Here is a 57,671-nt window from a genome sequence, read left to right on the forward strand (position 1 = left end):
CGCATTGACGGCCGAGCGGTTCGTCGCCGACCCGTTCACGCCGGGCGCCCGGTTGTATCGCTCCGGCGACCTCGCCCGCCGCAACGCCGACGGGGACATCGAATTCGTCGGGCGCGCCGACGAACAGGTCAAGATCCGCGGCTTCCGCATCGAGCTGGGCGAGGTCGCCGCCGCCATCTCGGTCGACCCGAGCGTCGGACAAGCCGTCGTGCTGGCCATGGACCTACCCCGGCTGGGCAAGAGCCTGGTCGGATACGTGACGCCCGCCCCGGGCGGCGGCCCGGAAACCGTTGACGTGGAACGCATTCGCGCGCGGGTGGCGGCCGCGCTGCCGGACTACATGACGCCGGCGGCTTACGTGCCGCTCGAGGAGATCCCGATCACGGCGCACGGCAAGATCGACCGCGCCGCACTGCCCCAACCGCAGATCGCGGCCGTCACCGAATACCGCGACCCCACCACCGTCACCGAACGCCGCATCGCCGCAATGTTTTCCACGCTCCTCGGTCACGACCGGGTGGGCGTCGACGACTCGTTCTTCGACCTGGGCGGTCACTCGCTGGTGGCCACCAAACTCGTGACCGCGATCCGCTCGGAGTGCGGCGTGGAGTTGGGCATCCGGGACGTCTTCGAGCTCGCCACGGTGGGCCTGTTGGCGGAGCGGGTCGATCGGCTGAGCTCCGGGGAGCCCAGGCAGGCGCGGCCCAAGCTGATCGCGACCGCGCACGACCAGCCGATGCCCCTGTCGGCGTCGCAGCTGCGCAGCTGGTTCGCCTATCGCATCGACGGCCCCAGCTGGGTCAACAACATTCCCTTCGCCGCGAAGCTGAGCGGGCCGTGGGACATCGACGCGCTGATCGCCGCCGTCGGCGACGTCGTCGCCCGCCACGAGATCCTGCGCACCTCCTACGTGGAGCTGGACGGCGTGCCCTACCAGGTGGTCGGCCCCGCCGACGAGGTTCCGGTGCGCCGGGCGACCGGGCCCGACGACGCCTGGCTGCGGGAGCAGCTGGACGTCGAGCGCCGGCACTGCTTCGAGCTGGACCGTGAGCTGCCGGTGCGGATCGCGTTGTTGCGCACCGACGCTGACGCCGCGGACCACGTGCTGTCGCTCGTGATCCATCACATCGCCTCCGACCACTGGTCGGCGGGGGTGCTGTTCGCCGACGTGATGACCGCGTACCGGGCTCGCCGGGCGGGGGAGGCCCCGGCGTGGGCGCCGCTTCGGGTGCAGTACGCCGATTACGCGGCCTGGCAGGGCGCGTTCCTGGGCGACGCGGCCGGTCAGGAGTCCTGCGTCGCCGCGGAGCAGCGGGAGTATTGGAATCGGCAGCTGGCCGGTCTGCCGGAGGACACCGGGCTGCGGCCGGACTTCCCGCGCCAGCCCGTCCCCACCGGGGAGGGCGAATCGGTCGACTTCCGCATCGACGCGGCCACCCGCGCCAAGCTCGCCGAGTTGTGCCGCGAGTTGGGCATCACCGAATTCATGCTGCTGCAAACCGCGGTCGCCGTGGTGCTGCACAAGGCGGGCGGCGGCCTCGACATCCCGCTGGGCACACCGGTCGCCGGACGCTCCGAGTCCGAATTGGACCAACTGATCGGGTTTTTCGTCAACATCCTGGTGTTGCGCAACGACCTGACCGGTAACCCGACCCTGCGTGAACTGCTGACCCGCGCCCGCGAGACGGCGCTGGCCGCCTACGCGCATCAGGATCTGCCCTTCGACCGGGTGGTCGACAGCGTCAGCCCGGTGCGCTCGCTGTCGCGCAATCCGCTGTTCCAGGTCGTGGTGCACGTCCGCGACCACCTGCCCGCCACGCGAGTGATCGAGCAGGCCCCCGACGGCGGGCAGGACACCGTGTGCACCTCGCTGGACCCCGTGTTCGACATGGCGCACGCGGATCTCAGCGTCAACTTCTTCGGCACCGACGGCACCGGCACCTCGGCGGGCATCGGCTACAACGGCAACCTGATCTTCCGCACCGAGCTCTACAGCAGGACCACCATCGAGCGCCTGGCCGGCTGGTTGACCCGGGTGGTCACCGAGTTTGCCACCGACGTGGATCAGACGTTGCGGGACGTGCAGCTGATCGGCGCCGAAGACCGGCGGCGCATGCTGCAGGACTGGAGCCGGGGCGAGCTGCCGCCGCACGACCGGCCGCGCACCATCGGAGAATTGCTGCGGCCCAGCCGAAGCCTGGGGCCCGACCGGATCGCGGTCCGATGCGGCGGCGAGCGCATCGATTACCCTGCCCTGCACCGCCGTTCGGACAACCTGGCGGCCCTGCTCGCAGGCCACGGCGTGGGGCCGGGGACGCTGGTCGGGCTCTCGACCCGGCGGAGCATCGACCTCGTGGTGGCGCTGGTCGCCATCATGAAGGCCGGCGCCGGTTACTTCCCCATCGACCCCGGCTACCCGCCGGCGCGCAAGCAGTTCATGCTCGACGACGTCGCGCCGCCGGTGGTGCTGGCCACGGCTGAAGCGCTCGACGGCATGCCCGACGTCGCCGGCGTCGCCGTCATCTCACTGGACGACCCGCGGCTGCGGGCCGCGATCGAGAACGGGGAGGTCGATCCCCGGGCGGCCGGGCTGCCGCTGCCGCACCCGGACGACCCGATGTACCTGGTCTTCACGTCGGGCTCCACCGGCAAGCCGAAGGGGGCGGTCGGCACCCATCGGTCGATGGCCGCCCGGCTGGACTGGCAGCTGCGGCACTACCCGCCGCGGACCGACGACGTCCGATTGGCCCAGGCCTCGATCACGTTCCTCGAGGGCGGGATGGAGATGCTGGCCGGATTGGCGGCCGGCGCCACCATGATCCTCGCCGACGACGCCGAACACCGTGACCCGGAAGCCCTCGGGGACTTGATGATCCGGCATTCGGTCGCCCAGGTGACCGCCGTGCCGAGCCTGGTCTCGGCGCTGGTCGACAGCCGGCCCGAGGCGCTGCGAGCGCTGTCCCGGCTGGTGTGCGGCGGGGAGCCGGTGAGCGACTCGCTGCTGCGGCGCCTGGTGTCGGCGTGCGCCGGCGCCGACGTCGAGCTGTTGAACAACATCGGTTCGACCGAAACCTCCGGTGCGGTGTCCCGCGGGCGCCTCGCGCCGCCGAATCCGCTTGTCGGCAGGCCCGTTCCGGGTGCGGACGCCTACCTGCTCGACGACGGCTTGCGGCCGGTTCCCGTCGGAGTGGTGGGCGAGCTGTATTACGCGGGCGACCAGCTCGCCCGGGGGTACTGGCGGCGGCCGGCGCTGACCGCATCCCGGTTCGTGGCCAATCCGTATGCCCGCCGGCCCGGTTCGCGCCTGTATCGCAGCGGCGACCTGGCCCGGTGGACCGAGGATGGCCTGCTCGAGTTCGCCGGGCGCTCCGACCACCAGGTGCAGGTGCGCGGTTTCCGCGTCGAGCTGGCCGAGGTGGAGGCCGCGCTGGCGGGGGCTGACGGCGTCGCCGCCGCGGCGGCGCGCACCTGGGAAGTGCACGGCGGCACCTCCCTGGCGGGATACGTTGTGCCCCAACGTCCCGTCGTCGACGACGGTGATAAGGCGGCGTTCGCGGCCGAGGTGCGCGCCGCGATCGCCACCATGCTGCCCGGCTACATGATGCCCTCGTCGCTGACCGTGCTCGACGCGTTGCCCAAGACGGAGTCCGGCAAGCTGAACCGGCCCGGGCTGCCACGGCCGGCGGTCAGCACCGGTGGGCAGGCCGAACCGTCGCGCACCGACACCGAACGGGCGCTGGCCAAGGTGTTCGCCGAGTTGCTCTCGACTCCCGAGGTGGGGCGGTCCGACGACTTCTTCGCCCTCGGCGGCGACAGCATCCTGTCGGTTCAGCTGGCCGCGCGGGCGCGGGCCGCCGGACTGGCGATCAGCCCCCGGATGATCTTCGAGAACCCGACCGTGCGGCAGCTGGCCGCGGCCGTCGACGCCCTAGGCGACAAGGACATTGACGCGGGTTCGTTCGACGAGCCGGCCGACACCCGCTTCGCGCCGATGACCGCGTCCGGGCTGTCGGCCGACGATTTGGCGGCCGTGACGCAGCTGTGGTCGTCGTCGCGGGACGGGACGCCATGACGACGACCGAAGATGTCGCGCCCGACATCGAGGACGTGATGGCGCTGAGCCCGCTGCAAGAGGGCTTGTACTCGCTGACCACGCTCGCCGAATTCCGCGACGGGGAGGCCGATGACCCGTACGTGATCGGCATGGCCGCCGACGTTTCCGGCGCGCTCGACGTCGCGCTGTTACGGGATTGCGCGGCAAAGATGTTGGCGCGCCACCCCAACCTGCGGGCCAGCTTCTTCAGCCGGGGCATCGCACGCCCCGTGCAGATCGTGCCGTCGAGGGTCGACCTGCCCTGGCGCACGGTCGCCGCCGCGCCCGAGGATGTGCGGGCACTCGAGGCCGGCGAACGCCGACGGCCGTTCGACCTGGAACGCGGGCCGGCCATCCGCTTCCTGCTCATCGAATTGCCCAATGCGCGATGGCGATTGGTGCTCACCGCCCATCACATCGTGATCGACGGCTGGTCGTTGCCGGTGTTCGTGAACGAGATGATGACGTTGTATCAGGCGGGCGGCGACGTGGCGGCGCTGCGGGCCGCCCCGCGGCCGTACCGCGACTACATCGGCTGGCTGTCGAGCCGGGATCCGCAGGCCAGTCAACAGATCTGGTGTCAGCACCTGGCGGGCCTGCCCGGCCCCACCCTGTTGTCCGCCGCGCTCGGCTCCAGCGAGGGCGGGCGGTCCGGGCTGCCCCGGACCACCGAACTGCGGATGCCCGCCGAGGACACCGCGCGGTTGGTCGAGGAGAGCAGGTCTCGCGGCATCACCGTCAACACCCTGATGCAGATGGCGTGGGCGGTGGTGTTGTCCCGGCTGACCGACACCGACGACGTAGTTTTCGGGGTCACGGTATCCGGCAGGCCGCCCGAACTGTCCGGCGTGGAGACAATGATCGGCCTCTTCATCAACACCGTCCCCTTGCGGGTGCGGCTCGACCCCGCGGCGAAGGTCGGTGAACAATGCCGGGCGGTGCAGCGCAGGCCCGCGCTGCTGCGCGAACACGGTTACCTCGGGCATGCGCAGCTGCGGGCGCTGGGCGGGGTCGGCGAGATGTTCGACACCCTGCTGGTTTACGAGAACTTCCCGCTGGACGGGCTGGCGGCCGGAACCGAATTGACCGCCGCCGGTGCGACTTTCCGGCCCTCCGCGCTGCAAACGTTGTCGCACTTCCCGATCACCATCGCCGCCCACATGGAAGCCGGCGAACTGGTGGTGCTCATCGAGGTCATCGAGGGTGCGCTGGGCGCCACCCCCGCGGCCGCCTTCGGGCGGCGGGTCCTGACCACGGCCGAGCGCCTGCTGCGCGAATGGGAGCGCCCGCTGCGCGACGTCAGCGTCCTCTTCCAGGACGAGGTCGTCCCGCCGCGCGCGGCCGGAGCGCCCCCGGCGCCGCCCGTCGGGATCCACGCCCGATTCGCCGAAGTCGCCCGCAGGACCCCGGACCGCCCGGCGGTCAACTGGGCCGGTGGCACGCTGACCTACCGCGAGCTGGATGCCCGCACCGACGGGCTGGCCGCCCGGCTCGCCCGACACGGCGTGCGGCCCGAAACCCCGGTCGGTATTCGGCTTTCCCGCGGCCCGCAGTACGTTGCCGCGATGCTCGCCGTGCTCAAAGCCGGCGGTGCGTGCGTCCCGATGGAACCCGCGACGCCCCCGCAACGGGTGGACTCCATCCTGCGGCAGACCGGCGCGTCGATCGTGATCGACGACGACTGGCTGGCGACCGGCGAACCCGCCGACGGCGACTTTCGCCCGGCCGGCGTGGCACCCGGGCAGGCGGCGTATGTCGTCTTCACGTCGGGGACGACGGGAGAACCCAAGGGCGTCATCGGAACTCACGCGGCGGTGGGCGCCTACGCCGACGACCACCTGGCCGCCGTGCTGCGACCGGCGGCCGCCCGACTGGGCCGACCACTGCGTGTCGCGCACGCATGGTCGTTCGCGTTCGACGCCGCCTGGCAGCCGCTGGTCGCGCTGCTCGACGGCCACGCGGTGCACATCGTGGACGAACACACCCAGACCGACGCCGAGGCGCTGGTCGCGACGGTCGCCGAGCACGGCATCGACATGATCGACACCACCCCGTCGATGTTTGCCCAACTCGCCGCGTGCGGTTTGCTCACCACCGTCCCGCTCGCCGTGCTGGCGCTGGGTGGGGAACCGCTCGGCAAACCGGCGTGGGAGCTGATCCGCGCCGAGTGCGCACGCGCGGGGATGACGGCCTACAACTGCTACGGGCCCACCGAAACCACCGTTGAGGCCATCGTCGCCGCGATCCCGGAGCACGACGAGCCGTCGATCGGGCGGCCGACCCAGCACACCCGCGGTTACGTGCTGGACTCCGCGCTGCGTCCCGTGCCGTTCGGCGCCACCGGCGAGCTGTATCTGGCCGGCGCCCAGCTGGCCCGCGGGTATGTCGGCCGTCCCGCGGAGACCGGCCACCGCTTCACCGCCGACCCCTTCGCGCCCGGTGAACGGATGTACCGCACAGGCGATTTGGTACGTCGCGGCCCGGACGGTTCGCTGCAGTACGTGGGCCGCGCGGACGCCCAGGTGAAGATCCGCGGTTACCGCGTCGAACCGGGTGAGATCGCGGCCGCGCTCGAATCACACCCCGGCGTGCGGCGCGCGGGCGTGCTGGTCCGCCGCGGGCCCTCGGGCGCGCGGCTGACCGCCTACGTGGTCGCGTCCGACGCCGCGCCGCACCCGCCGTCGGCGGCGCAACTGCGCGGCATGCTGGCATCGCGGTTGCCGCGCTACATGATCCCGCAGCGCATCGTCGCGGTCGACGAAATCCCGCTGACCGTCAACGGCAAGCTGGACGAGGCCGCGCTGAGCGCGTTCGACGTCGCCGAGGCGGATACCGGCGGCGCCGAACCCGAGACTCCCACCGAAGCCGCGCTGGCCGAACTGCTGTCGGAGCTGCTGGCTCAGCCGCGAGTCGACGTGGCCGCCGATTTCCTGCAGCTGGGCCTGGACAGCATCGTGGCGCTGTCGGTGGTGCAGGCGGCCCGGGCGCGGGGGATCGCCCTGCGCGCCCGGCTCATCCTCGAGTGTGCCAACGTCCGGGAGCTGGCGGGGGCCATCGATGCCGAAACCCTCATCGCCACAAGCGATGTCGAGCGCAGCGCCGAGCCCATGCCGGTGCTGCCCAACGGCCGTTGGCTTTACGAACACGGCGAGCCGCGGCGGCTGGCGCAGACCGAAGCCATCCGACTGCCCGCCGACGTCAGCCGCGAGCAACTCGACACCGCGCTCGCCAGCATCGTGGACGGTCACGAGGTGCTGCGCACGCGACTGGACCGCGCCGCGATGACCCTGGTTCTGGCGCAACCCGCCGAGATCCTCACCGAGGTGGCCGTGACGGACGACCTGCACGCGACGGTGCCCGAACACGTCGCGCGGGCCGTGGACCGCCTCGATCCGCAGCGCGGAGCGCTGCTTGCCGCGACGTGGCTCCGCCCGCCGACCGGGCGAAGCGTCCTGTTGCTGACCGCCCACGTGCTCGCGATGGATCCGGCGTCGTGGCGGGTGGTCCTCGGCGAATTAGACGCCGCCCTAACGGCTTTGGCCGCCGGCCGCTCGCCGGCACCGATCCGCGAGCACACCAGCTACCGGCGCTGGGCCGGTGCGCTCGTCGAGCGCGCCCGCGGGCTGGACACGGTGCAATTCTGGGCCGCCCAGTCCGACGGCGACGACCCGGACCTCGGCGCGCGACGGGTCGATCCGGCCCGTGACCGCGCCCGCGATCTGAACGTCCGGATGATCGCCACCGATGCCGACATCACCCGCCGGCTGCTGGACTCCGGGCTGCCGTTGCCGCACCTGCTGATCGCCGCCACCGCGGCGACGGTGACGCGGTGGCGGCGCTCCCGCAACCAGGCCACGCCGCCGCCCCTGCTGGCGCTCGAAACACACGGGCGCGCAGACGCTCTGGTCGACGGGTCGGGCGCGCACGGCATCGACACCGGTGACACCGTCGGGCTGCTGAGTTCCATCTACCCGATGCGGGTGCGCTCGGCCGACCCGCGAGCCGTGGGCGAGCAGCTGGCGGCCATCCCGGGTGACGGGCTGGACTACGGGTTGCTGCGCTACCTGCGCACCGACACCGCCGAACGCCTCGCCCCGTTGCCGGCGCCGCAACTTTTGCTGAACTACCTCGGCGCCGCCCACGCCGGCGGCGGCGCCGCGCTGACGCTGGAACGTGAACTGCTCGCCGGGGTGTCGCCGCAACCGGAGCCGGAGCTGGCGGTGCGCCACGAGCTCACCATCGTGGCCGCCCTGCTGACGTTCGACGGCCAGCGGGTGCTGGCCGCGCAGTGGCGCGCGCTGCCCGACATCCTCGGCGAGGCCGATCTGGCCGAACTGCAACACCTTTGGATCGAATCGCTGCGGGAGATGGTGACATGAGCACACTTGCGATCCTGGGCGCGGGCGCCAAGGCGGTGGCCGTCGCCGCCAAGGCGTCCGTGCTGCGCGACATGGGCGTCGATGCCCCCGAGGTGATCGCGGTCGAACGCATCGGCGTGGCGGCCAACTGGCAGGCCAGCGGCGGTTGGACCGACGGGGCGCACCGGCTGGGCACCAGCCCGGAGAAGGACGTGGGATTTCCCTACCGCTCGGCGCTGGTCCCGCGCCGCAACGCCGAACTCGACGAACGGATGACCCGCTACAGCTGGCAGTCCTACCTGATCGCCACGGCGTCGTTCGCCGAATGGATCGACCGCGGCCGGCCGGCGCCCACCCATCGCAAATGGAGCCAGTACCTGGGTTGGGTGGCCGACCAGGTGGGCCTCGACGTGGTGCGCGGCGAGGTGGAGCGGCTGGCCGTCAACGGCGAGAAGTGGGCGCTGCACACCCACGAGACCACCGTGGCGGCCGACGCCCTGATGATCACCGGGCCCGGCCAGGCCGAGAAGTCGCTGCTGCCCGGCAATCCGCGCATGCTGTCGATCGCCCAGTTCTGGGACCGCGCCGCGGGCCACGACCGGATCACCGCCGAACGGGTGGCCGTCATCGGCGGCGGTGAGACGGCGGCGTCGATGCTCAATGAGCTGTTCCGGCACCGGGTTTCGACCATCACCGTCATTTCGCCGCAGGTGACGCTGTTCACCCGGGGGGAGAGCTTCTTCGAGAACTCGCTGTTCTCCGACCCCACCGACTGGACCGCCCTGACGCTGGCCGAACGCCGCGACGCGCTCGCCCGCACCGACCGCGGCGTGTTCTCGGCCAACGTGCAGGAAGCCCTGCTGGCCGACGACCGCATCCGGCACCTGCGGGGCCGGGTGGCCCACGCCGTGGGCCGCGACGGGCAGATCCGGCTCACCCTGTCCACCAACCGCGGCAGCGAGAACCTCGAGACGGTGCACGGTTTCGATCTGGTCATCGACGGATCGGGGGCCGATGCGCTGTGGTTCATGTCCTTGTTCGGCCAGGACGTGCTCGACCTGCTGGAGCTCGGCCTGGGCGGCCCGCTGACGGCCGATAGCCTGCAGGAAGCGATCGGCTATGACCTGGCGGTCAGCGACGTCACGCCCAAGCTGTTCCTGCCCAACCTGTCCGGGCTGACGCAGGGGCCGGGGTTTCCGAACCTCAGCTGCTTGGGATTGCTGTCCGACCGGGTACTAGGAACCACTGGGGGCTTAATGGGGGCGCCCAAGCACACGACAAGGAGACGCGATGAGCATCAACCCCTTCGATGACGAGAACGGCACCTTCTTCGTCCTCGTCAACGACGAGGACCAGCACAGCCTGTGGCCGAGCTTCGCCGACAAGCCGGCGGGGTGGCGGGTGGTGCACGGCGAGGCCAGCCGCGAGGAGTGCCTGGAGTACATCGAGAAGAACTGGACCGACATCCGGCCCAAGAGCCTCCAGGAATCGATCAAGCGCCGCTGACGCGGCGTAGCCGTAGCGCCGCCGTAACGTGACCGGCCCGAGACGCAATCGCCGGCGACACCGTGCACACTTACACCAACTACACCGTGGTCACGCGGAACCGTGTGGGGGACAAGATCACTGACTTCCCGACATGGTGCGCGCGTATCGAAGGGGGAACCGTGAGGACCGTTAAAACTCTTGCCACCGGCGTGGCGGCGTTCGCCGTCGTAGGGGGAGCCGCCGGTGGCGCTTTCGTCGCCGCACCGATGGACCAGGTGCAACTGGCCGCGTTCGGCGCGCCGTTGCCGCAGGACCCGCCACCGCCGCCCCCGGCGCCCGGCGCCCTGCCGACGCCGGAGCAGCTGTCGACCCTGTGCAACCAGGCCACCGACCCGGGCGTCTCGTATACGACCAAGAACAACCTGGTGGAAAACGGCATCAGCCCCGACGAGGGCCACGTGGCCGACCACGATCTGCGAAAGGCGTACCGCAACGGGAACTTCCCGGAGACGTTCGCCGTGACGAACATCGCGCCGGCCGGCCCGAACCTGGCCCAGGCCGACGTCGCCATCTCGGGACCGAAGTTCGCCGGCCCGGTGCAAAAGCACCTGGTGTTCGTCAACCAGGGCGGCAACTGGATCCTGCAGCACGACGCCGCGATCGCCCTGATCCAGGCGGCGACTGCCACCAACTAGGTGGCCGGTATTCTGGGCGGCCACACAGCCGGCGCACAGGTTGTGCATGTTGTCTTCCTAAGGCGCGGTCGTAACGTGGCCGTGCCGAGACGCGAAACAACAGGAGTAGCAGGCGCGCTGACACCGCACCAAATGTGTGGATCCGGTTCAGGCTCGCGCCCGTCGAAGGGGGAACCATGAAGACCGTCAAGTTGCTCGCCACCAGCGTGGCAGCGTTCGCCGTCATCGGGGGTGCGGCCGCGGGGCTGGCTTCCGTCGCGACGCCGATGGACCAAGTGCGGTTGAGCGCGGTCGGCGCGCCGTTGCCGCAGGACCCGGCCCCGGCCGCCGACGTTCCGACGGCCGACCAGCTGACCGGCGTGCTGAACAGCCTGGCCGACCCGAGCGTCTCGTTCGCCAGCAAGAGCAACCTGGTTCAGGGTGGCATCAGCGGCATCGAGGCGCACGTGGCCGACAAGAAGCTGCAGAAGGCGGCCAAGAACGGCGACCTGCCGTTGTCGTTCGACGTCACGAACATCCAGCCGGCCGCGGCCGGCTCGGCCACCGCCGACGTCGCGGTCTCCGGTCCGAAGCTGACGTCGCCGGTCACGCAGAACGTCACGTTCGTCAACCAGGGCGGCTGGGTGCTGTCCCGGGCGTCGGCGATGGAGCTGCTGCAGGCCGCCGGTCAGTGATCGGCGCGCAGCGCGCGCAGGTCTGATCGGGCGACGCGGACGAGGTCGGCCAGCACGTCGATCGAGGCGACCAGGCCGTCGCGCACCACGAAGCCCATGATCGCCGTCGCCCGCCCGTCGACGAAGATGACCGCGCCGGCCGCCCCGTTGACCGTCGCGGCGCGCACCTCGCGATCGGGACCCGCGTAGGCGCGGGCCAGCCGCGCCACCGCGGACGCGCCCTGGGTGCGGAAACCGGCGGTGCCGCGGCCGAAGTCGCCGCGCAGCACCACGTCGGGATGCAGCACCGCCACCAGGCGGTCGAAGTCGCCGCTGCGGCCCGCCGCGAAGAACGCGTCGACGGCCTCCCGCTGGGCGGCCACGTCGCCGTCGGGGGCCGGATCGGCCTCCTCGATGCGCCGGCGGGCCCGGCTGGCCAGCTTGCGGGTGGCCTCCGGCGTCCGGCCGACGATCGGGGCGATCTGGTCGAACGGCACCGCGAAGACGTCGTGCAGCACGAACGCCAGCCGCTGCTCGGGCGGCAGGGTGTCCAGCACGACGAACAACGCCAGCCCGACCGCGTCGGCCAGCATCGCGCGGTGCTCGGGGTCGAATTCGCCCTCGGCGTCCACGATCGGGTCCGGCAGCGCGACGCCCAGCCCCTCGCCCGCGTGGGCCCGGCGGTCGCGCAACATGTTCAGGCAGATGCGGGCCACCACGGTCGTCAGCCACGCGTCCAGGTTGGCGATGCCGTCGGCGCCGCCGCCGCTGAGCCGCAGCCACGCTTCCTGCACGGCGTCCTGGGCGTCGTCGATCGAACCCAGCATGCGGTAGGCGATCGCGCCCAGCTGCGGCCGCGCCGCCTCGAACCGCGCGGTGATCGACGCGTCCAAGCTCATGTGGCGCCCGCGTCGGGCAGGGCGCAGACCTGGTTGCCGGAGAAGCCGGACGAACCGATGCCGAGCGCGAGATTGAAGCGGGCGCGCAGGTTGCCCAGCGTGATGACGTGGGTGAGCCCGACGAGTTGGGCGGTGTCGAAATGCGCACGCAGCGCGTCGAATAGCTCGTCGCTGACCTCGACGGGGGTGCGGCTGACCGCGGTGGCGTATTCGAGGATCAGCTTGTCGAGCTCGGAAAAGCATGCGGCGCTTCGATAGTCGGCCAGTGCGAGCAGTTCCTCGTCGGTCATGCCCCACTGGCGGGCGATCTGCGAACCGAGGTCGATGCAGTACTCGCAGCGCACCGTCGTCGCCGCCTTGAGCTCCGCGAGCGCGCGGTGGCGCGGGCTGAGCACGTCCAGCTTGGACTCGGCCTGTTCGAGCTTGCCGTAGGCGTTGAGCAGCCGGGGGATGTGCGCGTACATGCGCAGCGGTTCCAGCATCCCGGCCGTTTCGAGGCCGGTCATCTGGGCCAGCTTGCGCTTGGTGAAGAAGAAGGCGATCTTGGCGCCCAGACCGGCGTCGCGGTCGGAGACCCCTTGCAACCGGGACATGGCGACCTCCTAGCAAGTTGCGGTGTGAACCAACGTCCTCACTGAGTCGACACCCCGCGCCCGGCAAACGTGACCGGCTACCGCGGCGGCCCGGGCGCCATGTCCATGTCGAACACCCGGGCGTGCAGCACGGTGCGGTTTCGCAGCGCCGCCCGGACCGCCCGGTGCAGCCCGTCCTCGAGGTAGGTGACGCCCTTCCACCGCACCGCGTGCGGGAAGAGGTCGCCGTAGAAGGTGGAGTCCTCCGACAGCAGACGATCGAGCGCGAGCACCGTCGTCGTGGTGACCAGTTCGTCGAGCCGGATCTGCTGCGGCGGAATCTGGGACCAGTCCCGGTAGGACAGCCCGTGCTCGGGATACGGCTTGCCGTCGCGCACGCCCTTGAAAATCATTGCGCGATCTTCCCCGACGCGTTGCTATGACCCGACCGGTTCATGCTGGACAGGCTAGCCGCAAGAAGCGCCGCCGGCGTCCAAGCCGCCGGTAATGCCGACGGCGGCCGCGACCGCCCGCCACGGCAAGCGGCCGCTGGTCACGGTCAGCACGGTTTGCGACCCGTAAAATGAACCCGGTCAGGGCGCTGCAGGGAGGTGACCACGAGTGGGAAGTGCCGACGAACGTCGCTTCGAGGTGCTGCGTGCCATCGTCGCCGATTTCGTTGCCACGAAGGAACCCATCGGTTCCAAGACGCTGGTGGAGCGTCATAACTTGGGCGTCTCGTCGGCGACCGTCCGCAACGACATGGCGGTGCTGGAGGCCGAGGGCTACATCACCCAGCCGCACACCAGCTCCGGGCGCGTGCCCACCGAGAAGGGTTACCGCGAGTTCGTGGACCGCCTGCACGACGTCAAGCCGCTGTCCGCGGCCGAGCGCAGCGCGATCCTGAGCTTCCTGGAATCCGGCGTCGACCTGGACGACGTGCTGCGCCGGGCGGTCCGCCTACTGGCCCAGCTGACCCGGCAGGTGGCCGTGGTGCAGTACCCGACGCTGACCTCGTCTACCGTGCGCCATCTGGAAGTGATCGCGCTGACCCCGGCCCGGCTGCTGATGGTGGTCATCACCGACACCGGTCGGGTGGACCAGCGCATCGTCGAACTCGGCGACGTCATCGACGACCACCAGCTGGCCCAGCTCCGCGAGATGCTGGGCCAGGCGCTGGTGGGCAAGAAGCTGTCGGCGGCCTCGATCGCGGTGGCCGACCTGGCCGGGAACCTGCGCGCCCCCGACGGCCTGGGCGACGCCGTCGGCCGCTCGGCGACGGTCTTGCTGGAGCAGCTGGTGGAACACACCGAAGAACGCTTGCTGATGGGCGGGACCGCCAACCTGACCCGCAACGCCGCCGATTTCGGCGGCTCGTTGCGCTCGATCCTGGAAGCGCTCGAGGAGCAGGTGGTGGTGCTGCGGTTGCTGGCGGCCCAGCAGGAAGCCGGTAAGGTGACGGTGCGCATCGGCCATGAGACGGCCGCCGAGCAAATGGCCGGCACCTCGATGGTGACCACCGCCTACGGCACCTCCGACACCGTGTTCGGCGGAATGGGTGTGCTGGGGCCCACCCGGATGGACTATCCGGGAACTATCGCCAGCGTCGCCGCGGTTGCCCTATATATCGGCGAAGTCCTGGGTGCTCGATGAACGCGCACCCGCAGTATGCGCAGGCGCGGGATAAGGACCAGGTTTAGGAGAGTCAGGCGTGGCACGCGACTATTACGGGCTGCTCGGCGTGAGCAGAAACGCCAGCGATGCGGACATCAAGCGCGCGTACCGCAAGCTGGCGCGCGAGCTGCATCCCGACGTCAACCCCGATGAGGGCGCGCAGGCGAAGTTCAAGGAGATCAGCGTCGCCTACGAGGTGCTGAGCGACCCCGAGAAGCGGCGCATCGTCGACCTGGGCGGCGATCCGATGGAAAGCGCCGCCGCGGCGGGCGGCGGCTTCGGGGGCGGCTTCGGCGGGTTGGGCGACGTGTTCGAGGCCTTCTTCGGTGGCGGCTTCAGCGGCGGGGCGACCTCGCGCGGCCCGATCGGCCGGGTCCGGCCGGGCTCGGACTCGCTGCTGCGGATGCGGCTCGACCTCGAAGAGTGCGCGACCGGGGTCACCAAGCAGGTCACCGTCGACACGGCGGTGCTGTGCGACCGCTGCCAGGGCAAGGGCACCAACGGCGACTCCGTGCCGGTCCCGTGCGACACGTGCGGCGGGCGCGGCGAGGTGCAGACGGTGCAGCGGTCCCTGCTGGGCCAGGTGATGACCTCGCGGCCCTGCCCCACCTGCCGCGGCGTCGGAACGGTCATCCCCGACCCGTGCCACCAGTGCATGGGCGACGGCCGGGTCCGCGCCCGCCGCGAGATGAGCGTCAAGATCCCCGCCGGTGTCGGCGACGGCATGCGGGTGCGGCTCGCCGCCCAGGGCGAGGTCGGGCCCGGGGGAGGGCCGGCCGGCGACCTGTACGTCGAGGTGCACGAGCAGGCCCACGACGTCTTCGTCCGCGAAGGCGACGACCTGCACTGCACGGTGTCGGTCCCCATGGTCGACGCGGCGCTGGGCGCCACCGTGACCATCGACGCCATCCTGGACGGCATCAGCGAGATCACTATTCCGCCTGGCACGCAACCGAATTCGGTCATCACGTTGCGCGGCCACGGGATGCCCCACCTGCGGTCGGGCACCCGGGGCGATCTGCACGTCCACGTCGAGGTGTTGGTGCCCACCCGGCTGGATCACCACGACACCGAACTGCTGCGTGAGCTGAAGAACCGGCGCAGCCGCGACGTTCCCGAGGTGCGCTCGACCCATGCCGGCGGGGGCCTGTTCAGCCGGCTGCGCGAAACCTTCACCGGGCGCTAGCCTTCTCGGTTCGCCGAGCCACCCCGATGGTCGCCACCCTCTTCTACGTCGACGCGCTGCCCGATGTCGGCGAGTTGGCCGTCGTCGACGGCGACGAGGGGTTTCACGCGGCGACCGTGCGGCGGATCCGGCCCGGTGAGCAGCTGGTCCTCGGCGACGGCGCCGGGGGCCTGGCGCATTGCGACGTCGAGCACGCCGGCCGCGACGGCCTGCGCGCCCGGGTTCTTCAGCGGTGGAGCGTCGCGTCCAGTCGCCCGGCGGTGACGGTGGTGCAGGCGCTGCCCAAATCGGATCGCTCGGAGCTGGCCATCGAATTGGCCACCGAGGCGGGCGCCGACGCGTTCGTCGCCTGGCAGGCGGCCCGGTGTGTGGCGAATTGGCAGGGCGGTCGCGTGGACAAGGGCCTGCGCCGGTGGCGCGCCGTCGCCCGGTCGGCGGCCCGGCAGTCGCGCCGGGCGCACATCCCGGCGGTCGACGGCGTGCTGTCCACCGCCGAGCTGACGCGGCGGGTCCGCGAGGCTGTGGCCGGCGGATCGGTGGTGCTGGCCCTGCACGAATCGGCCCCCGGTCGGCTCGCGGATTCCCATGTCGCGCAAGCCGATTCGATGTGGCTGGTGGTCGGCCCGGAGGGCGGCGTGGCGCCGGAGGAGGTCGCCGCGTTGACCGACGCCGGCGCGGTCCCCGTGCGCCTCGGCCCCCAGGTGTTGCGGACGTCGACCGCGGCCGCGGTGGCGTTGGGCGCGATCGGCGTGCTCACGCCCCGATGGGACGCTGCCGGCTTGGACGGCGGTGTCGGCGACGCCGCCTCAGAAAACGCTTAGCTGGCGCGCGATCTCGAGGTTTGCCCGGTCTCCGTGCGCTTGCACCCCGAGGGCTTCCCACGTTCCGCGCTGGGTGACCCATCGCACGAATGCGTCCGCGGCCGAGGCGATTTGGGCTGTCGCGTCGCCGGTGCCGATGGACAGCGTCCGATCGCAACCGTCGGTGAGGCGGATCTCCACCGCGCCGCCTAAGCGCCCCAGGAGGCCGGCGTTCTGTTGGGGCAACGCCGCCTCGATCCAGTCCACCGTCGGTTCCAGCCGCAACGCATCCGAAGCGGGGGGTTCCACCCGCAGCGGGCCGTCCGGCTGCAGCAGGTCGTATCTGATGTGGACGTAGTGCTCGAAGGCGAACGCCGCCGGGATCTCCGATGCCGGATACGTCCCGACATCGCCGAGTGGCACCTCGAAGTCCTGATCCGCCGCGGCCGCGAGGACCTCGAGGCCCTTCGAGCTGACGGATTCGTAGTCGTCCACAATCTCCCGCGACGTCATGCCGCGACGCGATTCGACGTACAGGTCCGCCGCGCGCTCCGCCGGCAGGCCCTTCGGATCGGGCAGGTGCGACGGGTCGACCGCCAGCCAGAAACTGCATGCCATGTGGGACACGACGTCGCGCACCGACCACCCGGGGCAGCCACTGGCCTGCGCCCAGTCGGAGTCGTCCAACGAACGAAGGATCGCCAGCAGCGCCTCGCGGTCCGCCTCGACGGCCTGTATCGCAGAGTTCATCGTCAACCGTGTCCCTTCCTTGGATTCGGCCGTCTCGCTGCTATCTTCAGAGCGAGATTCATACGGTATGTATGAACCTACATACAGTATGTATGAAAGGCAATGGCTTGACCGACGAACGGCGGACCCAGGCGGAGCGCTCCGCGGAAACGCGGGAGGCGCTGGTCTCGGCGGCGCGGCGGTTGTTCGCTGCCCAGGGTTTCTCGGAGGTGGCGCTCGAGGCGATCGTGCGCGCGGCGGGCGTGACCCGCGGCGCGCTCTATCACCACTTCGCCGACAAGACCGAGCTGTTCGCGACCGTGTTCGAGCAGGTCGAGGCGGAGGTTGCCACCCGCATGGGCGAGGCGATCGCGGCGTCCGGCGAAACCGACCCCACCGAGGTGATGCGGTTGGGCGCCGCCTACTGGCTGGACGCCTGTTCCGATCCCGAAATCCAGCGCATCGCGCTGGTGGACGCCCCTGCGGTGCTCGGTTGGACGCGGTGGACCGAGATCGGCAATCGCTACAACCTCGGGTTGGTGCGGGCGCTGCTTTCCGGCGCGATCGAGACCGGCCGCATCCCGCCGCAGCCGATCGAGGCGACCGCGCTGACCATGCTCGGCGCGATGCGCGAGGCCACCCTCTACGTGGCGAGGGCCGAAGATCACGCAACGGCACGCCGGGAAGCCGGCGCCGTCATCGACCGGTTGATCCGGGCGCTCGGCGCAAGCGACGGCGGTGAGGAAGCTGACCAACCGAGGACCCCGGCGTAGACTTAGGCAGCCGAGCAAACCACCGACAAGCCGAGAAAGCAGGCATCGAGAGCCACGTGACGCCCCGCGAGACCAGCGCTGTTGACGCAGCCGGAGGCCTCCAGGCCAACGCCCAAGTACGCAGCAGCATCGATGTTCCGCCCGATGTCGTCGTCGGCTTGTTGGGCTCGGCAGACGAAAACCTTCGCGCCCTGGAACGCAGCCTGAACGCCGACCTGCACGTGCGTGGCAACGCCGTGACCGTCTCGGGCGAACCGGCCGACGTCGCGCTCGCCGAGCGGGCGATCTCCGAGCTGGTCGCGATCGTCGCCAACGGTCAGCCGCTGACGCCCGAGGTGGTGCGCCACAGCGTCGCGATGCTGACCGGCACCGACAACGAGTCGCCGGCCGAGGTGCTCACCCTCGACATCCTCTCGCGGCGGGGAAAGACGATCCGGCCCAAGACGCTCAACCAGAAGCGTTACGTCGACGCGATCGACGCCAACACCATCGTCTTCGGGGTGGGCCCGGCCGGCACCGGCAAGACGTACCTGGCGATGGCCAAGGCGGTCAGCGCGCTGCAGACCAAACAGGTGAACCGCATCATCCTGACCCGGCCGGCGGTGGAAGCCGGTGAGCGGCTTGGCTTTCTGCCGGGCACGCTGAGCGAGAAGATCGACCCGTATCTGCGGCCGCTCTATGACGCGCTCTACGACATGATGGATCCCGAGCTGATCCCGAAGCTGATGTCCGCCGGGGTCATCGAGGTGGCGCCGCTGGCCTATATGCGCGGCCGCACCCTCAATTCGGCCTTCATCGTGCTCGACGAGGCGCAGAACACCACCGCCGAGCAGATGAAGATGTTCCTCACCCGGCTCGGCTTCGGGTCGAAAATGGTCATCACCGGCGACATCACGCAGGTGGACCTTCCGGGCGGCGCCAGGTCGGGCCTGCGGTCGGCGATCGAGATCCTCGACAGCGTCGAGGACATCCACATCGCGGAGCTGACGAGCGTGGACGTGGTGCGCCACCGGCTGGTGTCCGAAATCGTGGACGCCTACGCGAAATTCGAGGAGCCCGGCCTGATGAACCGGGCGGCCCGTCGGGCCTCGGGCTCCCGCGGGCGCCGGTGACCGTTTCGTGAGCGTCTCATGAGCATCGAGGTATCCAACGAGTCGGGCATCGACGTGTCCGAAACCGAATTGATCAGCGTCGCAAGGTTTGTCATCGCCAAGATGGACGTGAACCCGGCCGCCGAACTGTCGATGGTGCTGCTGGACACCGCCGCGATGGCCGACCTGCACATGCGCTGGATGGACCTGCCCGGCCCGACGGACGTGATGAGCTTCCCGATGGACGAGCTCGAGCCGGGGGGCCGGCCCGACGCCCCGGAGCCGGGCCCGTCGATGCTGGGCGACATCGTGCTGTGCCCGGAATTCGCCGCCGGCCAGGCCGACGCGGCGGGCCACAGCCTGGGCCACGAGTTGGCGCTGTTGACCATCCACGGCGTGCTGCACCTGCTGGGCTACGACCACGGCGAGCCGGACGAGGAAAAGGAGATGTTCGCGCTCCAGGGCCGATTGCTCGAGGAATGGGTCGCCGAGCAGGTCGAGGCCTACCACCAGGACCGCCAGCAGGAACGGGATCGCCGACTGCTGGACAAGTCGAGGTATTTCGACAATTGAAGCCACGCAACGCGTTAGGGATCGCGGCCGCGGCCGCCATTGCCCTCGCCCCTATTTCGGCGGTGGCCACCACGATCGGGGTGGCGCAGGCGGCCCCGTGCGCCGGCCCGGGGTCGAACCCCACCAGTTGCCAGTGGTGCCAGTATCTGGTGGCGCAGTATCACACCTCCAACGTGTGCTCCCAGGCCGCGCCGCCCCGCCGCGCTGAACCCAGCCCGAGCGAGGTGCCGGTGCAGATTCCGGCGATTCCGTCGTACGAACCGCCGAACCCGGTTCCCGTGCCGGCCCGGCCGCTCGTTCCGCCAAACCTGCCGCCCGGCAACGCCGTTCCGACGATCAGCCCGGCGGGTCCCGACGCGCCGCGCAACGTCGCGGTGGTGGCGCCGCCGCGGGGTCTCGACGTGCCGCCGCAGGCGGTCGCCGCGGCCAAGGCCGCCCCGCCGACGCGGGTCAATCCCGCCGACCCCCCGAAGCCGCCGAAGCAGGTCGACTTCAACGAGCGGGTGCAGAACGTCGTCAGCGTCCACCGGGAGAACGTCGACGTCCTCAAGGTCGACAACCAGCGGCTGGTCCGGCCGCGGCACTGGGACTACGTCGACTACGACGACGCCTATCGCCGTCCGGCCATCTTCAACCCGCTGAACCAGGGGATGACGTTCCGCTACTCCTACAACGGCGCCGACCGGGAGGCCTACGTGCCGGCCGGCGGCCGGATCGTGCTCGATGCGGCCACCGTCGGGGTCGTCCCCTTCACCGCGGTCGGCGACAGCTGGGTGGCCGCGGGCAGCTTCTACGGCGGGGGTTCGGTGCCGCCGGAGGGCTTCAACGGGCCCCCGCCGCCGGACTACAAGCCGCCGGAGCCCCCGAAGGTGTACCCGAACGTCTTGGTCGGCATCCCCGCCGTCAACCAGACGTTGGAGGTCGGCCACGTTGCTGTGGTGGGCCGCGACGAAAGCCAGCCCGGCGGCGGCCAGGACGTCTTCCTGCTCGACGACACCACGATGGCCTGGGGCCAGGTCAACGACTCGGCGAGCGGCAACGCCCAGATCCGGGTGACCATGACCCAGTCGCTGCCCCACGCCGGTCCGACCGACGACGGCAGCTTCCTGGTGGTGCTGGCCGTCCGCCCGCACGAGGAACCCACCCAGCCGGCCCCGAGCTGGTGGCCCTCGGCGTTGGGCTTCGGGGCTCTCGGGGTCGTGGTGGGCCTCGGCGCCTGGGCGCTCAACCGGAAACGGAGCGACGACGATGCTGAGGAGCCCGTCGTCACGTCAAGGTCTTCCGGCAATTGACCGGCCTCTCGTGGCTGCTCGGCGCGATGGCGCTGATCGCCCTCGGCGGGCTGTTCGCGGCGATCGACGCCGCAATCAGCACGGTGTCGCTGGCCCGGGTCCAGGAGCTGGTGCGCGAGGATCGGCCCGGCGCCGTCTCCCTCTCCGAGGTGATGGCCGAGCGGCCGCGCTACATCAACCTCGTTGTGCTGCTGCGGATCACCTGCGAAATCACCGCGACCGTGCTGCTGGTGCTCTTCCTGTACGACAACTTCGGCCTGACCTGGGGGCTGTTCGGCGCCGCGGCGATCATGGTGGTCGTCAGCTTCGTCGTCATCGGGGTCGGCCCGCGCACCCTCGGCCGTCAGCACGCCTACTCCATCTCGTTGACGACGGCCCTTCCGCTGCGGCTCATCTCGTGGTTGTTGATGCCGCTCAGCCGGTTGCTGGTGGTCCTGGGTAATGCGCTGACGCCCGGCCGCGGTTTGCGCAACGGGCCGTTCGCGTCCGAGATCGAGCTGCGCGAGGTGGTCGACCTGGCGCAGCAGCGCGGCGTGGTCGCCGCCGATGAACGCCGGATGATCGAGTCCGTTTTCGAGCTCGGCGACACCCCGGCCCGCGAGGTGATGGTGCCGCGCACCGAGATGATCTGGATCGAGAGCGACAAGCTCGCCAGCCAGGCGTTGAACCTCGCGGTGCGCAGCGGGCACTCCCGCATCCCGGTGATCGGGGAGAACGTCGACGACATCGTCGGGGTGGTGTACCTGAAAGACCTTGTCCAGCAGAGCTTCCTGTCGGGCGACCGGGGGCGGGGCATCACCGTGGCGCAGGTGATGCGCCCGGCGGTGTTCGTGCCGGACTCCAAGCCGCTGGACACGCTGCTGCGCGAAATGCAGCGCGACCGCAACCACATGGCCCTCCTCGTCGACGAGTACGGGGCGATCGCCGGATTGGTCAGCATCGAAGACGTGCTCGAGGAGATCGTCGGCGAGATCGCCGACGAGTACGACGAGGCGGAGACCGCGCCGGTAGAAGACCTGGGCGACAAGCGCTTCCGCGTGTCGGCGCGGTTGCCCATCGAAGACCTCGGCGAGCTGTACGACGTGGAATTCGACGACGACCTCGACGTCGATACCGTCGGTGGGCTGCTCGCGCTGGAACTCGGCCGGGTCCCGCTGCCCGGGGCGGAGGTGGTCTCGCACGGGCTGCGGCTGCAGGCCGAAGGCGGGGCCGACCATCGGGGCCGGGTACGGATCGGCACCGTCCTGTTGAGTCCGGCCGAGCCCGAGTCCAACGGTTCCGACGGCAAGGCGCAATGACGCAGGAAAGCGAATTCCGTTCCGGCTTCGTGTGTTTGGTGGGCCGGCCGAACACCGGCAAGTCGACGCTGACCAACGCGCTCGTCGGCACCAAGGTGGCGATCACCTCGACGCGCCCGCAGACCACCCGTCACACCATTCGCGGCATCGTGCACCGGGAGGACTTTCAGATCATCCTGGTCGACACCCCTGGCCTGCACCGGCCGCGCACCCTGTTGGGCAAGCGACTCAACGACTTGGTGCGCGACACCTACACCGAGGTCGACGTCATCGGGTTGTGCATTCCGGCCGACGAGGCGATCGGCCCCGGCGACCGGTGGATCGTCGACCAAATCCGTTCGACCGCACCGAAAACGACGGTCGTGGGTATCGTCACCAAGATCGACAAGGTGCCAAGGGACCGGGTGGCCGCGCAACTGGTTGCGGTCAGCGAACTGCTCGGCGGCGACGCCGAGATCGTCCCGGTGTCCGCGGCCACCGGGGCGCAGGTGGATGTGCTGGTCGACGTCCTCGCCGCGGCGCTGCCCCCCGGCCCGGCGTACTACCCCGACGGCGAGTTGACCGACGAACCCGAGGAAGTGCTGATGGCGGAGCTCATCCGCGAGGCCGCCCTGGAGGGTGTTCGCGACGAATTGCCCCATTCGTTGGCGGTGGTGATCGATGAGGTCAACCCGCGCGAGGACCGCGACGACCTGATCGACGTGCACGCACTGCTTTACGTCGAGCGCGACAGCCAGAAGGGCATCGTGATCGGCAAGGGCGGCGCGCGGCTGCGGCAGGTGGGCACCGCGGCGCGCGGCCAGATCGAGAAACTGCTCGGCACCAAGGTGTACCTCGACCTGCGCGTCAAGGTCGCCAAGAACTGGCAGAGCGACCCCAAACAGCTTGGTCGGCTTGGCTTCTGAATTGTGCGTGGCCGGCCGCCGCTAGGCCACCACGCGGATTGTCCCCAGTGACGGATCCGCCGCATCGGGGACGTTCATGCCCGCACGCACACCGCTGCAAAGGTAGTCCAGCACCGCGTCGTTCAGCCGCTCACCGGGCACGACGGCCGGAATGCCCGGCGGATACGGCGTGCATTGCTCGGCGGCGACGCGGCCCGCCGCCTGGTCGGTGGGCACCGCCTCGACACGGCCGAAGAACGCGTCGCGCGGCAGGCAAACCGTCTCGAGCTGAAGCTCTTCGGGGGAGGGCAGGTCGATGGGCGGCGGAGGGTCGAAGTTGTCGGCGGCCTTGCGCCAGGCCGCCAGTGCCTCGGTGAGCCGGCCGGCGCTGTCCGCATTGTCGGCCATGGACAGGGTCGCCAGGATCCGGCGATGGTCGCTCATCCCGGTGTCGATGTGCGCGTGCTCGCGCAGCCAGTCGTGGGCCTGGTAACCGGAGGTGCCCGTCGCGGAGACGTCCATCAACACTTGCAGTCGGTCCAAGTCGTGCGAGGCCTGCACGCCGAGCAATTCGTCGTCGAGCACCTGCACGTCCGGAATGCCTTCGATGTCCGCGCGCAGCCGGCGCGCGAGATCCAGTGCATCGCCCAGCAATTGGTGCCCGTGCTGCACCATTTGCCGCCGCCACCCGTCCATGGCGGCATACACCAGGACGCTGGGGCTGGTGGTCATCAGCAGGTCGGCGCACGCCGAGAGGCGGTCCTGGTCGATCCGGTCGCCCTGCACGTGAAACACGGAGCCTTGCTCGAAACCGGCCCCCATCTTGTGGACGCTGACTACGCAGACGTCCGCATCGGCGTCCATCGCCCAGGTCGGCAGGTCCTGGTGAAACGGCAGGTGCGCCCCCCACGCCTCGTCGATGATCAACGGCTTGCCGCGCGCATGGCAGACCTCCGCGATCCCGGCGATGTCGGCGCACGTGCCGTACGGGCTGGGGCTGACGATGAGCGCACCGGCGGCGTCCGGGTGCTTTGCCCAGGCCTCTTCCACCTGCTCCGGCGACGGCGGGTGCGAGAAATGATGCTCGGCGTCCCAGCGGGGGGTGATCCAACGGGGTTGCACGCCCGAGAAAATGAGCCCCGCCACGATCGACTTGTGGCTGTCCCGGCCGACCAGCAGGCTGCCGTCGCCGCCGGCCACCGCCATCATCGCCGCCTTCACCGACAGCGAGCTGCCGCAGGTGGAGAACCAGGCGATGTCGGCGCCCACGGCCTCGGCCATCAGATCCTCGGCGTGCTTGAGGTATTCGTGGCTGGTTTTGCGGTCATCCAGCCCGCCGCTGGCCAGCACGTCGTCCAGAAACGGTTCGCGGCCCAAAACGGCCAGGACCCGGTCGTCGGCGCCGCGGCCCTGGCGGTGACCCGGTGGGGTGAACCCGTAGCGGCGCTTGTCGCGGTAGTCGACCAGCGCATCCAACAGTGGAGCATCAGATTGGTCCATGACGAAGGGGTACCCGCGTTGCCACCGGCTATGCGACGGCCTCGCTGACCTCGAGCAACCCGTGGGCGTGCACCGCCCGCATCGACAAACGTCAAGTCGCGCAACCGAAGTCAACCGAGCGGTGATTTCACCGCCGCGACGGCGGTGTGCCGGCCACCGGCGGCGCCCCCGTTTCGGTGTTCCACCACATCGTCGGCTGCTTGGTCGACCACCCGCACACCGCCTCCAGTTCGGCCGCGAGCGAGATCAGCATGCCCTCGCTGTTGGCCGGACCCATCAACTGCACGCCGATCGGCAATCCCTCGGAAGTGAAGCCGGCCGGCACGTTGATCGACGGCCAGCCGAGCACGTTCCACGGGAACGTCAGGGGGCACGCGGCGATCATCGCCCGATCGGTGCCAAAGCTGCTCAACCGGTCGAACGCGCGCGCCGGCGGCGGCGGCTGCGCGGTGGTCGGGGCGAGGACGACGTCGACGATGTCGAAGATGGAACCCACGCGGCGCTGGACGGCGGCCTCGTGCCGGCGCGCGGTGCGCAGGATCGCCTGACCCAGCACGTGGCCGGTGCGCAGGTTGGCCAGCGTGCGAGGGTCCCAGATCACCCCGTCGCCCAGCCGTTCCTCCCAATCCCGCAGGCCGGCGGTGGACCGGGCCAGGAAGTCCCACGACAGCCGCAGGCCGTAGTCGGGATTGCCCGGCACCACGGTGTGGCCCAGCAACTCGAGCTGCTTGGCCACCGCCCGGGTGGCGGCCAGGATCTCGGGATGCAGCTTGGGACGGAAGCCGGTGTAGGGGAACCGGGTGGACAGGGCGATGTTCAACGGGCCGGGGGCGATGCCGACGTAGTCGGACGCGGTGATCGGGGGCGGTTTGTGCCGGTCGCCCTCGACGTTGCCGGACGCCGCGTCGAGCACCAACGCCGCGTCGGCGACCGTGCGGGCCAGCACGCCGTTGACCGTGATGCCGTTGAACGCCTCGGGCAGGGGCCAGGTCGAGATGCGGCCGCGCTGTGGCTTGATGCCCACCAGGTGCGTCCACGCGGCGGGGATGCGGACGCTGCCGGCGCCGTCGGATCCGATCGCCGCGGTGACCAGCCCCGCGGCGACCGCCGCCGCGCTGCCCCCCGACGAACCGCCCGGGGTATGCCGGCGCGACCAGGGATTGCGGGTATGCCCGAAGCCGGGTCCGCTGGTGAACGGCCACTGACCCAGTTCGCAGGTGTTGGTCTTGCCGACGATCACCGCGCCCGCGGCCTTCAGGCGGCGAACCACCTCGGCGTCGTGGGCAGCGGGCGCGACATATCCCTCGGTGCCGAACGCGGTCGGCACGCCAGCAACGTCGACGTCGTCCTTGACCGCGATCGGGATGCCGAGCAGCGGCGCGGTGTCGCCGGCCGCCCGCCGCCGGTCGGCCGCCGCCGCGTCGGCCAGCGCCGACTCGGTGAGCACCACGCGGAAGGCGTTCAACGCCGGCTGGCTCGCGTGGATGGCGTGCAGGGACCGGCGCACCAGTGTGACGGAAGTCACGGACCGGTTGGCCAGCTGATAAAGCAGGTCAGTCAGTGTGGGCAGGCGCTGGCCACCGGGCCCGAAAACGGACCCAGGACCTGACTCGGGAGCGCCAATCACGGGGTACGAGACTAATCGGCGCGGATACCAGCATTGTCGCGGTGGGGTGCAAAACTATGGTGATGCGGCTGTATCGAGACCGGGCTGTGGTGTTGCGCCAGCACAAGCTCGGCGAGGCCGACCGGATCGTCACCCTGTTGACCCGCGATCACGGGCTGGTTCGGGCGGTGGCCAAGGGCGTGCGTCGCACCCGCAGCAAATTCGGCGCGCGGCTGGAGCCGTTCGCGCACATCGACGCGCAACTGCATCCCGGCCGCAATCTCGACATCGTCACCCAGGTGGTCTCGATCGACGCGTTCGCCACCGACATCGTCCGCGACTACGGCCGCTACACCTGTGGGTGCGCGATGCTGGAAACCGCCGAACGCCTCGCGGGGGAGGAACGGGCCCCCGCCCCGGCCCTGCACCGGCTCACGGTGAGCGCGTTACGGGCGGTGGCCGACGGCCGGCGGTCCCGGGACCTGCTGCTGGACGCCTATCTGCTGCGCGCCATGGGCATCGCCGGCTGGGCTCCGGCGCTGACCGAGTGCGCCCGGTGCGCCACCCCGGGGCCGCATCGGGCGTTTCATGTCGGCGCCGGGGGCAGCGTCTGCGCCCACTGCCGCCCGGCCGGTTCGACGACGCCGCCGCCGGGCGTGCTGGATCTGATGTCCGCGTTGCACGACGGCGATTGGGACTTCGCCGAGCAGACCCCGCAATCGCACCGCAGCTACGTCAGCGGCCTGGTCGCCGCGCACCTGCAATGGCATCTGGAGCGGCAGCTCAAAACGCTGCCACTGGTGGAACGGACCTATCACGTCGACCGCGCCGTCGCCGAACGGCGCGCTGCGGTGATGGAGCAGTTGGACTGTGGCTAAAGCTGAGCGCAAGCTCAAGTCGACCGACTTCCCGCAACTGCCCCCGGCGCCCGACGATTACCCGGTCTTCCCCGAAAAGTCGACTTGGCCGGTGGTGTTCCCCGAGTTGCCGCCGTCTGAAGGCGGCGGCCCGAGCCGGCCACCACAGCACACCTCGAAGGCGGCCGCACCCCGGATCCCGGCGGATCGATTGCCCAATCATGTGGCGATCGTGATGGACGGCAACGGCCGCTGGGCTACCCAACGTGGATTGACCCGTACCGACGGCCATAAGGCGGGCGAAGCGGTCGTCATTGACATCGTTTGTGGTGCAATAGAAATCGGGATCAAGTGGCTCAGCCTCTACGCCTTCTCGACCGAAAACTGGAAGCGTTCCCCCGAGGAAGTGCGCTTCCTCATGGGCTTCAACCGTGACGTGGTGCGCATGCGCCGGGTGAATCTCAAGACCATCGGGGTGAAGATCCGCTGGGTGGGCTCGCGTCCACGGCTGTGGCGCAGCGTGATCAACGAGTTGGCGATCGCGGAAGAGATGACGAAGGACAACGACGTCATCACCGTCAACTATTGCGTCAACTACGGGGGTCGCGCCGAAATCGCTGAAGCCGCAAAAGAAATCGCACGCTTGGCCGCCGCCGGCCGGCTGAATCCGGAGCGCATCACCGAGGCGACGGTGGCAGCGCACCTGCAGCGGCCCGACATCCCGGACGTGGACCTCTTCCTGCGAAGCTCGGGGGAGCAGCGGTCCAGCAACTTCATGCTGTGGCAGGCCGCGTACGCCGAATTCATCTTCCAGGACAAGCTGTGGCCGGACTACGACCGCCGCGACTTGTGGGCCGCCTGCGAGGAATACGCCTCGCGCAACAGGAGATTCGGGAGCGCTTAGTGGGGACCGGAAGCGCGGCGGAGCCGGGCGCAACGGGTCCTCACGGGGAGGATGCTATGCCGTCACTGCAGGAGAGGCTGGCTTCGGCGCTCGCCGGGGTGCTACCGGTCGACGAGGAAGCCGACGGGGCGCTGACGGTGCGCCATGCCGGGACCATCGCGTCGCTGCGGGTGGTGAACATCGCCGAAGACCTTGACCTGGTGTCGCTCACCCAGGTCTTGGCGTGGGATCTGCCGCTGACCAAGAAGATCAGCGACCAGGTCGTCAAGCAGGCCCGCGACAGCAACTTCGGCAGCGTCACGCTCGTCGAGAAAGTCAATGACAAGGCCGTGCAACGCAATTCGGGCAAGAGCGCGGCCAAAAGCGCGGACGTGATACTGCGCTACAACTTCCCCGGCGCCGGCCTGACCGACGACGCCCTGCGCACCCTGATCCTGTTGGTGCTGGATTCCGGCGCCGGTGTCCGCAGCGCGCTGACGGGTTAGGGCTCTAGGACACCGCAGATTCGATCGCGCCGACGACTTCCGTACGGGGGACAACGTCGTCGCGACCGCCGGTGCGCAGCAGCGACTGCATCAGGTCCAGGTTGTAGTCGGCCGGTCGGGTCGAGTCGACGAATCGTTCGACGACCTCGACGAAGCGATCCGGATGGTCGTGGAACGGCATGTGCCCGGAGTCCTCGAAGATTTCCATCCGCGAACCGGCGATCGCCGCGTGGGCCGTCCGGGCGTGGTCCACCGGGATGATCACGTCGTCTTCTCCCCAAATGATCTGCACCGGAACGTCTTGCATGAGATAGCTGCGGTCCAGCATGGTGACGTATTGACCGCGCGCGTCGACTACCGACCGCAGGGTGCGCGCGAACGCCGCCAGCCCGGCGGGGTCCGTGAAACCCTCGAGCATTTCCACGACGTCGGCAGCGTCGCGCCCGAACCTGGTGGAACCCAGCACGGTCCGCACGGCGCGGCCGAAGCCCCGCACCGTGGGCAGCACGCCCGGCGCGCGCAGCACGCCCAGCGCCTCGGCGCCCAGCGGCATCGCGGCCAACCGCAACGCCGGGCTCACGTCCTTCGAGACGCCACCGGCGCTCACGAGCACGATGCGTTCGACCAACTCCGGGTACTGGTAGGCGAACTGCATGGCCACCCCGCCACCGAACGAATGCCCGACGAGGGTGACCCGGTCGATCCCAAGCACGGCGAGCAGGTCGCGCATGCCGTTGGCGAAGGCCGGCAGGGAGTAGTCGGCGTGGGGTTTGTCGGACTCGCCGTGACCCAGCAGGTCCGGCGCGATGACCGTGAACCGCTGAGCAAGCTTGGCGTGCACGGGTTCCCATGATTTCGAGTTGCAGCCGACGCCGTGGATGAGCAGCAGGGCCGGTCCGGACCCCGCGACCCGGAAGGCCCGGCGGTAGCCGTGGATCGTCCGGAACTGCAGTGCCGGGGGCTCGACCTCGCGTACCGGTCGCAGGTGGGAGACCGTGTCCTTGCGCATCGTGTGCTCACTTCCCTTGAGATGTCGTCTCGGCCCGGGGGCCACTCATGGGTAGGAGCACGCGGCGCACGCGTGGTGGACAGTTTTTTCGAAACGTTTTCCGGGGCCGGATTCGGCTCGGGTCAGCCTAGGCCCCGCACTGCGAACACGTGCCGAATATTTCGATGGTGTGGCTGACGTCGGAGTAGCCGTGTTTGGCGGCGACCTGCGCCGCCCACGCCTCGACCTCGTGGTCGCCGACCTCGATGGTGGACCCGCAGCTGCGGCAGACCAGGTGGTGATGATGGTGCTCGGAGCACCTGCGGTACACCGACTCGCCGGTGTCGGTGCGCAGCGTGTCGACCATTCCCGCCGCCGCCATCGACTGCAGCGTCCGGTAGACGGTGGTCAGTCCGATGTTCTCCCCGCGGCGGCGCAACTCGTCGTGCAACTCTTGCGCCGAGCGGAAGTCGTCGAGGGTGTCCATCAAGGTGGAAATCGCGGCCCGCTGACGGGTCGACCGGACGCTGGCGCCCGTCATTGGCGCCGCTCCTGCGCATCACGTCGTTCTGCATCGTCGCCGGCGCGCGTCACGCGGTGTCCTCGCCGGCGTGCGCAACGGCGTCCACGACGATGTGCGCCAGGTGGTGGTCGGCCAGCCGGTACAGCACCTCGCGGCCCGAGCGCTCCCCGGCGACCACCCCGGCGGCCTTGAGGATCTTCAGATGCTGGCTGACCAGCGGCTGCGGCACGCCCAGCGCGTCGACCAGCTCGTGCACGCAGCGGTGCGACTCCCGCAGCTGCAGCACGATGGCGATCCGCACCGGCGCGGCCAGCGCGCGCAGCAGCTCGCCGGCGGCGGCCAGGATTTCCCGCGGCGGCGGGACCGGGTAGTCGGCCAGGGCGCCGGGACCGGCGTCGCCGTGCTCGTGGGCCACCACGCTCATGGCCGATCCCAGCTCGTCGGCGCGATCGGGATGCAGGGGGACGTCGCCATGGGAGAGAGTCATCACCTCGAAAAGTGCCAGGTAGTCGGGGACGGCCCGCGGTGAGGAAACGCGATCGACCGACCTCCACTGTCACATGCATGATGACGCATGTCAAAGACCGCGGCGCCGATCGTTACCATGACTGTTGCTCTGTGCGCGGCGGTCTGCTCCCCGCGCGTAACCGCCCAAACCCGGAAAGGGAGTGCACCGCCCCGTGGCGTCCGTCATCGACACCGTAGTCAACCTGGCCAAACGGCGCGGCTTCGTCTTTCCCTCGGGCGAGATCTACGGCGGCACCCGGTCGGCGTGGGACTACGGCCCGCTGGGAGTGGAGCTCAAGGAGAACATCAAGCGGCAGTGGTGGCGCGCGGTGGTCACCGGCCGCGACGACGTGGTGGGGATCGATTCGTCGATCATCCTGCCGCGCCAGGTGTGGGTGGCCTCCGGCCACGTCGAGGTCTTCCACGACCCCCTGGTCGAGTCGCTGATCACCCACAAGCGCTACCGCGCCGACCACCTCATCGAGGCGTACGAGGCCAAGCACGGGCACCCGCCGCCCAACGGGCTGGCCGACATCCGCGACCCGGACACCGGCGAGCCCGGCCAATGGACGGAGCCGCGCGAGTTCAACATGATGCTCAAGACTTACCTCGGCCCGATCGAGACCGAGGAGGGGCTGCATTACCTGCGCCCGGAGACCGCGCAGGGCATCTTCGTCAACTTTGCCAACGTGGTGACGACGGCCCGCAAGAAGCCGCCGTTCGGTATCGGCCAGATCGGCAAGAGTTTTCGCAACGAGATCACGCCGGGCAACTTCATTTTCCGGACCCGCGAGTTCGAGCAGATGGAAATGGAGTTCTTCGTGGAGCCGTCGACCGCGAAGGAATGGCACCAATATTGGATCGACACCCGCCACCAGTGGTACGTCGACCTCGGTATCGATCCGCAGAATCTGCGGCTCTTCGAACATCCGGCGGACAAGCTTTCGCACTACTCCGACCGCACCGTCGACATCGAGTACAAGTTCGGCTTCGCCGGCAACCCGTGGGGTGAGCTGGAAGGCGTGGCCAACCGAACCGACTTCGACTTATCCACGCACGCAAAGCATTCCGGCGCCGACCTGTCGTACTACGACCAAGTCACCGACACGCGCTACATCCCGTACGTCATCGAACCCGCGGCCGGCCTCACCCGGTCGTTCATGGCGTTTCTGATCGACGCCTACACCGAGGACCAGGCCCCCAACGCCAAGGGCGCGATGGAGAAGCGCACGCTGCTCCGGTTGGACCCGCGGCTGGCGCCGATCAAGGCCGCGGTGCTGCCGCTGTCCCGGCACGCCGACCTGAGCCCGAAGGCCCGCGACCTGGCCGCCGAATTGCGCAAATACTGGAACATCGATTTCGACGACGCCGGCGCGATCGGCCGGCGCTACCGCCGCCAGGACGAGGTGGGGACGCCGTTCTGTGTGACGGTGGACTTCGATTCGCTGGAAGACAACGCCGTCACGGTGCGCCAGCGTGACGACATGACCCAGGAACGGGTGGCGATGAACGCCGTGTCCGATTATCTGGCCGCGCGACTCAAGGGCTGCTGACCACCCGGTTGGCGCATTCCGGACGCCCGTCCGGTCCATCGGCGCGGGCGGCGTTGCGGCCGCCGCGCCGACGTATTAAACGTTTGATAAAAAACCGTTGCTGGGCGGCCGATTGGCTTTAGGCTCGTTAAACGAATGTTTTACTCACGTGTCTAGTCGCTCGGGGGTGGGTGTCGGTTCGTGTGGGTGTAGGAGCCGTTGACTCGGTCGGTGAGTTGGGGATGTGATGATTCCAGCTTTTCTGTTATTCCCCCCCGAGATCAACTCTGCGCTGATGTATGGCGGCGCGGGCCCCAGCACGTTGTTGACGGCGGCCGCGGCCTGGGACGCCCTGGGCGCGGATTTGTCGGCGGCCGCCGCGTCCTTTGAGTCCGTGGTGACAACACTGGCCGCTGGCCCGTGGATGGGCCCGTCGTCCATGGCGATGGTGGCGGCGGCCACGCCCTATCTGCAGTGGTTGATTTCGGCGGCGGGGCAGGCCGAGATCTCGGCCGTGCAGGCGCGGCTGGCGGCGTCGTCGTATGAGGCGGCGTTCCTGGCGACGGTGCCCCCTCCGGCCGTGCTGGAGAACCGCATCCGGTTGCTCACCCTGATCGCGACGAACATCTTGGGGCAGAACACCCCGGCGATCGCGGCGACCGAACTCGAGTACATGGAGATGTGGGCCCAGGACGTGGCCGCCATGGTGGGCTACCACGTCAGCGCGCAGACGGTGGCGACGACGCTGCCGGCGTTCAGCGTCCCGCCGGCCGGCCTGAGCGGCTTGGCGGGGCTGATAACGGCGCCGCTGGAGATCGTGTCCCAGCTGCTGGGGGGCGTTGGCGGCGCTTTCATTTCGCAGCTGCAGTCGGTGCTGGGCGTGTTCTCGCCCTTACTGTCGTCGGTGACGTCGCTGCTGACATCGATGCCGGTGACGACGATGACCACGGTGGCGCAGATCGGGATGTACCCGGCCAGCGCCCTGATGTCGCCCATGATGGCGCTGGCCCACGGCGTCGCGCCGGCGGCCGCACCGGCGATGGCCGGTGTCACCACCGTCGCCGCTACGGGAGGCGCGCAGGCTACGGCGGCCGGCGCCCACAGCCTGCAGACGCTGGGCGGGCTGGGCGTGGCGACGGCCGGGTTGGGCACCGCGCGGTTCGTGGGGGCGATCACGGTGCCGCCGACCTGGCAGGGGTCGATGCCGGTGCCGGCGGTGCTGACGAGCCTGGCGGTGCCGGCGCTCGGCGGCCAGCTGCCGACCCCCTTCGCGGCGGGGGCCACCGGGGGATCGTCCGCGTCCGGCAGCGGTACGACACCGGCGATGCCCATGGCGATGGACGGGCGGGGGACCGAGGACGGCAAGACCGATGCGAGGGGCCGCCGCGGCGGCGAGAACCCGCACGTGGTCCAGGCGCGGCCCAAAGTGGTGCCGCGGGGGAGGCGCGGGTAGGGCCAGCCCGACCCGCGCGCGGTCGGCGTGGCCGTTTCGTCGCAGTTCCGGCCCGCGTCGTGGCCGTCCGCTTTGCGAAAAGCAAATCCCCGTTTTTGGGGTATTTGTCTGAAGTTTGGCTTACGATGTGGCTGCTTGGTGTTAATTGGTTCGGCCACAGCATCCGAAGATTCGGCTGTGGAAGGGGGCAACATGCTTTTGCCTCTTAGTCCGCCGTTACCCGACGACTCGGTGTCGGCGGTTAGGGGTGAGTCGGGGATGCTCGGTGGCCTGTCGGTTCCTCTCAATTGGGGTGTGGCCGTGCCGCCGGACGACTACGACCACTGGGCCCCGAAGCCGGAGGTGAGCGAGGACGCCGCCGAAGCCCCCGTCGACGCCACGGCCCCCGCCGCCGTCGTCGCGGACGCCAGTCAATTCACCGAGTGGACCGAATGGAAGCGGTGGGAAGGCGAAGCCGAACCCCGCATCAACATGCCGCGCAGCGGAGGCGTAATACCGCATTCACCGGCCGCCGGCTGACCGCGAGCGCTCAGAATCGCCCGCCGCCACCCATCAAGCCGCCGCCGGACGAGCCGCCGAACGACGTCGGGCTCCAGCCGCCGAATCCACCCCGCATCCCGCCGCTGAGCACGTTGCCGATGATGATGCCGCCCAGCATCGCGCCGATGTCGCTGCTCCCGCCGCGGGTGTAGGCGCGCTGAGCGGATTGGACATCGGCATTGGCCAGCGTCTGCGCCTGGGCGGCCAGCGTCGACGCCGCGTTGGCGTGGGCCATCGCTTCGGTCGGGTTCGTCGCCCTCTTGTCCCGCGCGGCGTGCAGGTGCCGGTCGGCTTCGGCGAGCCGGGTGCGAGCTTCGGGGCCGATGCTGCCCCGGCGCGTGTCGATGTAATCGGACACCGCCCGCACCCGGGACTCGGCTGTGAACAACGCCTGCTCGATCGACCGCTGCAGCTGCTCGGCACTGGCCCGCTCCTGGGCCAACGTGACCAGCAGCTCGCCGAGGTCGGCATCGGCCTTGGTCAACTGGGCGAATGCGCCGAGCGGGTCGGTGGCGGCCCCGGCGCGGGCCCCGTCGACGGCGCGGGCGGCCGCATCGCGCGCCGTCAGCAGATCGCCGGTGTGAGCGGTGGTCTGCCCCTTCTGCAGCAGCTCGCCCGCGCGCTGGATGTCCGCCTGAATGTCGGCCATGGCCGACGGCAGGCGGTCGATCGCGTGCTGGATGTCGGTGGCCGCGTTGTCCACCGAGTCGAGCAAGGCGCGCGCCTGCCCGAGCGCGGACTCGGCGGCGCGGACCGCATCGACCAAGCCCGCCTGGCGGCCGCCGACGGCTTCGGCGGCCAACTCCCGGGCGGTGCCGATGTTGCGGTCGGCGAACGCCAGCCGCTCCTTGGCGGCCGTCACATTGCCGGACACCGAAGTCAGTGCGGCCGCGTCGAATTGGCCGTGCAACTCGGCCAGCCGCTGTTCTGACGGGCCGATGCGGGTGGTGAGCTCCACGTAGGCCTGCGTGAGCCCGTCGAGCCGCGATCCGGCGTTGAACACCAGGTCGCGCAGGTTCTCGAACGCCTCGGTCTGCGATTCCAGTTCGCGGTCGGCGCGCGCCGCCGACACGACCACCCGGGTGAGCAATTCGCGACGCTGCCCGGCTGTCTCGGGCGTGCTGTCGTCCAGCTGTTGTCGCACCGTGAACGCTTGGGACAGAGCGGCTTTGGCGTTGCCCAGGGCCTGGGTGAACGGTTGGGTTCGCTCCTCGCCGAACTCGGCGACGGCCAGGTCGAGCTCGTTCGAGCTGGTTCGCACGGCGTTGTCGACGTCCACCACCAGCGCGCGGGACAGATCGTCAAGGGCCTCCAGCGGCACGCCGGCCAGCGCTTGGGAGTCGGTGGGGTCGACCCGTCGGGCCGCGGCCAGGGCCGCCGCGCGTTGCCGCCGGCGGCGATAGCGCATCACCAACAGCAGGGCCGCCAGCGCGCCGACAATGAGTGCCAGCGTCACCAGCAGGACCACCCGGCCCGACGAGCCCGGCGACCTGTTGAGCCCGTTGGCCGCGGCAACCGCGGCGCCGCTCCAGTCGCCGTTGTGCAAGGCCGGTTCGATCTTGTTGCGCCGCAAGTCATCGACCTGGCGGGCGCTGACGCTCTTGACGGTGGTCGGCACCAGGAAGGCGTATGCCCGGCTGGTGGTGGCGACGGCCAGCAGGGCGTCGTAGTCGCCCAAATCGCTCGAGCGCATCGTGGCCTGCGCCCAGCTCACCGGGTCCTGGCCGGAGAACGTGTCGACGTAGACCACCCACAGCCGGACGTGCCGATCCGTGTACAGCCTGCCGACGGCCGACGTCACCGCCGAGCGGCCGGAGTCCGAGAGCACGCCCGCGTTGTCGGTGACGTAGTCGGCCAGCCGGAACGGGGGCTGCGCGCCGGCCGCGGGCGCGACCAGCAGCCCCCCGCCCAACGCGATCGCGAGGATCGTCGCGACCACGCTTAACGGGCGGGCAGTGCGCATGACGCCAATTTAGCCCGGCGAGGATACGGGCAAATAGCCGTGCGGCGCAGCGATCCCCCGCCCGGCATTCCCTGGCAGACTGTGCGTCGGTGACCACGAATCGGCAAGACCCTTACGACGACTTCGACCGGCAACGGCGGGTAGGCGAGGCGCCGAAGACTGCGGGTCTGCCGGGTACCGAAGGCCAACATCGCACCGACTTCGCCCGGGACCGGGCCCGCGTGTTGCATAGCGCCGCACTGCGCCGGCTGGCCGACAAGACCCAGGTCGTGGGTCCCCGGGAAGGCGACACCCCGCGCACCCGGCTGACGCACTCGCTGGAGGTCGCGCAGATCGGGCGGGGGATGGCGGTCGGGTTGGGCTGCGACCTCGACCTGGTCGAGCTGGCCGGCCTGGCCCACGACATCGGCCATCCGCCCTACGGGCACAACGGCGAGCGCGCCCTGGACGAGTTCGCCGCCAACTACGGCGGCTTCGAGGGAAACGCGCAGAACTTCCGCATCCTGACCAGTCTCGAGCCCAAAGTGCTTGACGGGCAAGGCAATAGCGCCGGGCTGAACCTGACCCGCGCGTCCCTGGACGCGGTCACCAAGTATCCCTGGCCGAGAGGTGATGGGCGACGCAAGTTCGGGTTCTACGACGAGGACCGCGAGCCGGCGGCCTGGGTTCGCGCGCGCGCGCCGGAGGGCCGGATGTGCCTGGAAGCGCAGGTGATGGACTGGGCCGACGATATCGCCTATTCGGTTCACGACGTCGAGGACGGCGTCGTCTCGCAGCGCATCGATCTGCGCGTGCTCGCCGACGACGACGAGGCGGCCGCGCTGGCCAAGTTGGGCGAGAGCGAATTCTCCCGGGTCAGCGCCGACGACTTCATGGCGGCGGCGGAGCGGCTCTCGGCCCTGCCGGTGGTGGCCGCGGTCGGCAAGTACGACGCGACGCTGGCGGCGTCGGTGGCGTTGAAGCGACTCACGAGCGAACTGGTGGGCAGATTCGCCTCGGCCGCCATCGCCACCACCCGCGCGGCGGCCGGTCCCGGTCCGCTGGTGCGCTACCGGGCCGACCTGCTGGTGCCCGACCTGGTGCGCGCGGAGGTCGCCCTGCTGAAAATCCTTGCGCTGCAATTCATCATGTCCGATCCGCGGCACCTCGACACCCAAGCCAGGCAGCGCGAACGGATCCACCGGGTGGCGCGGTCGCTGTACTCGGGGGCGCCACGGACGCTCGATCCCGTCTTCGCCGCGGCGTTCATCACCGCGGCCGACGACCGCGCCCGGCTGCGGGTCATCGTCGACCAGATCGCCTCCTACACCGAGGGTCGGCTGGAACGAATCGACGCGGGCCAAGCGGCCGGTTAGCGGCGCGTCATCCCGCGACGGTGTCGTCGCCGTCGCGGGATAGGCTGCCCGGCATGACCAAATTCCGCGGTATCGCCACCCTCGCGGTGGGGCTTCCCGTCGTCGCCATCACCGCCTGTAGCTCACCTCAGCACGCGAGCAACCAGCCCGGCACCACCCCTCCGGTGAAGAGCGCCGCACCGTCGTCGTCGGGCGAGACGACGACACCCGCGCCCAACGGCGAATCGCTCAGTGCGCAACTGAAGACGCCGGACGGGCGGACCGCCGCCACGGCGACGTTCGACTTCGCCGGCGGGTACGTCACCGTCACCGTCAAGACGGTCGCCGGCGGCATCCTGACGCCCGGATTCCACGGCCTGCACGTCCACGAGATCGGCAAGTGCGAGCCCAATTCGGTCGCCCCGACGGGCGGCCCGCCCGGAAACTTCCTGTCCGCCGGCGGTCACTACCAGGCCCCCGGGCACACCGGCAAGCCGGAAAGCGGCGACCTGACCTCGCTGGAGGTGCGGTCGGACGGTTCGGCCTACCTGGTCACCACCACCGACGCGTTCAACCGGGACGAGTTGCTGGGCGGCAACAAGACGGCCCTGATGCTGCACGGCGCCGAGAACACCGACAACGCGATGGAACGGGTGGCATGCGGGGTCATCGGAACCGGTTAGCCGGCCCGGTCGGCGCTCTAGACTGAGCCGATGTCCAGCCCGGCAGGTTCGTGGGGGCGCGCCCCGCGCGCGGATGACGACGCCCGGCCCAGGGGCCGGGGCCGGATCCCCGATCGGGACATCGCCGCCATCCGCGAGCGGGTCCGCATCGAGGAAGTGGTGGGCGATTACGTCCAATTGCGGCGCGCCGGCGCCGATTCGCTCAAGGGCCTGTGCCCGTTTCACGACGAGAAGTCGCCGTCGTTTCACGTCCGCCCCAACCATGGCCACTTCCATTGCTTCGGCTGCGGCGAAGGCGGCGACGTCTACGCGTTCATCCAGAAGATCGAGCACGTCAGCTTCGTGGAGGCCGTCGAGCTGCTCGCCGACCGGATCGGCCACACCATCAGCTACACCGGCCCGGCGACCAGCGTGCAACGCGATCGCGGGAGCCGCAGCCGGCTCGTCGCGGCCAACGCGGCCGCCGCGGAGTTCTACGCCGCGGCCCTGGAATCCGGCGAGGCCGCGCCGGCCCGGCAATACCTGACGGAACGCAACTTCGACGCCGAGGCGGCCCGCCGTTTCGGCTGCGGCTTCGCACCGTCCGGATGGGACTCGCTGACGAAACACTTGGTACGCAAGGGTTTTGAGTTCAAGGAGCTGGAAGCGGCCGGGTTGTCGCGGCAGGGGCGGCGCGGCCCGATCGACCGCTTTCACCGGCGGCTGCTGTGGCCCATCCGCACTGCGGCCGGCGAGGTCATCGGGTTCGGCGCCCGCCGGCTGTTCGACGACGACCCGATGGAAGCCAAGTACATCAACACGCCCGAGACGCTGCTGTACAAGAAGTCGTCGGTGATGTTCGGCATCGATCTGGCCAAACGCGACATCGCCAAGGGCCATCAGGCGGTCGTGGTCGAGGGCTACACCGACGTGATGGCGATGCATCTGGCCGGGGTCACCACCGCCGTGGCGTCGTGCGGCACCGCGTTCGGCGACGAGCATCTGGGCATGCTGCGCCGGCTGATGATGGACGACAGCTTCTTTCGCGGCGAGCTGATCTACGTGTTCGACGGTGATGCGGCCGGGCGCGCGGCCGCGCTCAAGGCCTTCGGCGGCGAGCAGAACCTGGCGGGGCAGTCGTTCGTCGCGGTGGCACCGGACGGCATGGACCCCTGCGACCTGCGGCTGAAATCCGGCGACGGCGCGCTGCGCGACCTGGTGGCCCGGCGCACGCCGTTGTTCGAGTTCGCGATACGCACCGCGATCGCCGAGATGGACCTGGACAGCGCCGAGGGCCGGGTCGCGGCGCTGCGCCGCTGCGTGCCGATGGTCGGCCAGATCAAAGACCCAACGCTGCGCGACGAGTACGCCCGCCAGCTCGCCGGCTGGGTCGGCTGGGACGACGTGGCCCAGGTCATCGGGCGAGTGCGCGAGGAGGCCAAGAAACCCCGAGTCTCGGCGGACCTCCGCGGGACTGGGCGGGTTTCTGGCCCCGCGGCCGCGGCCCAACCCGCCGCGACGCGCCCGGACCCGCGGGACCCGACCTTGTGGCCGCAGCGCGAGGCGCTCAAGTCGGCGCTGCAGTACCCGGCCCTGGCCGGGCCGGTGTTCGACACGCTGACGGTCGAAAGCTTCACCCACCCCGGTTACGCCGCGGTGCGCGGGGCGATCGAGGCCGCGGGCGGCACGTCGAGCGGCGTCACCGGGGCGCAGTGGATCGACGCGGTGCGCCAGCGGGCCACCTCGGAGCTGACCGCGGGGCTGATCAGCGAGCTGGGGGTGGAGGCCGTCGCGGTCGACGACGAAAAGCTGCCGCGCTACATCGCCGGCGTGCTGGCCCGCCTGCAGGAGGTGTGGATGGGCCGCCAGATCGCCGAGGTGAAGTCCAAGCTGCAGCGCATGTCGCCGATCGACCAGGGCGACGAGTACCACGCGCTATTCGGTGACCTGGTCGCGATGGAGGCCTACCGGCGCAGCCTGCTCGAGCAGGCTAGCGGCGACGATCTGACGATGTGAGGGCCTCGTCGGCCGGTCGCTGGGCGTCGCGCTCCAAGATGGCCGTTTGGTCGTCGAGCTCGGCGACGGTGACGAACCCGGCGTCCGGGGAGATCCGGTTCGCGATCTTGCGGCGGCCCCCTTCGATCACCGACTTGGCCACCGGGCTGCTGGTCAGCGCGCGATACGTGCCGACGAGCTGCTCGTATCGGCGACGCCCGGCCTTCGAGCCCAGCACGTACCCCAGTCCAAGCACCACGACATACCGGATCAAAACGTTCCTCCCGACTAGCGACCGTTCCATCCTGCCTCACCCGGCCGGGTGCGTGCGCGTCCGATCGGCTTAGATCAGCGGCCAGAGGCGCCTCCCGTCCAGTTGGGTGCGGTAATGCCAGTACGCTAGAGTCGTCCCGCGATTGTGTTGATCCCCTGTAGCTCAATTGGCAGAGCGTTCGGCTGTTAACCGATAGGTTCCTGGTTCGAGTCCAGGCGGGGGAGCAAGTTCTCGGCACCGAGCCGGTATTACAGCCTCGACGAGCCGCTAGTCGTAGACCGGAGTCCATACAGCGTCCAGGACGGCCTGGCGGGCGTCGGCGTGCGTGCGGGTGGCCACCCCTTCGGCCACGGCCGCGTGATACACGGCCTCGGCGACCGCGGTCGAGATGGCCCGCAGGTCCTTGACGTCCGGCAGCAGGGAATCCCCGGGTGACGACGGATTAGCTTGTCGCACAACGGCTTTGGCGGCCGCCTGCAGCATGCGCTTGGTCAGCAGCCGCGCCCCGGCGACGATGATGCCCAGCCCGATTCCCGGGAACACCAGCACGTTGTTGGCCTGGCCGATCGTGTAGGCGATGCCATCGAATTCGACCGGCGCGACGGGGGTGCCGGTGGTGATCAGCGCCTTGCCGTCGGACCATTGCAGCAGGTCGGCCGGCATGGCCTCCATCCGCGAGGTCGGGTTGGACAGCGGGAAGATCATCGGGCGCTCGCAGGACGCGGCCATGGCCTGCACGACCTTCTCGGTGAAGGCGCCGAACGCGGTCGAAGCGCCCAGCAGCACGGTGGGGGAGGCCAGCTTGATCGTGTCCACCAAGCCCACCCTGTCCTCGGCGCCGATGCCCAACCGGCTGCGGTTCTTGGCGTAGGGCGCCTGGAAATCGCGCAGGTCCGCCATGTCGTCGAACAGCAGGCCCTGCCGGTCGATCGGCCAGATCTGCGCGGCGGCCTGCTCGGGGGTGGCGCCGTCGGACACCATCGCATCGCGGATCTGGTCGGCCACCCCGATCCCGGCGGTCCCGGCCCCGAAGACAACCACCCGTTGGTCGCGCATCGGCACACCGGTGAGATGGCAGCCGCCATACACCGCCGCGACGACCACCGCGCCGGTGCCCTGGATGTCGTCATTGAACACGCAGTACTTCTCGCCGTAGGCGTGCAGGAGCCGGCGGGCGTTCAGCGGCCCGAAGTCCTCGAAGTGCAGGATCGCCTTCGGGAACAGACGGTGCGCGGTCTCGATGTAGCGGTCGACGAAGTCGTCGTATTCCTGGCCGCGCCGCCGGGCATGCCGGTTGCCCAGGTAGAACGGATCCTGAAGCAGTTGTTCGTTATTGGTGCCGACGTCGAGGGAGACCGCGATGCAGCGGCGCGGGTCGATGCCGCCGCCGGCGGTGTACAGCGCCAGCTTGCCCACCGCGATCTGGATGCCACCCACGCCCCAGTCGCCGATGCCCAGGATCGCTTCCGCGTCGGTGCATACGATCAGGTCGACGTCGTCGGGTTCCAGCCCGAAAGTCGCGAAGGCCGCCTCGATTTCGTCGGGCTCGTCGATGCTCAGGAAGAGCCCCCGCTGTCCGCGGTATTCGTCGGAGAACCGCTGAATGGCCTCGCCGACCGTGGGCGTGTAGACCACCGGCATCAGTTCGGGCAGATGGTCCTCGAGCACCCTGTAGTAGAGCAGTTCGTGGCGGTAATGCAACTGCTCCAGCAGCAGGTTGCGTCCCAGATCGGTTGCCAGGCTTTGCAATTGACGCCAAACCCGGTCGGCCTGTTGGTCGAGCGTGAGCACCGCGGACGGGAGGCGCCCGGTCAACCCCAGCCGCCGCCGCTGCTCGTGCGTGAAGCCCACCCCCCGGTTCAGGCTGGGCGCGGCCAGTGCGGGCGGGATCCGCGGTGCGTGGGCGTCGCTCATCGCAATCTCCGTCCGTGGCGTGGCGCGTTAGGCCAACCGTAGCGTCGATCGCGGTGAACGCATCTCGAAGAGCGGTGGAGGTCGCGCCGGTGCTGTCAGTCGCCGACCGCGACACCGGTGCTTCGGCCCGACCACCCGGAGACCGGCCTCAAACCCAGATGTTCCCGCAGCGTCGCGCCGCGGTATTCGGCGCGGAAGCTGCCGCGCTCCTGCAACAACGGCACCACTTTGGCGACGAACTCGTCGAGGCCGCGTGGCGTCAGGTGCGGCACCAGGATGAACCCGTCGCAGGCATCCTCCTGCACATGCCGATCGATCTCGTCGGCGACTTGCGCCGGCGTCCCGACAAACTGCTGACGGCTCGTCACCTCGATGATCAGCTGGCGGATCGACAGGTTCTCGGCCTGCGCGCGGGCCCGCCACGCGGCGGCGACCGCCTTCGGGTCGCCGTGGCGGACGCGGCCCCGGGTGATGTGCGGATTCTCGACGGGGTCGGTGTCGGGCAGCGGCCCGTCGGGATCGTAGCCGGACAGGTCGACGCCCCAGACCTGCTCCAGGAACGCGATCGCGGTCGGGCCGCTCACCTGTTTCTCGCGGATGTGACGGGCGTGGTCCTCCGCCTCTTGCGGGGTGTCGCCGAGTGCGAACGTCGCACCCGGCAGGACCTTGAGTTGGTCGGGGTCGCGCCCATGGGCGGCGGCGCGGCTCTTCACGTCGGCGTAATAGCGCTGTCCGGCCTCGAGCGATCCGTGCAACGTGAACAGGGCATCGGCATGCCGGGCGCCGAAATCGCGGCCATCGCTGGAATCGCCGGCCTGCAGCAGCACCGGATGGCCCTGAGGGCCGGCGGGCAGCGACGCCACGCCGCGGATGTCGAACTGCGCGCCGCGGTGTTCGACGGTGTGGATCCGGGCGGGATCGGCATAGACGCCCGCCTCGACGTCGGCGAGCACGGCATCGGGTGCCCAGCCGTCCCAGAATCTCCGTGCGACGGTGATGAATTCCTCGGCCCGCTTGTACCGATCGGCGTGGTCGAGGAACCCGCCGCGCCGGAAGTTCTCTCCGGTGAATGCGTCGGACGAAGTGACCATGTTCCAGGCCGCCCGGCCGTCGGAGAGGTGATCCAGCGTGGCGAATTGCCTTGCCACTTCGTAGGGTTCGTTGAACGTGGTGTTGATGGTTCCGGCCAGGCCCAGCCGTTCGGTGACCGCGGCGAGCGCGGCCAGGACCGTGAACGTGTCGGGCCTGCCCACCACGTCGAGGTCGTGAATCCTGCCGCGATGTTCGCGCAGCCGCAGGCCCTCGGCCAGGAAGAAGAAGTCGAACAGCCCTCGCTCCGCGGTCCTGGCGAGGTGTACGAACGATTCGAACGCGATCTGGCTGCCGGCGTCGGGGTCGGACCACACGGTGGTGTTGTTGACCCCGGGGAAGTGCGCGCCGAGAATTATCTGCTTGCGGCGCTTGACTGTTCGTGCGCTCATTCGGTCAGCCCCCAGCGCTTGGCGATCAGCTCGTGCGAGCGCAGCCTGTCGGTGTGCCGGTGCGTGACCGACGTGATCACGAGTTCGTCGGCGCCGGTCACCCTACGCAGCAGCTCCAGCCGATCGGCGACCTCGTCCGGATTGCCGACGAATTGCGTTGCGGTGCGGTCGGCCACCAGTCCGAGTTCGTCGTCGGTGAGGGGTTCGCAGAGGTCGGGATCGGGGTAGGGGATGGCGCCCTGCCCGCTTCGGATGGAGTAGACCCAGTGCCCATAGCTTGACGCGAGGTGACGCGCGGTGGCGCTGTCCTCGGCGACGACGACGTCGGCGGAGACCACCACGTACGGCTCGGCCAGCCGGGCGGACGGCCGGAACGCGTCGCGGTAGGCGGCGATCGCGCCGAGCGCGGTGCCCGGGGTGATGTGGTAGCTCGCCACGAACGGCAGCCCGCGCGCGCCGGCGACCTCCGCGCTCTGCCCGCGGGTGCTGCCGAAGATCCACGGCGTCAGTTGCCCGTGTTCGCCTGGGACGGCGTGCAATTCGTGGCCGTCGACGGTGTAGGTGCCGTCGAGTAGCGCTTCGATGGCGTCGATCTGCTCGGCGAAGTCGGCGGCTTGCGCGCAGGGCTGGGCGAGCACCGAGGCCTGTGCCCGCATCCGGTCGCTCTTCATCAGCGCAGTCGGGTCGAACGGCGCGGGGACGACGATGCCGTCGACGTCTCGCCACGGCGGGGGCGCAGACGAGGTTGTCGGCTCCGGCGATGCGACGGCCTCCCTGCGCCGCTGCCCGGATCGGCCCAGGCCCATGTCGATGCGGCCGGGATAGAGCGCGTCGAGCACGCCGAAGCTTTCGACCACGGCGATCGGCGTGGTGTGGCCGATCTGCACCGCCGCGGACCCCACCCGGATGCGGTCGGTGGCGGCTGCGATCTGGCCGATCAGCACGGCCGGCGCCGAGCTGGCCACCGCGACGAAGTGATGCTCGGCGAGCCAGTAGCGCTGGTAACCCCATCGTTCGGCGTGCTGCGCGAGGTCGATGGTGTTCCGCAGCGCCGTCGCCGCGTCGCACCCGGCGCTGATCGGGGACAGGTCGAGGATGGAGAGCGGGGTGACGGTCATCGCGCCACCGCCGCATAGCGGTTGGGCGCGGGAGCCAATTCGAGGCGCTCGCGCAGCGTTTCGCCGTCGCGGTAGCCGGTGCGGAACACCCCGGCGCGCTGCAGCAATGGCACGAGTTCGTCGGCGATCGCGGGCAGGTCGATCGCGTTGACCGCGGGCCGTAGCCTTATCCCGTCGACTCCCGCGTCGTGCCAGGCAAGCAACAGTTCGGCTAAATCGCTTGCGCTGCCGGCGAACACGTGTGCGCCGGAGGAGATGGCCGCCGGGGGTGTCAGGGGGTGCTCGGCCAGCGAGACGACCAGGTCGGCGTACACCTTCAGCGTCCGGCCGGCGGCGCGTTGCGCTTCGGTGACGTCACGCAGGATCGCGCGCAGGGAGTCGCGGTCGCGCGGGGTGACCGCGACGATGTCGGCACTGGTGGCGGCGAACTCATAGACCCGCGGCGCGTGCGCCAGCGCCAGCACCACCGGCTGGCCCTGCGGTGGCCGCGGGGTGATGGACGGGCCCCTGACCGAGAAGTGTTCGCCGGCGAAGTCGATGTAGTGCAACTTGTCCCGGTCGATGTAGCGCCCGGTGGCCGCGTCACGGATGACCGCGTCGTCCTCCCAGCTGTCCCAGAGCCGCCGCGCGACCTCCACGGCGTCGGCGGCCTCGTCGAAGAGCTCCTCGGTCTGCATGCCGGACCGCCGCCCGACGAGCGCGGCCTCGTGCGCGGTCGCGCTGATCCGCACCTGCCAGCCCGCCCGACCGTGCGAGATGTGGTCCAGTGTCGCAATCGCTTTCGACACGTGGAAGGGTTCGGTGTGGGTCACCGTCGCGACCGGCACCAGGCCGATGTGAGTGGTGACCGGCGCGATGCGCGCGGCCACCAGCACGGCGTCCGCGCGGCCCGCCAGCCGCCGCGGCGATATCTCGGGTCGCCGGCCCGGCTGAACGTCGAATGAGTCGTCGATGGTCAGGAAGTCGAGCAGGCCCCGCTCCGCGACGGCGGCCAGGGCGGCCCAGTACCGGCCGCCGAGGTGTTCGCCCACGGCCGCACCGTGTGCGAACGCGTATCGCCACGCGTGCGGATGCCAGCCGTAGCCGTCCAGCCCAACGGCCAGGTGCAGCTCGGTCATCGCGCGCCTTCCGATTCGTTGCTAACCCACTGTGCAACGCCCGAGGCGACAACGCATTCCATTACCGCATTAAGCTCACCGTGAGTAATACTTCGCCGAGTTGGCGGGTGGAAAGTCGTTCGAGACCTTGATGATTCGAGGCTAGGCCAACAGCGGCTGCAACGCGGCGCGCAGGTCGCCGACCTTCGGCACCCCGGCGGTCCGGTACCGCTGACGGCCCTGAGCGTCGAAGATCAGCGTCGTCGGCAGCGACAACACCGACAGCCGCTTGGCGGCCACGGGGTTGGCGTCGATGTCGATCTCCACGTGCGACACGTCGGGCAGATCGGCGCAGACTTGGTCGACCACGCGGCGCACCGACGCGCATGGGCCACACCAGGCGGCGCTGAAGTGCACCACGGTTGGCCCCGTCTGCGCCAACCCCAGGTCCGACGTGTCCTGTTGGGAATCGGAATTGGTCTCGCGCAACACCCCGGAGCGTCGATTGAATATCGCGCCCGCAGCTGTGGCGGCACCCAGCGCCGCGAATAGCGCCGTTCCGGCGATGACAAGGGTGCTCACGTGGACCTCAGATGGAGAAGTCTTCGCCGTGCCATACCCCGGCTTCCGGTGGCCGGATGACACTTTCGGACTCTTGTCCGTCGTTAGCCGCCTCCAGCCTGGCCACCCGGGTGAGGAGCGACTGGAGGCTGACGCCCACCAGGTCGGGCATCATCGAGTCGTCGGGGCTGCTTCGCCCGTGGCGGCTGATGACCTGTCCGGGCACCCCGATGACGACGGCGCTTGACGGAACGTCTTTGACGACGACGGCGTTGGCGCCGATCCGGCTGTCGTCGCCGATCTTGATCGCGCCAAGCACCTTGGCGCCGGCGCCGATGATCACCCGGTCGCCGATCGTCGGGTGGCGTTTGCCGGTTTCGCTGCCGCTGCCGCCGAGGGTGACCCCGTGGTAGATGGTCACGTCCTCGCCCACTTCGGCCGTCTCGCCGATGACCACGCCGGTCGCGTGGTCGATGAACAGGCCGGGGCCCAATACCGCGCCCGGGTGGATCTCGACTCCGGTCAGGATGCGGAGCAGCTCGGCGAACGTCCGCGCGGCCAGCCTGGCGCCGCGATTCCAGAGCCAGTGGTTGATTCGGTGGCCCCAGATGGCGTGCACGCCCGGATACGCGAAGATCACCTGCAGCGTGGTCGGTCGGGCCGGGTCGCGCTCCCTGGCGGCCCGGATGTCACGTCGGATGGCGGCGAGCATGACTAATCCGCCAGGTCGGCGAAGAGCGGCGTGCTCAGATAGCGCTCACCGAAGCTGGGCAGCACCACCACGACGAGCTTGCCGGCGTTCTCGGGACGGCGGGCCACCTGCAGCGCCGCGACGACGGCCGCGCCCGAGGAGATGCCGACCAGCAGCCCCTCCTCCCGGGCCAACCGACGGGCCATGTCGAGCGATTCCTCGTTGCCGACCGTGATGACCTCGTCTACCAGGTCCATCTCGAGCACCGGCGGGACGAATCCGGCGCCGATGCCCTGAATCGGGTGCGGACCCTTCTGACCGCCGGACAGGACCGGTGACGCGGCGGGCTCCACGGCCACAAAACGCGCCGACGGCTTGCGTTCCTTGATGACCTGGGCGACGCCGGTGAGCGTCCCTCCGGTCCCCACCCCGGAGACGAAGAAGTCGATCTTGCCGTCGGTGTCCCGCCACACCTCCTCGGCGGTGGTTTTGCGGTGGATCGCGGGGTTCGCCGGGTTCTCGAACTGTTGCGGGATGAAATACCGTTGGTCGCTCTTGGCGAGCTCTTCGGCCTTCGCGATGGCCCCGGCCATGCCTTCGGCGCCCGGCGTCAGCACGATCTCGGCGCCGAACGCGCGCAACAACATTCGGCGTTCTTTACTCATCGTGTCCGGCATGGTCAGCACGCAGTGATAGCCGCGGGCGGCGCACACCATCGCCAGCGCGATGCCGGTGTTTCCGCTCGTCGGTTCCAGGATGATCGTGTCGGGCTTGATCAGGCCCGCCTGCTCGGCCGCGTCCAGCATGGCGACCCCGATGCGGTCCTTCACGCTGTTCGCGGGGTTGAAGAACTCCAGCTTGGCGACGACGTCGGCGACCGCCCCCTCGGTGACCCGGTTCAGCCGCACCAGCGGCGTGTTCCCGATCAGTTGTGTGACGTTATCTGCGATGCTCATCTGTCTTCCTCAGGCGATGTCGGTACATGACTCGTCGGTCGGCCAGCTGATGTCGTATTCGATGGCCACGGCTGTGGGTACGGTCAGCGCGATGGGGGTGAATCGATGTGCCGCTCCCTCCACTGCGACTCCGGTCAGCACCCGCCCGGTGAGGCTGTCCGGTGTTGTCGCGGTGACTGTCGTGGTGGACGTACCCGGTGCGGGCCGCAGGTAAAAGTCCGTGCCCGCCTGCACAGCGCCGACGACCGTCTCACCGTCGGAGTCGACGAGTGTGTGTCCGTCACCAACATTGAGCGTCAACGGGATTGGCACTTGAAACGGTCCTATGAGCTCCGAATTGGCGGTTGCGTCGGTATCGACTAGTTGTGGTTCCACCGTATCGCGCAAGGCTTTGCGCGCCCCAGTGATCAGATAATTGTAGAGGTGCACAATTCGATCGGCATTGCGGTAGTGGCGGGCACCGGTCAGCCAGAAGCGAACATGGTCGATGGTCGGATTGGTCGCGTCGGTCGTCGCGATCAATCGGTAATGGCGATACCCACGACCCCCGCTGCCGTGGCTGCTGGCCGAAACGGTGCTACCCACCCCGAGCGTGCGCCGGTGGCGACCCTTGCCCGCGTCCACCGTCAGCTGGGAACGCGAAATGTCTTGCCAGGCAATGCCGTCGGCGGACTTCTGCAGTTTCAGTCCGACGGCGGCGTCCGACGCCACCCATACCGAGTACCCGCCCAGTTGCGGTTCGCCGTCGAATTCGAAGGTGATCACGCGTCCGCCCGCTCGGCGCACCTTGACGGGAACGTTCAGCGGCCGGGTGTCCAGGGCCAAACCGTTGGTGAAATGCCAAATCGCGGCCTGGGTGGCGGCAATCGCCTCGTGTTCGCCGATATGGGCCCGGCCCAGCGGGTTGCCCGCGGCGCGCAGGCTTTCGCTCAGTTCGGCGGTCGTGCGCATCGGGAAGGAGTTTCGCAGGATCCAATCGACCTCGGCTTCGTGGTCGCGGCTGCGCAGGTGGGGCAGCGCCGACCAGCTGTCCAGGCGGTACCGGGACGGCTCATGTGGGGCGATGCCGAAGAAGTCCAATGAATACGCGTGCAGGTTGGGATTGACCCTGATGAGGTCGGTTCGGGCGGAGCTACCGTCGGCGAACACGATCGTGTCCACGGTGTGGGAGTACGTGCCGCCGCGGTAGCGCGTCATCCGCGCGACTTCCGTCGCGGGCCGGACGAGGACCCGGTGACGGGTCTGAACCGCCGCGGAGGCGCGGGTGGATAGGGACATCACTGTCATGGCTGGTCGTTCTTCCTACAAAGTTCTCGGTTGGCGAACGCGCGCCTGGCGACCGCGGGGTGGGAAGGCCCATCCACCGGCGGGAGAGCGCGGGATTTCTACTGCGTCAAAAAAGCGTCAGGAAATCAACAACAGCGACAACAACAGCAGGCGGCAATGCGCGAAGGAACGAAGCGCGGCTGAACGGCCTGTTGCATGGGCCCCACTATAGGCCCAGACAAAGATCACTGTCAGATTGCGGGCGCTTTCCGGCCCTTTAACTCAGCACGGGAGTAATGCTTTGCCCTGCCCCGAGAGTCTCCTAGGCTCGGCGCGCGAAGCCGGTCACGGCGGGTGATCATGGACCTGCCGCACTACGCTGCAGCATTCGATCGAGCACGGAAGGACCACGATGACGTCGGCTCAAAGCGAGTCTCAGGCACTCGGCGATCTCGCAGCTAGACAGCTGGCCAACGCGACGAAGACCGTCCCGCAGCTTTCCACGATCACGCCCCGCTGGTTGCTGCACCTGCTCAGCTGGGTGCCGGTGGAAGCGGGCCTGTACCGGGTGAACCGGGTGGTCAACCCAGAAGGGGTCGCGATCAAGGCCGAAGCGGGCGCGGGCACCGAAGAGCCGCTGCCGGAGACCTACGCCGACTACGAGACCAGCCCGCGCGAATACACGCTGCGCAGCATCTCGACCCTTGTCGACATCCACACTCGGGTCTCCGACCTGTATTCGAGTCCCCATGACCAGATCGCCCAGCAGCTGCGGCTGACCATCGAGACCATCAAGGAGCGCCAGGAGTTCGAGTTGGTCAACAGCCCCGAGTACGGGCTGCTGGCCCAGGCGACTCCGGAGCAGACCATCCAGACGCTGGCCGGTGCTCCGGCGCCCGACGACCTGGACGCGCTGATCACCAAGGTGTGGAAGACGCCCAGCTTCTTTTTGACCCATCCGCTGGGAATCGCCGCGTTCGGCCGCGAGGCCACCTACCGCGGCGTGCCGCCGCCGGTGGTCAGCCTGTTCGGTGCGCAGTTCATCACCTGGCGCGGCATCCCGCTCATCCCGTCGGACAAGGTGCCGGTGGAAGACGGCAAGACCAAGTTCATCCTGGTGCGCACCGGCGAGGAGCGCCAGGGCGTGGTCGGCCTGTTCCAGCCGGGCCTGGTCGGCGAGCAGGCGCCGGGGCTCTCGGTGCGGTTCACCGGCATCAACCAGTCGGCGATCGCGACCTACCTGGTCACCCTCTACTCGTCCCTGGCCGTGCTCACCGACGACGCGCTCGCCGTGCTCGACGACGTCGCCGTGGACCAGTTCCATGAGTACAAGTGAGTACCGCGCGGTAGACGCGGAAAGCGACCTGCCCATCAGCGCCGCGGAACTCGCCGCGTTGGCCACCCAGCTGTACGCGGCCAGCATCCGGCCGGGTCCCGACAGCCCGCCGCAGTCGGCGCCGCCGGCCCCGCGCGGCAGCGTGCCCGACGCCACGGCCGCGACGTCGGCCGGGCAGGCGGTCGCCGGCACCGCCGACGTGTATCCGGCGCCGATTCCGGCGCTGGGTTTGACCGACGTGTACGTTCCGGCCCCGACATCGCCCGAGCCCGAAACGCCGCCGCAGGCGGTGCCCGTCGCCCCGCGCGGCGGCGTGCCGGACGCCACGGCGGCGACGTCGGCCGGACGGGCGGCCGTCGCGGCGGTCGACGTGTATTCGGCCCCGATACCGGCGCTGGGTGTCACCGACATCTACCTGCCGGGTCCTGCGTCACCGGAGCCCGACGCCCCGCCGCAGACCGTTCCGGTCGCGCCCCGGGGTGGTGTGCCGGACACGACCGCCGCGTCGGGCGACTTCGGCGGACTCGGGGTGCCCGCCGCCCCGCCGTACGCGGTGCCGTCCTGGGGATCACAGGCGCCGCCGGTGCCCGACCTTCGCTGGTCGGAGCTCGCCGTGCCCGCCGCGCCGCCCGCACCGACCGGTGACGAACACAATTACTCGTTCCTCAGCGTTGCCGACGCGGTGCCGCGGCTGCCCGACGAGCACGAGGTGTTCGACGTCAACGCGATCCGGGCGGACTTCCCGATCCTCAAGGAGGTCGTCAACGGAAAGCCGCTGATCTGGTTCGACAACGCGGCGACCACCCAGAAGCCGCAGGTAGTGATCGACCGGCTGTCACACTTTTACGCTCACGAGAACTCCAACATTCACCGCGCCGCACACGAATTGGCGGCCAGGGCCACGGACGCCTACGAGGAAGCCCGTGACACTGTGGCCGAATTCATCGGCGCGCCAAGTTCCGAGAACATTGTGTTCGTGCGGGGCACCACCGAGGCGATCAACTTGGTGGCGCATGCGTGGGGCGGCAAGCATCTGCAACCCGGCGACGAGATCGTCATCACCCACCTGGAGCACCACGCCAACATCGTTCCCTGGCAACTCATTTCGCAGAAAACGGGTGCGATCCTGAAGGTTGCGCCGATCGACGACGCGGGCAACCTGCTGCTGAGCGAATTCGAGGAACTGCTCGGCCCCAGGACGAAGCTGGTGGCCGCCAGCCAGGTGTCCAACGCGTTGGGCACGGTGGTTCCGGTGGACAAGATCGTGGAGCTCGGGCATCGCTATGGCGCGCGGGTGCTGATCGACGCGGCTCAGTCGATTCAGCATGTGCCGGTTGATGTTTCGGAGCTCGGTGCCGACTTCCTGGTGTTCTCCGGGCACAAGATCTACGGTCCGACCGGTATCGGGGCGCTCTACGGCACCGAGGAGGCGCTGACCGAAACGCCGCCGTGGCAGGGCGGCGGCCACATGATCGCCGACGTGACGATCGAACGCTCGCTGTATCAGGGGCCGCCCACCAAGTTCGAGGCCGGCACCGGCAACATCGCCGACGCCGTCGGGCTCACCGAGGCGCTGCGGTACGTGCAGCGATTGGGGATCGAACGGATTGCGGCCTACGAGCACGCGTTGCTGGAGTACGCGACGCCGCGGTTGGCCGACATCCCGGGTGTCCGGTTGGTGGGCACCGCGACCGAGAAGGCCAGCGTGCTGTCCTTCGTGCTCGCGGGACACGAGCCGCTCGAAGTGGGCAAGGCGCTCAACGCGGAGGGTATCGCGGTCCGCGCCGGGCATCATTGCGCGCAGCCCGCGCTCCGGCGGTTGGGGCTGGAGGCCACCGTTCGCCCGTCGTTCGCGTTCTACAACACGTTCGAGGAGATCGACGTCTTCCTCCGGGCGGTGCGCAGGATCGCCGAGGGCGGCACGAACGTCGGCTGATAGCCGGTTAAGCGCCCGTGTACCAACCCAACACGCGCGACGTCAGCAACACGATGCCCAGCGAGACCGCGGCGACGACCGTGAGCCCGATGATGGCGACCACCAGCGGTCGCCATCCGGTGCGCGCGATCTGGCGGATGTCGGTGTTGAGTCCCACACCGGCAAAAGTCAGGAGGAACGCCCATTTCGACACGTTGGCGAGGTTGGCGGTTTGGCCCTTGGTCAGCCAGCCCGCCGTCGCGATCGCGGAGACCACGAGGAAGCCGAGCACGAACTTCGGAAACTTCTCCCAGACGAACGCGGCCTTGGCCTTGGCCCCGGGCGCGATCTCGTCGGCCTGCCCACGCGCGGCCCAATAGAGGGCGAAGCCCAGGACCACGAACCCGATCAGCGCGTTACGGGTCGACTTGACCAGCACCGCGATCTTGCCGGCGTGGTCGGAATACAGGTAGCCCGTCGCCGTGGTTTCGGCCGTGTTGTCCACCGAAAGCCCGGCCCACAAGCCGAATTCGTGATCGGTGAGCCCGATCGCGTGTCCTAACGGCGGCAACGCGAACAGCGAGACCGCGCCCAGCGCCAGGATCGCCGCGATCGCGTAGCTGACATCGGCGTTGCGGGCCCGGATCGCGCCCTTGGCCGCCACAATGGCCGACACCCCGCAGATGGACGTCCCGATCGCCAGCAGCGAGCCGAGCTTGCCCGACAACCCGAACGCGCGCGCCGCGACGATGATGATCGTCCCCGCGATCGTCATGTCGACCAGGATCTGCACCAGGCTGATGCCGCCGAGTTTCGCGATGTCACCGAGGACGAACCGCGAACCGAGCGCAACGATCCCGACCTTGAGCCAGAATTCGTAGGTCTGCACGCCGGGCCGGAATATCGGGTGCAGGCCGACGGTGTTGGTGATGAGCAACCCAATCACGATGGCCCACAACACGTATTCGATGTCGGGCACCGTCCAGTGGTGGTGCTTGGCCAGCGTGTTCCACCAGATCTGGGCGTACTTGCCCAGCACCCCGACGCCGATCAACAGCAGGATGCCCGGCACATAGTCGAGCGGACGTGCGCTGGTGAATGTGGCCTCGGTCGACGTTTCGTCGGGTTCGACGCGAACGGTGCTCATGCGGTCACCACGGGATCTTCGGAAGCAGGTTGGCCACGGCCAGCGCGACGATCACGCCGGCCACCGCGGTCGCCCACCAGTCCACCGATATCGAACCGAGCCGCGCCGGCCAGCCCGGTGATTGCGGCCTTTCATCGTGTCCATCACTCGCGTCACCCATGCTGCTTGCTCCTCAGTCCTCTGCGGCGGCCATGGGCGCCACATCCTTTGCGAATGATGGTGTCTCGGGGCGCGGCCACCAAGTGATTGGCTCGCCCTGAATTTAGGCGCGCGGTCGCGGTCAGGTTGGCAGGCCGTGCTTTTCGGCATCCGCACGGTACCGGCCCACCCAGTCATCGGAGCGCTGGTCCGCTTGGCGTTCGAGCACCGGCTCGGGAGCCAGTTGCGGGTCGAGTCCCAAGGCCTCCAGGATGGCGGCCACCACCTGAGTCAGGTTGCGCCACAAGACCGGATAGGGGATGTCCATTGGCTTGACGTCCTCTTCGGCGAACCAATTCCGCCAGGCCTCGTCCTGGGCGCGCAACATGGTGACGACGTGGGCGATGGCGCCGGCGTGATAGGTGGCGCGCGCGTCGCGGACCGGGTCCGGCCGGCCGCGCCACACCCGCGTCTGCACCGCTCGCCAGAACGAGACCGCCTGCGAGATCACGTCGGGCCGGTGGACATAGATGAAGAGCGGTTCCTCGCCCACCACGTCGCGGATCGCGGCCCGCAGACCGTCACCGCTTCGATTCGGCAGATTCTTTGCGCGATCAAGCAACAGCGGAGTCTGGTTCCACATCAGCTTGCCGCCCCAAATGCCGTTCGGTGTCCTCCCGACCGTGCGGATGTAGTCCCGCCAAATCTCCGGCGGCGCGAGGTCAGGCGTCCCGGCATCAAGCGGGTCGAGCAGGCTCAGGATCGATTCGTCCTCCACCCCGGCGAACCATTCGCGCGGCTGTGGGGCCTGGCTGGTGGCCGGCAGGTATTGAAAGAACTCCTGCGGCTCGCCGGCGACGCCGGTCGCGCGCAGCGATTCGACCAACAGCGTGCTGCCGCTGCGTTGGGATGCCAGCACCAGATACGAGGACGGGCGATCAGTCACCTCGCAAGCGTATCCGGGTGGAAATGCTCTCGCAGGTGGTCCTTTTAGGCTCACCCTGACCGTAACCCTTGCTTCGAATACCGGCCCTCGCCGACTGTGTCGGTGGCGGCGATAGCCGAACGGGACGGTGGCCGTGAACGCTCATCCAGGTTTGCGATGGAAAACTCGGCAAGCGACGAGTCGCCATTCTTCGATCCCGCCAGCTGAGGGCTCGCCGACGCATGTGACATTGGCCGCATGCTGGTCCGGCCGCCTTCGTGCCCCTCCCGCGAACCACCCCGCGCTCTGGCCCCGGTCGCCGTGCGACCGCAGGATCGGGCCCTAACCTGGGGTTATTCACGTCATGGCATGCCGTGATGATCGACGACGGCATGAACTCCCGCCAACCCTCACTCGGTGCTGGCCATATTTCTTCGTGTTGATTGCAACTCTTACGCGCGCATAGCCGTGCCCGTAAATTCCTGGCGTGGTCTATGCGCGGCAAACTGACATCGCAGTCGGCGTGTAAAAACATCCGCGGCTTTTGCGCCGGTTAATTACCGGCGCATTAATTGCATTACGAGAATGGAACACGGGATTGGGCCATATGAACGGCGGTCGGGCGGAGCGAGCCTTGTGAACGGCTCCACCATCGCGAAGCCCATGAATGCTCTGGGCGAGTTCTTCCTACTCAGCGCCCGAGCGCTGATCGCCGCGGTGCGGGGTCCGTGGGCGTGGCGGGAGTTGCTGGAGCAGATCTGGTTCGTCGCACGGGTGTCCATCGTTCCGACGATCATGTTGTCGATCCCGTACACGGTCCTCATCGTGTTTGTCCTGAACATCCTGTTGGTCGAGATCGGCGCCGGTGATCTGTCCGGTGCGGGCGCGGGTCTGGCGTCGGTGACGCAGGTCGGCCCCGTCGTCACCGCGATGGTCGTCTCCGGTGCCGGGTCGACCGCGATGTGCGCAGACCTGGGCGCCCGCACCATCCGGGAGGAAATCGACGCGATGAAGGTGATCGGCGTCGATCCGATTCAGGCCCTGGTGGTTCCGCGCATCATCGCCGCCACTTTCGTCGCGGTCCTGCTGTACTCGGTGGTTGCGGTCACCGGGCTGACGGGAAGCTACGTTTTCGTGGTCTTCGTTCAGCACGTCACCCCCGGCGCTTTCGTCGCAGGAATGACCCTTGTTACGGGGCTTCCGCAGGTAGTGACGTCGCTGATCAAGGCCACGCTGTTCGGGTTGTCGGCGGGCCTGATCGCTTGCTACAAGGGCCTGTCGGTGGGCGGCGGTCCCACCGGTGTCGGTAATGCCGTCAACGAGACCGTGGTCTTTTCTTTCATGGCACTCTTTTTCATCAACATCGTGCTCACCGCGCTCGGCGTGAAGGTCACCGCGAAGTGACCGACGCAGCGGGGGAACCGTCGTGGATCATCAGCCTTGGCCCGCGGGTGACCGATTACGCCCGCAAGCTCGGTGAACAGACGGCGTTTTACGGGCAATCCCTGGTCAACATCGCCGATGCGGTGCGCCGCTATCCGAACGAGCTGCTTCGGCTGATCGCCGAGATGGGAATGGGCACAGGCGCTTTGGCGGTGATAGGGGGGACCGTAGGCATCATCGGCTTCCTGACCCTGACCACCGGCGCCCTGGTCGCGGTCCAGGGTTACGACACGCTGTCCAACGTCGGGGTCGAGGCGCTGACCGGATTTCTGTCGGCCTTCCTGAATGTTCGGATGATCGCGCCGTGCACCGCCGGCCTGGCGCTGGCAGCCACGATCGGTGCCGGCGCGACGGCCCAACTGGGGGCCATGAGGATCAACGAGGAGATCGACGCGTTGGAGGTGATGGGCATCCGCGCGATCACGTATCTGTCATCGACACGGATCATCGCCGGGATCCTGGTCGTCATCCCGCTATACGCCGTCGCGGTGCTGATGTCGTTCATCGCGGCCAAGTTCCTGACGATTTACAGCTATGGCCAGTCGCGCGGGGTGTACGAGCATTACTTCTCCACGTTTTTGCGTCCCACCGACTTGTTCTGGTCGTTTCTGGCGGCTCTGACCATGGCGACGGGCGTGATGGTGGTGCACACGTATTACGGTTTCACCGCGACAGGTGGTCCCGCCGGGGTGGGGGAGGCTGTCGGGCGTTCGGTGCGGTCATCGATGATCGTCACGGCCTTTGTCTGCCTGGCGATTTCGCTGTCCGTCTACGGACAGTCCGGCAACTTCAACCTGTCGGGATGACGGCATGAGCAATCACAGGGAGAGTGGACCGGGGCAAAGCAACAGGGTCCGCCGCAGCAGAATCGACCCGATCTGGTGGGCGCCGACTCTGTTCATCCTTGTGGCAGCGATTATCGCGTTGACCGCGGGGGCGTTCTCGGGAAAATTCCAGGAGTCGATCCCGCTGACGCTCGTGTCAGACCGGGCCGGGCTCGTGATGGAGCAGGGCGCCAAGGTCAAGCTGCGCGGGGTGCAGGTCGGCCAGGTGGCGTCGATCGGGACCGACGTGAAAGCGGCTGAGCTACAGCTGAAGATGCAGCCCGGTCCGTTCAAGTACCTGCCGAGCAACCTCGAGGCCGAAATCAAATCCACCACGGCGTTCGGGTCGAAATACGTCGACCTGATCGTGCCCGAACACCCCAGCGCGACCCCGCTCAAGCCGGGCGCGGTGTTGCACTCCCGCAACGTGACGGTCGAGGTCAACACCGTTTTCGAGAATCTCCAGTCGGTGGTCCATGCGATCGACCCGGCGAAGCTGAACGCGATTTTGTCCGCCTTCTCGGAAGCGTTGCGCGGCAAGGGCGAACGGCTCGGCCAGGCAATCAGCGGGGCGAACGACGTGTTGCTGACCGTCAATCCCCGCATGGACACCATCGACAAGGACTGGAGGCTGTTCGGCAAGACGACGGCGATCTATTCCAACGCCGCCCAGAATAT

The 57,671-nt window shown here is 69.1% G+C and carries 51 protein-coding genes and 1 tRNA gene (1 of these 52 running past the window's edge); 30 read left to right on the forward strand and 22 right to left on the reverse strand.

The features are described from left to right. From A5680_RS07095 to A5680_RS07120, 6 genes are all read left to right on the forward strand, one after another. Positions 1-4,072, forward strand: a 4,072-nt coding sequence (locus A5680_RS07095; protein WP_156675024.1) for a non-ribosomal peptide synthetase, incomplete at its 5' end; no start/stop codon positions are given. Then, positions 4,069-8,472, forward strand: a complete 4,404-nt coding sequence (locus A5680_RS07100; protein ID WP_067817833.1) for a non-ribosomal peptide synthetase — start codon at positions 4,069-4,071, stop codon at positions 8,470-8,472. The genes A5680_RS07095 and A5680_RS07100, both read left to right, overlap by 4 nt. Then, on the forward strand, positions 8,469-9,764 hold the full coding sequence (gene mbtG / locus A5680_RS07105) for an NADPH-dependent L-lysine N(6)-monooxygenase MbtG (protein ID WP_067817640.1): 1,296 nt from the start codon (positions 8,469-8,471) through the stop codon (positions 9,762-9,764). The genes A5680_RS07100 and mbtG overlap by 4 nt, the downstream gene beginning before the upstream one ends. Then, complete coding sequence (locus A5680_RS07110) at positions 9,742-9,957, forward strand: MbtH family protein (protein WP_055400812.1); 216 nt, start codon at positions 9,742-9,744, stop codon at positions 9,955-9,957. The genes mbtG and A5680_RS07110 overlap by 23 nt, the downstream gene beginning before the upstream one ends. Before the next feature lie 161 nt (positions 9,958-10,118). After that, positions 10,119-10,634 carry a hypothetical protein gene (locus A5680_RS07115; protein ID WP_067817836.1) on the forward strand — a complete coding sequence of 172 codons (516 nt, stop codon included), beginning with the start codon at positions 10,119-10,121 and terminating at the stop codon, positions 10,632-10,634. 176 nt (positions 10,635-10,810) lie between these two features. Continuing rightward, entirely contained in the window at positions 10,811-11,308 is a 498-nt protein-coding gene (locus A5680_RS07120; protein ID WP_067817642.1) for a hypothetical protein, read from the forward strand. Here A5680_RS07120 and A5680_RS07125 read toward each other — a convergent pair. From A5680_RS07125 to A5680_RS07135, 3 genes are all read right to left on the reverse strand, one after another. Further along, positions 11,302-12,186 carry a sigma-70 family RNA polymerase sigma factor gene (locus tag A5680_RS07125; protein WP_067817644.1) on the reverse strand — a complete coding sequence of 295 codons (885 nt, stop codon included), beginning with the start codon at positions 12,184-12,186 and terminating at the stop codon, positions 11,302-11,304. The genes A5680_RS07120 and A5680_RS07125 overlap by 7 nt on opposite strands. Continuing rightward, the gene (locus A5680_RS07130; protein ID WP_055400806.1) at positions 12,183-12,779 is read right to left on the reverse strand and encodes a carboxymuconolactone decarboxylase family protein; all 597 of its coding nucleotides are present in this window, start codon (positions 12,777-12,779) and stop codon (positions 12,183-12,185) included. Before A5680_RS07130 ends, A5680_RS07125 begins: the two co-directional genes overlap by 4 nt. A 77-nt stretch (positions 12,780-12,856) precedes the next feature. Then, a complete protein-coding gene (locus A5680_RS07135; RefSeq protein ID WP_046185708.1) occupies positions 12,857-13,171 on the reverse strand; it encodes a type II toxin-antitoxin system VapB family antitoxin in 315 nt (104 codons plus the stop codon). A 208-nt stretch (positions 13,172-13,379) separates the two neighbouring features. On the opposite strand from A5680_RS07135, the gene hrcA reads away from it, so the two are divergent. The 3 genes from hrcA to A5680_RS07150 are packed head-to-tail and all read left to right on the forward strand — an operon-like array spanning position 13,380 to position 16,439. After that, positions 13,380-14,411 carry a heat-inducible transcriptional repressor HrcA gene (gene hrcA / locus A5680_RS07140; RefSeq protein ID WP_055400804.1) on the forward strand — a complete coding sequence of 344 codons (1,032 nt, stop codon included), beginning with the start codon at positions 13,380-13,382 and terminating at the stop codon, positions 14,409-14,411. A 58-nt stretch (positions 14,412-14,469) separates the two neighbouring features. Next, positions 14,470-15,618, forward strand: coding sequence for a molecular chaperone DnaJ (gene dnaJ / locus A5680_RS07145; RefSeq protein ID WP_067817646.1), 1,149 nt, complete (start codon positions 14,470-14,472; stop codon positions 15,616-15,618). Between the two features lie 26 nt (positions 15,619-15,644). Next, positions 15,645-16,439, forward strand: a complete 795-nt coding sequence (locus A5680_RS07150) for a 16S rRNA (uracil(1498)-N(3))-methyltransferase (protein WP_067817650.1) — start codon at positions 15,645-15,647, stop codon at positions 16,437-16,439. Here the strand turns inward: A5680_RS07150 and A5680_RS07155 are convergent. Beyond that, a complete protein-coding gene (locus tag A5680_RS07155; protein ID WP_082459752.1) occupies positions 16,425-17,168 on the reverse strand; it encodes a maleylpyruvate isomerase family mycothiol-dependent enzyme in 744 nt (247 codons plus the stop codon). The genes A5680_RS07150 and A5680_RS07155 overlap by 15 nt on opposite strands. Before the next feature lie 92 nt (positions 17,169-17,260). On the opposite strand from A5680_RS07155, the gene A5680_RS07160 reads away from it, so the two are divergent. Genes A5680_RS07160 through era form a run of 6 tightly spaced genes read left to right on the forward strand, consistent with a single transcriptional unit; the run spans position 17,261 to position 23,079 of the window. Further along, positions 17,261-17,920: a TetR/AcrR family transcriptional regulator gene (locus tag A5680_RS07160; RefSeq protein WP_067817653.1), complete on the forward strand. Its 660-nt coding sequence runs from the start codon at positions 17,261-17,263 to the stop codon at positions 17,918-17,920. 56 nt (positions 17,921-17,976) lie between these two features. Continuing rightward, complete coding sequence (locus tag A5680_RS07165) at positions 17,977-19,032, forward strand: PhoH family protein (protein WP_055400796.1); 1,056 nt, start codon at positions 17,977-17,979, stop codon at positions 19,030-19,032. An 18-nt stretch (positions 19,033-19,050) separates the two neighbouring features. Continuing rightward, entirely contained in the window at positions 19,051-19,584 is a 534-nt protein-coding gene (ybeY, locus tag A5680_RS07170) for an rRNA maturation RNase YbeY (RefSeq protein ID WP_055400794.1), read from the forward strand. Next, a complete protein-coding gene (locus tag A5680_RS07175; protein WP_067817656.1) occupies positions 19,581-20,876 on the forward strand; it encodes a hypothetical protein in 1,296 nt (431 codons plus the stop codon). Before ybeY ends, A5680_RS07175 begins: the two co-directional genes overlap by 4 nt. Then, positions 20,873-22,174 (forward strand): hemolysin family protein, encoded by a 1,302-nt coding sequence (locus A5680_RS07180; protein ID WP_067817659.1) that lies wholly within the window; start codon positions 20,873-20,875, stop codon positions 22,172-22,174. Before A5680_RS07175 ends, A5680_RS07180 begins: the two co-directional genes overlap by 4 nt. Then, on the forward strand, positions 22,171-23,079 hold the full coding sequence (gene era, locus A5680_RS07185) for a GTPase Era (RefSeq protein WP_067817662.1): 909 nt from the start codon (positions 22,171-22,173) through the stop codon (positions 23,077-23,079). Before A5680_RS07180 ends, era begins: the two co-directional genes overlap by 4 nt. Positions 23,080-23,100: 21 nt before the next feature. On the opposite strand, the gene A5680_RS07190 is transcribed toward era, so the two are convergent. Together A5680_RS07190 and A5680_RS07195 are read right to left on the reverse strand one after the other, a co-directional pair. Further along, entirely contained in the window at positions 23,101-24,558 is a 1,458-nt protein-coding gene (locus tag A5680_RS07190; RefSeq protein ID WP_067817667.1) for an aminotransferase class I/II-fold pyridoxal phosphate-dependent enzyme, read from the reverse strand. 127 nt (positions 24,559-24,685) lie between these two features. Further along, a complete protein-coding gene (locus tag A5680_RS07195; RefSeq protein ID WP_067817670.1) occupies positions 24,686-26,185 on the reverse strand; it encodes an amidase in 1,500 nt (499 codons plus the stop codon). 62 nt (positions 26,186-26,247) lie between these two features. On the opposite strand from A5680_RS07195, the gene recO reads away from it, so the two are divergent. Genes recO through A5680_RS07210 form a run of 3 tightly spaced genes read left to right on the forward strand, consistent with a single transcriptional unit; the run spans position 26,248 to position 28,410 of the window. After that, positions 26,248-27,042, forward strand: coding sequence for a DNA repair protein RecO (gene recO / locus A5680_RS07200; RefSeq protein ID WP_067817839.1), 795 nt, complete (start codon positions 26,248-26,250; stop codon positions 27,040-27,042). Then, a complete protein-coding gene (locus tag A5680_RS07205; RefSeq protein WP_055400783.1) occupies positions 27,035-27,925 on the forward strand; it encodes a decaprenyl diphosphate synthase in 891 nt (296 codons plus the stop codon). Before recO ends, A5680_RS07205 begins: the two co-directional genes overlap by 8 nt. Positions 27,926-27,981: 56 nt before the next feature. Beyond that, positions 27,982-28,410, forward strand: a complete 429-nt coding sequence (locus A5680_RS07210) for a hypothetical protein (protein WP_067817673.1) — start codon at positions 27,982-27,984, stop codon at positions 28,408-28,410. A gap of 4 nt (positions 28,411-28,414) precedes the next feature. Here the strand turns inward: A5680_RS07210 and A5680_RS07215 are convergent, their stop codons facing one another. The 3 genes from A5680_RS07215 to A5680_RS07225 all read right to left on the reverse strand — a co-directional run bounded on the left by A5680_RS07215 (position 28,415) and on the right by A5680_RS07225 (position 30,345). Then, positions 28,415-29,419, reverse strand: a complete 1,005-nt coding sequence (locus A5680_RS07215; RefSeq protein WP_067817676.1) for an alpha/beta fold hydrolase — start codon at positions 29,417-29,419, stop codon at positions 28,415-28,417. A 127-nt stretch (positions 29,420-29,546) separates the two neighbouring features. Next, positions 29,547-29,939 (reverse strand): Fur family transcriptional regulator, encoded by a 393-nt coding sequence (locus A5680_RS07220; RefSeq protein WP_067817679.1) that lies wholly within the window; start codon positions 29,937-29,939, stop codon positions 29,547-29,549. 49 nt (positions 29,940-29,988) lie between these two features. Beyond that, positions 29,989-30,345 carry a metalloregulator ArsR/SmtB family transcription factor gene (locus A5680_RS07225; RefSeq protein ID WP_231633764.1) on the reverse strand — a complete coding sequence of 119 codons (357 nt, stop codon included), beginning with the start codon at positions 30,343-30,345 and terminating at the stop codon, positions 29,989-29,991. Between the two features lie 244 nt (positions 30,346-30,589). On the opposite strand from A5680_RS07225, the gene A5680_RS07230 reads away from it, so the two are divergent. The 3 genes from A5680_RS07230 (at position 30,590) to A5680_RS07240 (ending at position 33,932) form a co-directional block, all read left to right on the forward strand. Further along, positions 30,590-31,981 (forward strand): glycine--tRNA ligase, encoded by a 1,392-nt coding sequence (locus A5680_RS07230; protein WP_067817681.1) that lies wholly within the window; start codon positions 30,590-30,592, stop codon positions 31,979-31,981. 226 nt (positions 31,982-32,207) lie between these two features. Next, entirely contained in the window at positions 32,208-33,413 is a 1,206-nt protein-coding gene (locus A5680_RS07235; RefSeq protein ID WP_067817684.1) for a PPE family protein, read from the forward strand. Positions 33,414-33,671: 258 nt separating this feature from the next. Continuing rightward, complete coding sequence (locus tag A5680_RS07240; RefSeq protein WP_055400769.1) at positions 33,672-33,932, forward strand: hypothetical protein; 261 nt, start codon at positions 33,672-33,674, stop codon at positions 33,930-33,932. Between the two features lie 10 nt (positions 33,933-33,942). Here A5680_RS07240 and A5680_RS07245 read toward each other — a convergent pair whose 3' ends face one another. Beyond that, positions 33,943-35,916 (reverse strand): TPM domain-containing protein, encoded by a 1,974-nt coding sequence (locus A5680_RS07245; RefSeq protein WP_067817687.1) that lies wholly within the window; start codon positions 35,914-35,916, stop codon positions 33,943-33,945. Positions 35,917-36,005: 89 nt separating this feature from the next. On the opposite strand from A5680_RS07245, the gene A5680_RS07250 reads away from it, so the two are divergent. The 3 genes from A5680_RS07250 to dnaG are packed head-to-tail and all read left to right on the forward strand — an operon-like array spanning position 36,006 to position 39,928. Then, positions 36,006-37,271 carry a deoxyguanosinetriphosphate triphosphohydrolase gene (locus tag A5680_RS07250; RefSeq protein WP_067817690.1) on the forward strand — a complete coding sequence of 422 codons (1,266 nt, stop codon included), beginning with the start codon at positions 36,006-36,008 and terminating at the stop codon, positions 37,269-37,271. Between the two features lie 53 nt (positions 37,272-37,324). Further along, on the forward strand, positions 37,325-37,933 hold the full coding sequence (locus A5680_RS07255) for a superoxide dismutase family protein (protein WP_082970291.1): 609 nt from the start codon (positions 37,325-37,327) through the stop codon (positions 37,931-37,933). Between the two features lie 30 nt (positions 37,934-37,963). Then, positions 37,964-39,928, forward strand: coding sequence for a DNA primase (gene dnaG / locus A5680_RS07260; protein WP_067817693.1), 1,965 nt, complete (start codon positions 37,964-37,966; stop codon positions 39,926-39,928). Here dnaG and A5680_RS07265 read toward each other — a convergent pair. Continuing rightward, entirely contained in the window at positions 39,903-40,181 is a 279-nt protein-coding gene (locus A5680_RS07265) for a hypothetical protein (RefSeq protein ID WP_055400761.1), read from the reverse strand. The genes dnaG and A5680_RS07265 overlap by 26 nt on opposite strands. Positions 40,182-40,332: 151 nt before the next feature. Here A5680_RS07265 and A5680_RS07270 point away from each other — a divergent pair. Continuing rightward, positions 40,333-40,405: transfer RNA gene (locus tag A5680_RS07270), tRNA-Asn, on the forward strand. A gap of 43 nt (positions 40,406-40,448) precedes the next feature. On the opposite strand, the gene A5680_RS07275 is transcribed toward A5680_RS07270, so the two are convergent. From A5680_RS07275 to A5680_RS07310, 8 genes are all read right to left on the reverse strand, one after another. Next, complete coding sequence (locus A5680_RS07275) at positions 40,449-42,095, reverse strand: NAD-dependent malic enzyme (RefSeq protein ID WP_067817697.1); 1,647 nt, start codon at positions 42,093-42,095, stop codon at positions 40,449-40,451. Positions 42,096-42,190: 95 nt separating this feature from the next. After that, entirely contained in the window at positions 42,191-43,576 is a 1,386-nt protein-coding gene (locus A5680_RS07280) for an NtaA/DmoA family FMN-dependent monooxygenase (protein WP_067817700.1), read from the reverse strand. Then, the gene (locus tag A5680_RS07285; RefSeq protein ID WP_067817703.1) at positions 43,573-44,694 is read right to left on the reverse strand and encodes an LLM class flavin-dependent oxidoreductase; all 1,122 of its coding nucleotides are present in this window, start codon (positions 44,692-44,694) and stop codon (positions 43,573-43,575) included. The genes A5680_RS07280 and A5680_RS07285 overlap by 4 nt, the downstream gene beginning before the upstream one ends. Beyond that, positions 44,691-45,812: an LLM class flavin-dependent oxidoreductase gene (locus A5680_RS07290; RefSeq protein ID WP_067817706.1), complete on the reverse strand. Its 1,122-nt coding sequence runs from the start codon at positions 45,810-45,812 to the stop codon at positions 44,691-44,693. The genes A5680_RS07285 and A5680_RS07290 overlap by 4 nt, the downstream gene beginning before the upstream one ends. A gap of 141 nt (positions 45,813-45,953) precedes the next feature. Further along, complete coding sequence (locus A5680_RS07295; RefSeq protein ID WP_055400750.1) at positions 45,954-46,373, reverse strand: thioredoxin family protein; 420 nt, start codon at positions 46,371-46,373, stop codon at positions 45,954-45,956. A 7-nt stretch (positions 46,374-46,380) separates the two neighbouring features. Continuing rightward, positions 46,381-47,064, reverse strand: coding sequence for a serine O-acetyltransferase (gene cysE, locus A5680_RS07300; protein WP_067817709.1), 684 nt, complete (start codon positions 47,062-47,064; stop codon positions 46,381-46,383). A 2-nt stretch (positions 47,065-47,066) separates the two neighbouring features. Further along, positions 47,067-47,999, reverse strand: coding sequence for a cysteine synthase A (gene cysK, locus A5680_RS07305; RefSeq protein ID WP_055400746.1), 933 nt, complete (start codon positions 47,997-47,999; stop codon positions 47,067-47,069). 9 nt (positions 48,000-48,008) lie between these two features. Next, positions 48,009-49,286: a thioester domain-containing protein gene (locus A5680_RS07310; RefSeq protein WP_055400744.1), complete on the reverse strand. Its 1,278-nt coding sequence runs from the start codon at positions 49,284-49,286 to the stop codon at positions 48,009-48,011. Between the two features lie 391 nt (positions 49,287-49,677). Between A5680_RS07310 and A5680_RS07315 the strand changes: the two genes are divergently transcribed. Both A5680_RS07315 and A5680_RS07320 read left to right on the forward strand, forming a co-directional pair. Beyond that, the gene (locus tag A5680_RS07315) at positions 49,678-50,601 is read left to right on the forward strand and encodes a family 2A encapsulin nanocompartment shell protein (RefSeq protein WP_067817712.1); all 924 of its coding nucleotides are present in this window, start codon (positions 49,678-49,680) and stop codon (positions 50,599-50,601) included. Further along, on the forward strand, positions 50,588-52,537 hold the full coding sequence (locus A5680_RS07320; protein ID WP_067817715.1) for a family 2A encapsulin nanocompartment cargo protein cysteine desulfurase: 1,950 nt from the start codon (positions 50,588-50,590) through the stop codon (positions 52,535-52,537). Before A5680_RS07315 ends, A5680_RS07320 begins: the two co-directional genes overlap by 14 nt. A gap of 7 nt (positions 52,538-52,544) precedes the next feature. Here A5680_RS07320 and A5680_RS07325 read toward each other — a convergent pair whose 3' ends face one another. The 3 genes from A5680_RS07325 to A5680_RS07330 form a co-directional block, all read right to left on the reverse strand. Then, positions 52,545-53,663, reverse strand: coding sequence for a YeiH family protein (locus tag A5680_RS07325; protein ID WP_067817718.1), 1,119 nt, complete (start codon positions 53,661-53,663; stop codon positions 52,545-52,547). A 4-nt stretch (positions 53,664-53,667) separates the two neighbouring features. Next, positions 53,668-53,823, reverse strand: a complete 156-nt coding sequence (locus A5680_RS25985; protein ID WP_197281126.1) for a hypothetical protein — start codon at positions 53,821-53,823, stop codon at positions 53,668-53,670. A gap of 120 nt (positions 53,824-53,943) precedes the next feature. Then, positions 53,944-54,747, reverse strand: a complete 804-nt coding sequence (locus A5680_RS07330; RefSeq protein ID WP_067817721.1) for a Stf0 family sulfotransferase — start codon at positions 54,745-54,747, stop codon at positions 53,944-53,946. Between the two features lie 615 nt (positions 54,748-55,362). Here A5680_RS07330 and A5680_RS07335 point away from each other — a divergent pair. The 3 genes in view from A5680_RS07335 to A5680_RS07345 are tightly spaced (at most 4 nt apart) and all read left to right on the forward strand, a layout consistent with a single transcriptional unit that may run on beyond the window. Then, the gene (locus A5680_RS07335; protein WP_055400734.1) at positions 55,363-56,130 is read left to right on the forward strand and encodes an ABC transporter permease; all 768 of its coding nucleotides are present in this window, start codon (positions 55,363-55,365) and stop codon (positions 56,128-56,130) included. After that, a complete protein-coding gene (locus tag A5680_RS07340) occupies positions 56,127-56,975 on the forward strand; it encodes an ABC transporter permease (protein ID WP_067817724.1) in 849 nt (282 codons plus the stop codon). The genes A5680_RS07335 and A5680_RS07340 overlap by 4 nt, the downstream gene beginning before the upstream one ends. A 4-nt stretch (positions 56,976-56,979) precedes the next feature. Beyond that, a protein-coding gene (locus A5680_RS07345; RefSeq protein ID WP_082970292.1) for an MCE family protein crosses the window boundary here: on the forward strand, positions 56,980-57,671 show its 5' portion. The gene runs 577 nt beyond the window's last position; 692 of the gene's 1,269 nt are visible here — the first part of the coding sequence; the start codon lies at positions 56,980-56,982; its stop codon lies off the right edge, out of view.

Origin of the sequence: Mycobacterium sp. E2989 (genome assembly GCF_001667595.1) — a bacterium.
In the GTDB taxonomy this organism is placed as follows: Bacteria; Actinomycetota; Actinomycetes; order Mycobacteriales; family Mycobacteriaceae; genus Mycobacterium.

Excerpts from the sequence above, each read along its gene's own strand:
- A5680_RS07310 (WP_055400744.1), bottom strand. The coding sequence starts at position 49,286 with ATGACAGTGATGTCCCTATCCACCCGCGCCTCCGCGGCGGTTCAGACC.
- A5680_RS07315 (WP_067817712.1), top strand. The coding sequence starts at position 49,678 with ATGACGTCGGCTCAAAGCGAGTCTCAGGCACTCGGCGATCTCGCAGCT.
- A5680_RS25985 (WP_197281126.1), bottom strand. The coding sequence starts at position 53,823 with ATGGGTGACGCGAGTGATGGACACGATGAAAGGCCGCAATCACCGGGC.
- A5680_RS07325 (WP_067817718.1), bottom strand. The coding sequence starts at position 53,663 with ATGAGCACCGTTCGCGTCGAACCCGACGAAACGTCGACCGAGGCCACA.
- A5680_RS07190 (WP_067817667.1), bottom strand. The coding sequence starts at position 24,558 with ATGGACCAATCTGATGCTCCACTGTTGGATGCGCTGGTCGACTACCGC.
- ybeY (WP_055400794.1), top strand. The coding sequence starts at position 19,051 with ATGAGCATCGAGGTATCCAACGAGTCGGGCATCGACGTGTCCGAAACC.
- cysE (WP_067817709.1), bottom strand. The coding sequence starts at position 47,064 with ATGCTCGCCGCCATCCGACGTGACATCCGGGCCGCCAGGGAGCGCGAC.
- A5680_RS07155 (WP_082459752.1), bottom strand. The coding sequence starts at position 17,168 with ATGAACTCTGCGATACAGGCCGTCGAGGCGGACCGCGAGGCGCTGCTG.
- A5680_RS07125 (WP_067817644.1), bottom strand. The coding sequence starts at position 12,186 with ATGAGCTTGGACGCGTCGATCACCGCGCGGTTCGAGGCGGCGCGGCCG.
- A5680_RS07120 (WP_067817642.1), top strand. The coding sequence starts at position 10,811 with ATGAAGACCGTCAAGTTGCTCGCCACCAGCGTGGCAGCGTTCGCCGTC.
- A5680_RS07135 (WP_046185708.1), bottom strand. The coding sequence starts at position 13,171 with ATGATTTTCAAGGGCGTGCGCGACGGCAAGCCGTATCCCGAGCACGGG.
- A5680_RS07160 (WP_067817653.1), top strand. The coding sequence starts at position 17,261 with ATGAAAGGCAATGGCTTGACCGACGAACGGCGGACCCAGGCGGAGCGC.
- A5680_RS07215 (WP_067817676.1), bottom strand. The coding sequence starts at position 29,419 with ATGCGCAAGGACACGGTCTCCCACCTGCGACCGGTACGCGAGGTCGAG.
- A5680_RS07150 (WP_067817650.1), top strand. The coding sequence starts at position 15,645 with ATGGTCGCCACCCTCTTCTACGTCGACGCGCTGCCCGATGTCGGCGAG.
- A5680_RS07225 (WP_231633764.1), bottom strand. The coding sequence starts at position 30,345 with ATGAGCGTGGTGGCCCACGAGCACGGCGACGCCGGTCCCGGCGCCCTG.
- A5680_RS07110 (WP_055400812.1), top strand. The coding sequence starts at position 9,742 with ATGAGCATCAACCCCTTCGATGACGAGAACGGCACCTTCTTCGTCCTC.
- mbtG (WP_067817640.1), top strand. The coding sequence starts at position 8,469 with ATGAGCACACTTGCGATCCTGGGCGCGGGCGCCAAGGCGGTGGCCGTC.
- era (WP_067817662.1), top strand. The coding sequence starts at position 22,171 with ATGACGCAGGAAAGCGAATTCCGTTCCGGCTTCGTGTGTTTGGTGGGC.
- A5680_RS07210 (WP_067817673.1), top strand. The coding sequence starts at position 27,982 with ATGCCGTCACTGCAGGAGAGGCTGGCTTCGGCGCTCGCCGGGGTGCTA.
- A5680_RS07290 (WP_067817706.1), bottom strand. The coding sequence starts at position 45,812 with ATGACCGAGCTGCACCTGGCCGTTGGGCTGGACGGCTACGGCTGGCAT.
- A5680_RS07285 (WP_067817703.1), bottom strand. The coding sequence starts at position 44,694 with ATGACCGTCACCCCGCTCTCCATCCTCGACCTGTCCCCGATCAGCGCC.
- A5680_RS07245 (WP_067817687.1), bottom strand. The coding sequence starts at position 35,916 with ATGCGCACTGCCCGCCCGTTAAGCGTGGTCGCGACGATCCTCGCGATC.
- A5680_RS07130 (WP_055400806.1), bottom strand. The coding sequence starts at position 12,779 with ATGTCCCGGTTGCAAGGGGTCTCCGACCGCGACGCCGGTCTGGGCGCC.
- A5680_RS07235 (WP_067817684.1), top strand. The coding sequence starts at position 32,208 with ATGATTCCAGCTTTTCTGTTATTCCCCCCCGAGATCAACTCTGCGCTG.
- A5680_RS07240 (WP_055400769.1), top strand. The coding sequence starts at position 33,672 with ATGCTCGGTGGCCTGTCGGTTCCTCTCAATTGGGGTGTGGCCGTGCCG.
- recO (WP_067817839.1), top strand. The coding sequence starts at position 26,248 with ATGCGGCTGTATCGAGACCGGGCTGTGGTGTTGCGCCAGCACAAGCTC.
- cysK (WP_055400746.1), bottom strand. The coding sequence starts at position 47,999 with ATGAGCATCGCAGATAACGTCACACAACTGATCGGGAACACGCCGCTG.
- A5680_RS07100 (WP_067817833.1), top strand. The coding sequence starts at position 4,069 with ATGACGACGACCGAAGATGTCGCGCCCGACATCGAGGACGTGATGGCG.
- A5680_RS07220 (WP_067817679.1), bottom strand. The coding sequence starts at position 29,939 with ATGACGGGCGCCAGCGTCCGGTCGACCCGTCAGCGGGCCGCGATTTCC.
- A5680_RS07320 (WP_067817715.1), top strand. The coding sequence starts at position 50,588 with ATGAGTACAAGTGAGTACCGCGCGGTAGACGCGGAAAGCGACCTGCCC.
- A5680_RS07280 (WP_067817700.1), bottom strand. The coding sequence starts at position 43,576 with ATGAGCGCACGAACAGTCAAGCGCCGCAAGCAGATAATTCTCGGCGCG.
- dnaG (WP_067817693.1), top strand. The coding sequence starts at position 37,964 with ATGTCCAGCCCGGCAGGTTCGTGGGGGCGCGCCCCGCGCGCGGATGAC.
- A5680_RS07275 (WP_067817697.1), bottom strand. The coding sequence starts at position 42,095 with ATGAGCGACGCCCACGCACCGCGGATCCCGCCCGCACTGGCCGCGCCC.
- A5680_RS07255 (WP_082970291.1), top strand. The coding sequence starts at position 37,325 with ATGACCAAATTCCGCGGTATCGCCACCCTCGCGGTGGGGCTTCCCGTC.